This window comes from Neolewinella xylanilytica (assembly GCF_002934605.1).
Classification (GTDB): domain Bacteria; phylum Bacteroidota; class Bacteroidia; order Chitinophagales; family Saprospiraceae; genus Neolewinella; species Neolewinella xylanilytica.
Window position 1 is genome coordinate 2,364,528 of the sequence record NZ_PTJC01000005.1, and the last position, 53,656, is coordinate 2,418,183.

Genomic DNA, 53,656 nt, shown 5'->3' on the forward strand with positions numbered 1-53,656 from the left:
GGCTATCGGGGCCCCTTCGGTCAGGTGGGGGAGGATGGTTTGGTAGTGACCGAGGAAACGTTCGAGCATAAGATAGGGTAGGGGGGGTACGCTAACAACCAACCAGCGCCGCCGGGGTTTGGAATGCATCCCTCCGTCAATCTCCCCTGCATGAAGTTGCCATTGACTCTGCTGTTTTCCGTGTTGCTTTCCACCTGCGCTCCGGCGCAAACTCCCGTCAACGCCCCTACCCTCGACGAGCTGGAAACCGCCCGCCTGAACCACCAACGCCAAGCCATGCTCGTACTGGGCGGCTGGGCGGTAGGCAATATCGGGCTCGGGCTGGCGCTGCGGGAGCGTAGCTCGGGAAGCAGTCGTCGCTTCCACGAGATGAACGCCATTTGGAACGTGGTCAACCTGGGGATCGCCGGAATCGGCTACCTCACCCTTGGTGAGGCCGCCCCTACGGCACTGGCCGGCTGGCAGGAAAATCAGGGGTTCCAGAAGATTCTGCTCTTCAACGCGGGGCTTGACGTGGGCTACGTGCTCGGGGGGCTCTACCTGATGGAACGGTCCCGGCGCCCCGACGCGGACGGTGACCGGTTGCAGGGCTACGGTCGCAGTATTATCCTGCAGGGAGGTTTTTTGTTTCTGTTCGATCTGGTCAATTTCGCGATCGCGTCCGGTCGTGATGACGACTACGCAGCCATGTTCGGCCGGGTTAACGACGGGATTGGGTTACTCCTGACCTTTTGACGGATTAAGTTGTGCGGGGGCTGGGACAAGGCGGCGCGACCCGCTACCTTGTGGATAACTTGTGGAGCGGGTATATCGTTATGTTTTACAACCTAAACCTTTCTTCCTCCGTGAAGTCACTACTGCCGGTTTTGCTTTTGATTTGGGGCGCATGCCTCCCGGGGCAGGCTATGCGCATCGAATACTTTACGGTCACGGACGGGTTGTCGACCCGCGACATTAACGGCCTGCACATCGGCAAGGACGGTTACCTCTGGGTGGCTACCATGGACGGGCTGAATCGTTTCGACGGACATACGTTCGTGTCCTTCGGGCAGGGACTCAGTAAGGAGCCCAAGCTGAGCCGGGGATCGGTGGAATCCATTCGGGCGGGTAACGACGGGAAGCTAATCCTGACGTACAAGGAGTTTTACGGCGTATTTGACCGTTTCGATCCGCGGGATTTTTCGGTGGAGCGCGTTCCCCTTTCTCCCTCCGAAGTCATTGGCTTTCCCCGCACCATCGTGACCGACGACCTGGGCCGAACCTTCTTCGTAACCATCGGCGAGTACGGAACGGTGCTTTACGAATATACCCAAGAAGGCTTCCAGGTCATCTACCAGGACACGACCGACGAGTGGAATACGATCACGTCGCGGGTAGAACTTAAACCGTTGAGCAACGGCCAATTCATTATTTACGACGAGGATCACGGGTTCCGGCACCTGAGTGCCAACGGGGAGTTGTTGAATACGTTTTTCCCCCGGCTGTCCAGCCAGCGGAGATTCTACGTAATGGAAGAGGGGCCCGCCGGCTACGTCTACCTCAGTTTTCGCGACGGCATTCCCCTCTACCGCTATGACCCCGACCGCCGGGGTAGCGCCTCCCCCGTGGGCAACCTCGATTTGGGCCTGCGCTATCCTAAAGTATTCAAGGACGGTTTGGGCCAACTGCTGTTCGTTGGTACGGAAGACATCCTCGGTAAACAGTTTCCGGATGAATATTATCTGGTTGACACCTCGGGTACTTTCGCGCTCTTCGAACGGGACCTTCCCATCGACCGCTCGGTGACGAGTATCGCGGCAATCAATTTCAACGAAACGGTATACCTGGGGCTCCGGGAAGGACTAGGCGTTACGGAGCGCTACGTCAAGTCGATCCACAACTACCTGGAGGATACCGAAGGAGAACTTTACCGGAAGTCCGTGCGCGGCATCACCGAGGACGCCGACGGAACGGTTTACATCGCCCAGAGCGACGGCACCATCAATGCGATGGCCCGGGGTACCTACGAAATGAATCCCCTCAGGCTCGTCGACTCCTCGGGAACGGTCGTGCCCATGCGGGAAAACGGCCAACTCATTTTCGACCGGCCGCGGAACGCCGTATGGGGGGTGGCCCAGCCATCGGGCTACGCGAAGGGCGGTTTGTTGTTCCGGTACGACGTGGCTACCGGAGTCACTACCTCCTACGGTTCGGTCTATTCCCTGACCTGTCTGGCGGTAGCCCCCGACGGTAAGCTCTACGTTGGCGCTACCGATCCGCGCAAGGGGGGGCTGCTGTTGGAGTTCGATCCGACCACCGCCCGCTTTACCGAACGCGTGGATGCCGACCAGGAGGCGGCCCTCCTGGATGGGGTACGCATCAACTACTTGCTCTACTCCCGCAAGGGGGAGTTACTACTCGGTACCCGGCACGACGGTCTGATCGGTTACGATCCGGCCACTTCCCGCGCCCAGGTTTATCAGGTGGTCACCCGGACGGGGGAGTCGGCCGAGATCGATCTTAACGCGATCACCATTAATTGCATCTTCGAGGATACGGGGGGGCGGTGGTGGCTGGGCACGGACGCCGGGCTGCGGGTTTACAACACCATCGAAGGCAACGTGGAGCGGTACGAGCGGCAGGACGGCCTCAGCAACAATACGGTGGTGGGCCTGGTGCCCGACTCCACCGGCGGCTACTGGGTGTCGACCCGCAACGGTCTGGTACACCTGCCAAAAGACCTCGCTAACGGCACCTTTCGCCGCTATTACCAAGAAGACGGCCTAGCCAACGACGAGTTTAACCGGTACTGCTTCCACCGGGATAACAGCGGACGGTACTTTTTCGGTGGCGATAACGGGCTTTCCGTCTTCCGCGACGACGACCTGAGCGTGGAGAGTGCGGGGTCGGACGTCATGCTCACGGAAGTGGTGGTGTACGGTAGGGGAGAAACCCGCTCCATGACCCAGAACCTGGACGGGCTCAAGAACATCACCGTCAACGCCAGTGAGAAGAGCATCGCCGTATCGTTCGCGCTGCCGGTGGGGCAGCGGCCCAGCCTTACCCAATTCCGGGTTAAACTGGACGGCTTCAACGAGACCTGGCAGCGACTCCGGAACGAACGGACCGTCCGCTACAATAACCTACCCTCCGGGCAGTATACCCTGATGGTCCAGGGTGCGGGGGCAAATGGCAATTACGGCGAAAAGTACCTGAGCCTGAATATCCGCGTTCGCCAGTACCTGATCGAGAAAACCTGGTTCCAATTCCTGATCGCTACGGTGATTGTCGGGCTGTTCTTCTTCATCCTGCAGGCCAAACTGCGGGAACGGCTGCGGAACGAACAGTTGCGTACCCAGTTGAGTAGCGACATCCACGACGAAGTCAGCGGGCTGCTGGCGGGCATTACCCTACAGGCGGAATTGCTCCAGCACCGTACCGATGACGAAAAGCTACGAATACGGCTACAAACCGTCGGGGAAGCTGGCCGGAACGCCATGTCGAAAATGAGTGACGTGATTTGGAGCATCGACAGCCGGCGTGACAACGTTGGTAACCTCTTACAACGCATGCAGGAGCACGCCGACGAAGTGCTGCTTCCGCTGGATATACGCTATGATTTTCGGGCTAGCGGCTTCGTTATCGAGCAGGAATTACCCGGGAATGTGCGGCAGGATCTCTATTTCATTTATAAGGAGGCGGTGAATAATATCGCCCGCCACAGCGACGCCAATTACGTCGAGATCGAATTGGAACAGTATGCGCAGACCTTCGAGATGTTCATCCGGGACAATGGGTCCGGAAAGAAGAAGGACGCGAACCCCACTTACAGCAGCAGTCGGTTTACCCCCAAAACGGGGCAGGGCAAGGACAATATGCGAATGCGCGCCCAACGCCTACGCGCCGAACTGACCATCGATGACCGTGCCGGATATACCCTGACCTTGCGGATGCGTCGGCTCACGTAGCCGCTTCTAAAGCCCCGGAATCCAGGTAAGGCTAGTGGGGCTTTTCACCTTCCGCACCACCCGTTGCAGCTGCAAGGCACCGCCGGCTCCCACCCGAAACACGCCGATGGAGTGATCCTTCAGGTTGGCGGAAAGTAGCCATTTACCATCCGGACTGAGTGCGATATCCCGTGGTCGCGTTCCTCCGCTGGGGTACGTATCGCGGGTGAATAACCGGAGTGGCGCTTCCGTTTCCAGCCGCAGCGTACTCACCACGCTGTAATTGCGCTCGCTAATGTAGACGTTCCGCCCCCGCTGGTCGATGCGGATGGCCGCGCCGCTGGCACCCTCTACCGCACGCTCGGGCAGCGCCGGTACGTTGATCGCCATTTGGGGTGCTTCTCCGCGCAAATCTACTACCGCCACCCGTCCGCGAAACTCACAGTTCACAAGCAACAGATCGCCGTTGGGATGCAGGACGCAGTGCCGGGGCCCGGAGCCTTGCGGAAAGCGTACCGTTGCCGCGGGCCGAGCCGTCAGGGTACCGTCGGCAGACCGATCGAATACGGTAAGCTGGTCACCTCCGAGGTCGCAGACGTACACCCGCTTACGCTTCGCGTCATAGACGGCGCAGTGGGCGTGGGTGCGCTGGGTGTCGTGGTGCAGGGAAAGTCGCTGGCGGTGGGATGCCGGACGTCCGTCCGGGTGAAGCCCCACCACGTGTACCGAACCGCTGCTGTAACAACTGACGATGAGGGTATCCTCCACTTTGGTCACGTGACAGGGGTGGTCTCCCTGCAGTAAAACCTCCCCCAGGCGGTCAAAGACTACGGCATTGCGGGCGCCGCGGCGCAGGTGATAGGCAACTACGGCCGCCCCATCGCTCTGCGGGCATTCCCTGACCGCGTAGGCGACCGGATTAGCCGGGTCGATACACAGATAACTCGGGTTGACTTCTTCCACGTAGCCCCGGTAATCGAGCTGACCGAGTTTGGGAGAGAAATCGTAAGCGGTGACGCCCCGGGCAAGGCCCGGGACGTCCGCTTCCATATCGATGGTATAGGCGCCTACCAAAAGCAGCATAGTAATGAATTCGTACTACCTGAAGTCCAGGTCGTCGCTCCCAAACATATCGGCCAGAAGGTCGCGAAAGTTTAGGCTGTTGTTCAAAGCCTCCTTGTTGAGCACTTCCATTTCGGCGAGGCCCTGAAGTACGAGTTCCATGTAGAGGTAGGTCTCCTCTTCGTTCAGCGACTCCTCGACGTTGGAAGCAACGAATTTGCGCAAACCGGCAACGTTGTCCAGCGCCTTCCGGTATGCTTCGTTGCTACCGTCGTTGAGCAATTCGACGACGTTTCCTCCACTGAAGTAGGCGCGGATGATGCCGTAGGGGTCGCTATCGGTGCGCCCGTCGGCCACCACGTCGGAGGGGTCGGGAAAATGGGCGAGGAAACTGGTACGAATGGATTTACCGAGCAATTTCATGGCTACGCCGTAGGCGCCCTCCTGCTCCCCCTCGTACACCAGCTCTACTTTGCCGGTGATGGCGGGTACGACTCCCCAGAAGTCGGTGATTCGGGCAACGGTTTTTGAGTCGCCGTTGATCAGTGCTCTTCTTTCGGCGGTCGAAACCAGATTCTCCAGGGCCGTGATACTGAGGCGGGCCGACACACCGGACTTCTCGTCGATGTATTCGCTCTCCCGCGCGGCAAAGGACAGCTGCTCCAGCATCACCTTCAACAGCTCCGGAACCTGTACCAGCGCGGCCTGATCTTCGGTCAGCGTGGCTTCCTGGTCGGTGATGGCGCGGGCCACCTCCAGGGTTTTAGGATAGTGGGTCAGGATCTGACTTTCGATGCGGTCCTTTAGCGGCGTGATGATGCTTCCCCGGTTGGTGTAGTCTTCCGGGTTTGCCGTGAAAAGAAACTGGATGTCCAGCGGGAGCCGCAACTTGAAGCCGCGGATTTGAATATCGCCCTCCTGCAGTATGTTAAACAGCGAAACCTGGATCCGGGCCTGAAGGTCGGGAAGCTCGTTGATGACGAAAATTCCCCGGTGAGCGCGGGGCACTAACCCATAGTGAATCACCCGCTCGTCGGCGTAGGTCAGCTTCAGGGTGGCGGCCTTGATGGGGTCGACATCGCCGATCAGGTCGGCGACCGATACGTCGGGGGTAGCCAGTTTCTCGACGTACCGATCGTCGCGGTGCCACCATTCAATCGGAGTACTGTCACCCATTTCCTTGATGAGGTCGGCCGACGAACGGCTGATAGGCTCCAGCGGATCGTCGTTCAGTTCGCTGCCGGCGACGACCGGGACGTATTCGTCGAGCAAATTGACCAGTAACCGCGCGATGCGGGTTTTAGCCTGTCCGCGAAGGCCCAATAAGAGAATGCTGTGTCGGCTGAGGATAGCCCGTTGAATGTCGGGAAGCACCGTGTCATCAAAACCGATGATGCCGGGGAAAACTACCTCCTTGTTTTTTAGACGATTGATCAGGTTTTCGCGGAGCTCCTGCTTGACGGTGCGGGGCTTGTATCCGCTCGCTTTCAGCTCACCGAGAGTTTTGGCCTGGGCCATAGATAGCTTAGTTATAGTGGGGAAAGTTGTTAAACGGGTAGGGGGGGGATTGGTTGTAATCCGGGGGGAGGGGATCCTATAAAGCCGTACGGACATACGTTTCACCAGGCTGAGACGTTCACCATACATCCGTGCCCCATCGAAGCAAATGCTTCGGATGGGCCGGTTTTAGGTGGCGCCGGTCGGTTCTCCGCTTGCAGGCTTTTGCCGGTGCAGGCTTAACCGCTTCCACCCACCGGACACTGACAAACCAAATGCCATGCTCAAAAGTACCGCTCTGGGTCTGGGCGCATTCTTTTACATTTCGATTCTCGTAGCCCAGTCCGGTCCGGGAGGGGTCGGCAACGCATCCACCAATGGCCTGTGGTTACTCGCCGACGAGATTGTCCAGCCCAACGCATCGGCCGTCGTATCCTGGGAGGACCTTTCGGGAAATGCCAATCATGCCAGCCAGGTAACCGCGTCACAGCAACCGGTTTACTACTCTACTAGCGCACTGAACGGGATGCCCGTAGTCCGGCTTGACGGTTCCGACGATCGCCTAATCGTCGACGATGTTGACATACTGGACAATACCAGTAGTATCTCCTACTTTGCCGTGATCCGCCCCTACAACCTGAACGGGCAACCCAAGGGGATTCTGGGCAAGCGCATCACCTATACTACTGACATAGAATATGCCTACACCTGGTTTTTTTGGGATAACCGAAGATTGAACCTCGATGTCCATACCCAAAACGACCGCATGGCCTTCCCCGGACTGACCTTCAATAATTCGACGAATTACTTGTTGAGCTGGGATTTTGACGGCAGCCGTGCCCAGGCGGTACGGTCGACGATGTACGTGGACGACACCCATCGGTTCGCGTTCAGAGAAACCAGTACCCACCTCCCGAATAGCAACCAGGTACTCGCCATCGGCGGCCTCAACGACAACTACACCGGATATTTATCGGCGGATTATGCCGAGGTCATTCACTTTAACTACGCGCTCAACGATCTGGAACGCCTGCTGGTCAATAACTACCTGGCCGGTAAGTACGGCCTGCCCCTGACGACATCCGATGTGTACAAGCAGGACAACCCCGAAAACGGCAACTATGACTTCGACATCGCGGGTATCGGACGCATGAATGCCACTTCCGCCGTCACGGAAGCGCGGGGCTCCGGGGTCCTGACCATTCGAAATCCCGACGATTTGGATGCGAACGAGTATCTACTCTGGGGGCACGATGGTGGCGCGCTTACATTTAGCAGGACGAATGATTTGCCACCCCTTACGAATTCTCTACTGGCACGGACCTGGCGCATCAGCGAGACCGACCTCACGAACGTACCCGTATCGGTCGGGTCGGTGGACGTGGCAATAGAATTGCCGGGGTACGACGCGGCGGAGGCGGGCAGACTGGCGTTTATCGTGGATACCGACAACGATGGCAGCTTCTCCGATGAGGTGCCCAGCGGCGGAGTTACCCACCTTGGGGGAAACACGTTTCAACTCAACGGATTAGCTGGTCACCGGGACGGTAGTCGATTGACCCTCGGCTTGCTTTCATACGATGCCTCGATCGCCCTGCCCGTCGACCTGCTGACCTTCGAAACGGTTCGACAGGAGGAAGATGAGACCGTTGTGTTGGAGTGGGCGGTTGAGAACGAGCAGGACCTGGCCTACTACACCGTAGAGCGATCTCTCGACGGTAGCAACTGGATTCCCCTGGTTACCGTGCGTCCCCGGGCAGTCGGTTCTGCGCTGGCCACCTACCGGTATGCAGATACCTCTTCACCTGGGGGGGAGCTGTACTACCGTCTCCGTATGAATGACATCGATGGCCGTCATCACTATTCCGAGGTGCGTCGTCACTATTTAACACCAACCCGTACCGCCGTACTCTATCCGAATCCGGTCGTATCGGTGATGTGGCTAACCGGAAAGGGAATGAGCGAGGAGAAAATTCGGTGCTACGATGCAAGAGGTGGCGATGTGACTCACCGGTTGGAGATTAGGCAGCTCGGTGATAACAAGGTGGAAATCAGGGCCGAAGCGCTTCCCGGCGGCATGTATCTGCTGGTCCACGGAGCCGATAGGCGGTGGATGCAAAAGCAATGAGCCGAGAGTGTATCCAGCTGCACTAGGGGTGGCGCCAGCAGTATAAAACAGGGTGATACGTGTTCTTGTAAAAATTATTATGCGGATTGCGTAGAAATCCGTATATTAATAGTAATTTTACAATAGCACTTAAAGCAATACATATGGACTTCTTCGCTCTCGCACTGATCTGCATGCTGATCCTGGCAACACTTGCCCTGATCCTGTATACGATTTACCGGCTGATCGTCGGCATCGGTACCCCCGCCCACTAAATTTACCCGTATCGAAGCAACATTTACTTGACCAGAGCTCCACGAGCTCGAGGGAGGCTGATGGCTACATCGGCCTCCCTTTTTTTTACGGCTTATTCCGCCAACCACTTGATCTCCGCGATTCCGCCTAGCTTTCCCAGGTACCGGGCTAGCACGAAGAGGTAATCGCTCAACCGATTGACGTAAACTACGGCGGTGGTGTCCACTCCGTCAAGGACGACGATCCTGCGCTCCGCCCGCCGACAAACGGTCCGCGCCAAGTGGGCAAAACTTACCGCCTGAGATCCCCCCGGTAGGATAAAGTGCGTCATTTTTGGGAGACTACGGTCCATTTCATCCATGTATGCCTCGAGCGCGGTAGCGGCGTCGGCGGAGAGCCGGTAGCTTCCTTCCGGCCGGTCGTCCGCCAGCATGGCGCCGAGCGAGAATAACTCCCGTTGGAGTTCGAGGAGCTGTTCGCGAATGTGCATGTAGGTCGACTCGCCTTCCGGTACGTGATCCCGTAATACTCCCAGGCAGGCGTTTAGCTCGTCCACTGTTCCGTATGCTTCCACCCGTAGGTCGGCTTTACTGACGCGACGGCCGCTGAATAAGCCGGTTTCCCCGCCGTCGCCGGTCCGGGTATAGATCTTCATTTTTCGAGGATTTTTTCGAGTTGGGCCACTCGTTTGTAGAGTTCCGGCAAACGGGAAAACACGATCGAGCTTTTAATCCAGTCGCGGTAACCGAATGCCGGGGAGCCCGCCAGTGCCTGGCCGGGTTCCTTGATGTGGCGGGCGATACCGGACTGGGCCTGGATGTTGGTACCGTCCGCGATGGTCAAATGCCCGGCAAACCCAACTTGGCCACCGATGCGGCAGTTGGCACCGATCTTGGTTGAGCCGGCTACACCCGCCTGGGCGGCAATGACGGTATTGCGACCGATTTCTACGTTATGGCCGATCTGGATCAGGTTGTCGAGTTTAACGCCGCGGCGGATAACGGTGGAGCCCATCGTGGCCCGATCGACGGTGGTATTCGAGCCGATCTCCACCTCGTCTTCCAGTACCACGTTGCCTACCTGGGGTACTTTTTGGTTGTTCCCCTCTCCGTCCGGCAAGAAACCGAAGCCATCGGCACCGATCACGACGTTGGCGTGTAGGATGCAGTTGTTGCCTACCACGCAGTCGCGCAGAATTCGGGCACCGGGATATATGGTGCAGTTGTTCCCGATCCGCACGTTGGGCCCGATAAACACCTGGTCGAGCACAACGGTCCCGGCACCGATGAATGCTTTCTCGCTGACGACGGTGAATTTTCCGATCCGTACCCGCTCCCCCAGCCGTGCCGTAGCGTCCACCGCCGCGTGCTGGCTGACTTGCCGCACCGTCTGGGCGGCCTCATCCTGCTGGTACACCTGCAGGAGGCCGGAGACGGTTTCGTAGACGTTGTCCACCCGAAGCAGGGTAGGGGAGATCGGTTTTCGCGGCTGGAAGTCGCGACTTACGAGCACGGCGGTCGCTTTGGTTTCGTAGAGGTGGTGTTCGTAAGCGGGGTTGGCCAGAAAAGTGATCTGGCCGGAGCCGGCTTCTTCAATACGTGCCGGACCGGTGATGATCACCTCCGGGTCGCCATCGATGGTGGCGTCAATCATCCTGGCCAGGGCGGCGGCGGAAATTTGCATAATGAGCTTTAAGGTAATTAGATGATCTGGGGAAGATCCGTATTCGGATCCTCCGGTGGGGTGATCCGGTGAAGTACTTCGGTCTGGATGCGCTGCATCTCGGTGAATTGCCGCAGCACCGCCGAGCGAAAGTCCTCGTTCACGTACGCCCGCAGATGCCCCATATTCGACAATCGTTCCCCCTTTCGGAAGCGGTAGATCTGGGTGATGCCTCCGAGCTCGAACTGTACCGGATAGCGACCGTCGTTTTCGAAAACGGTGATTTGCATCCGGGGATCCGGCAACCGACCAATTATGCGCATGCAGCAATCATTTGCAGCAAAAGTAGGGAAAGGCGGGCCAATGCATGCAGTGGCGGTCCTGGCGCAATCTATTACCTTTGCGGCAATGAAAAGAGTAATGATCACGGGGGGCGGCGGACAGCTCGGTCAAAAACTGATCGGGGCCGCGAAGTTGGCTCCTCAGGACTGGCGGATCTTCGCCTACAATCGGTCTACCCTCGATATCACCAAAAGTGAGGATATCGAGGCGGCCCTGGCGGAGGCGCGGCCCGACGTCTGCTTCAATGCCGCGGCCTACACCGCCGTCGACCGTGCCGAATCGGATGCGGAGAAGGCAAGATCGGTCAACGTGGAAGGAACCCGCCGGCTCGCACTGGCCTGTTACGAAGCCGGCATCGACTTTGTCCATTTCAGCACCGATTACGTCTACGCCGACGGCTACAATCGTCCGCTCACCGAAGCGGATCGCACGGAAGGCACTAGCGTGTACGCCAAAACCAAACTGCAGGGCGAACAGGAAGTGCTCCGTTGTCACCCCAATGCGTACATCATCCGTACGAGTTGGGTCTACGCGGAGTACGGCGAAAATTTTGTCCGCACCATGGTGCGCCTCGGCCGGGAGCGCGAAGAGCTGAGCGTTGTCTGTGATCAGGTCGGCTCGCCGACGTACGCGGCCGACCTGGCCGCCGCGGCGATCAGCCTGGCTACCTCGGGCGCCGAACCGGGAGTGTACAACTACGGCAACAGCGGCGTGTGTTCCTGGTATGACTTCGCCAAGGCCATTCACGAGATGGCCGGTATAATGTGCCACGTCAAACCGATTCCCTCCAGTCAGTATCCCACCCCGGCCCGCCGGCCACACTACAGCGTGCTCGATACTCGGAAGATCGGTAACGTAGTCGGAACGCCGCGCCACTGGCGGGAGGCCCTCGCCGATTGCATGGCACGTTTAGAAAAGATCAGCGCCGCAGCGGCCCCGGTTTAGGAACTTTGGATGCGGGTTCCCCGCCCCGACCGCAGGGCCGCGATATTGCCGATCACCACGCTGTCGACACCCCCGTCGATCGCCCGGAAGGCGTTGTCGAGTTTGGGGATCATGCCGTCGCTGATGACGCCCGTCGCACGGTATTCCGCGTAGGTGTCCCGGTTTAGGTGGGGGATAACGGATTCGGGATCGTTGATGTCCTGAAGCACCCCCGGCAGTTCGAAGCAGTAATCCAACCGTACCCGGTGACCGGCACCCGCCAGGGCCTTGGCGGCTTCGTTGGCGATGGTATCCGCGTTCGTATTGAGCAGTTGACCGTGTCGGTCGTGGGTAATGGGGCAAAGTACCGGTCTTAGTCCCAACCGCAGCAGGGCGTCGAGCAGTGGCGCGTTTACGGCTACTACGTCGCCGGCATAGCCGTAATCGATGTCACCCGCCGGCCGTTTGGTTGCCAGCACCGCGTTGCCGTCCGCGCCACTCAGGCCGATGGCATTCGTGCCCCGCGACTGCAACTGGGCAACGATATCCTTATTGATGGTACCGGCGTAGACCATGGTGACTACCTCCAGGGAAGCTTGGTCGGTAATGCGCCGGCCATTCGTCATTTTGGGTGCCATCCCCATTGCGCGGAGCACTTCGTCAGCCCGCCGACCACCCCCGTGGACTAGCACGGCGGGCTCGACCAAACCGGAGAAGTAGTCCAGCGCTTCGTACAGGGTGGCAGGGTTGTTGAGGACGTTACCGCCAATTTTTACTACGACCATGGCGCAAAACTACTCATAAACCGGCTCCACGCTGTATCCCTCGGCCCGTAGTAAGGCGATAACGCCGTGCTCACCGCCGAGGTGGCCCGCACCCACCGCGTACATCGACGGTAGCGAAGCAAGCCGATCGATGATGTTGGGTACCCAACTTTCGTTGCGCCGGATCACTAGCATCTCCTCGAAATCCCCGAAGCCTTCGCTTTCACTGGTGATGAGGGCCGACATCTCGGCTACCGATTTCCTTTTGTACATATCCACCATCTGGTCGAACTGGCTGTCTCCTTCTTCCATCTGGGAGCCCATATCGTTTTCGATGGCCTGGAAGAGCATCTCCGCCTGAACGGTGTAGGGGATGCTGTCAAACAGCCCAAGCTGAAAATCTATGGTTTCCAGCCCGCTGATTTGCTTTTCGCCGGCTTCGGCAATCTTGGTCAGCTCCAGCTCGTAGCTCTTGGTGCCACCCTCCTCGGCGCCGCCACCGAAGGGGTTGCCCGCACCCATATCCTGGCCGACCATAGCGGAAAGGAACATCGGCTTCATGCGCTCGAAAAACATGAAGGGAAGCCCCATGTCGGTGAAGTACGTCTTCACGCTGTCGTACCGCGCCGCCGGGAGCAGGTCCCGCAGGGAGGTGTCGTTGCGCATGTTGATCTTATTCATCATGCCCATCATAGTGGCGGGGTTCGTCATTTCCCGGGGGTCGACCTCAAAGAGGACCTCGTCAACGTCGTTCATCGACTGTATGACGTGGCTTTGGAGGAAATAATCTTCGGCGGGGATGAGGTGGATCGTCCCGAACAGGTAGCTCGGATTCGATACGTTAGCGCCCGATATCCGCCAGAGCAGACTGGTATCCTCGGTAGTGGGAATTTGAAATACGGCCTCGCTCCGGTCTAGATCCGTCGGGGCGGTTCCCTGAGCGTCGACGGCGGTAGTAAACGTCAGACCGAATAGGGCCAGAAAGGCTTTAACGGGAATGGACATGCGCATTATCAAGAGCTTGAGCGGCTACCCGCCGCCGGTTGTAAAAAGGCGCCGGGCTTGGAAAAGTTGATCGAACAACTCTCGCTGCCGCGTCCCCGCCCTAATCGTACCTTTGCGCAAATGCAACACATCTTCGATCTTATCGGCCGGATTCTGCTTTCGTTCATCTTCTTTTTCGAGGCTTACGATTACTTTGCTTTCGAACAGCTGAACCGGCGGGCGATGACCATCTACGGGTTGACCTGGAACCAGGATTTTCTCCTGTACGGTGCCATTCTCCTCCTCTTCCTCGGGGGGCTGATGATACTGCTCGGCTACCGGATGCGATTCGGCGCCTTGCTGCTGCTGGTTTACTGGATTCCGCTAACCTTTATCGTGCACGATTTTTGGAATGAGGGGGAGGGAACGGAAGCATTTCGGCTCCAAAGCCTGTTCTTTATGAAGAACCTGGCCATCATGGGCGGCCTGCTCCTGGCGGCGACCCACGTTAGCGGTAAGTACCGCCTCCGGCGTCTCTTCGCTACGACAAACGTGCGTAGCTAAGGGCATTACCTGAGCTTACTCACGAACAGCTCCATCATGTGCTTGAAGACCGGATCGCTGAAATCTTCGGCGATGACGTCCACCATTTCCTCGATTTGGTAGTCCACCGACGCGAGTAAGCCCCGGCGCAAATATCGTTTGGTTCGTTTAAATACCGGCGGATGCACCCCCGCCAGCTTCCGACAGTACGCCGTAGCCCGCGGAAGCACCTCGTCGACCTCAAGGGTTTCGTGCACCAAACCGTGACGCACCGCGTCGTCGCCGGTGTACATCCGCGCGCCCTGGATGTCGGCCCACGCCCGGGCCTCACCGAGGTAATACGCGTAGATGTCCGCCATCATCCGCGGGATCTGCAGGCTCATGTTGAACTCGTTCATCCCGACCGTGTGTTTTTCCCCCCTGGCCATAATCCGGTAGTCGGCCGTCAGGGCGAGGATCGTTCCCCCCGCCGGGGCGTAGCCGGTGATAGCCGCAACCATTGGTTTGTTAAAGCGGACCATCGTTTGTAGGGCAGACAGGTAAGCAGAGAAAAATTCGGCGAGCTCTTCCTGGTTGCTGGTGGCCAGCAGCATTACGTCCAGGCCGGCGCAGAAGCAGTGGGGGCGCCCGGCGAGCACTACCCCGTCAACGGTGTCGTTCCCGTCCAGTTCTAAGAATACGGACCGGAGATCCTGTGCTAAAGCCGTGTTAATGGCATTGACCTTGCCGTTGGCGAGGGTCACGGTGGCCAATCGGTCGTCGATGGTTAGGTCAAGCGTAGAAAAATCAGGCATAGCGGTAAGTTAATGCGTTTTGGTAGCCAAGGCGATGTACCCACTAGTATACTTGTTGGACATTATAGCGGCTCCGCGTATTTCTCCATACATGGTAGCTAGGGAAGGGGGCCTTGCTATTTAGCCCGAGGGGTAAAAGCAGGTGAAACGGAAATGTCCGATGGGATGTCCCATTTATACACAATTCTGGGTCAAATAACGTTGTCCTAACAACAAAGTCACTGAATCATGCCAATTTACCACCATCTGGGTAAGCTGCCTCCCAAGCGGCATACGCAGTTTCGAAAAGACGACGGCAGCCTCTACTTCGAGCAGTTGTTCGGCACCGTCGGTTTCGATGGGATGTCTTCCCTGATGTACCACGTCGGTCGCCCTACCCAGGTACGAAAGATCAACGGAAAGACGGACCTGAGCCCCCGGATCGCCGAGGAGAAAACCATCACCGCCCGGAAGCTGATCGGTTTCGACGTCGCTCCCGCCGATGATTTTCTCGAAGCCCGAAAACCGCTACTCGTGAACGGAGACGTTCAGGTAGGCGTCGCCGCGCCCCGGCACAGCCTCCGCGCCTACTTTTATAAGAATGCGGATGCCGACGAACTGCTCTTTATCCACCGCGGTACCGGCACCCTCCGTACGTTTCTCGGTAACATCCCGTTCGAGTACGGCGATTACCTAATCATTCCGCGGGGAGTGATCTACCAAATTGATTTCGATACGGAGGAGAATCGGATCTTCTTCGCCGAATCCACCGACCCGATCTACACGCCTAAGCGATACCGTAATCACTTCGGCCAACTCCTTGAGCATTCGCCCTTTACGGAGCGTGACTACAAGTTACCCCGTGACCTGGAAACCCACGACGAAAAGGGTGAATTTATCATTAAGATTAAAAAGCAGGGTATGCTCCACGAGCTGGTTTACGCCAGCCATCCCTTCGACGTCGTGGGGTGGGACGGGTACAATTATCCCTATGGCTTTAGTATCCACAATTTCGAGCCCATCACCGGTCGCGTCCACCAGCCGCCCCCCGTCCACCAGACTTTCGAGACAAAATCCTTCGTAGTTTGCTCCTTCTGTCCGCGGATGTACGACTACCATCCGCAGGCGATTCCGGCGCCCTATAATCACAGCAACATCGACTCCGACGAGGTCCTTTACTACGTCGACGGCGACTTTATGAGCCGCACCGGTATCGGGCCGGGCTATCTCACGCTCCATCCCGGGGGAATACCGCACGGACCGCACCCGGGCACCTACGAGGGCAGCATCGGCAAGAAGTCTACCGAAGAACTGGCGGTCATGATCGACACCTTCCGTCCGCTGCAGGTGACCGAGGAAGCCGCTAAGATTGACGACGGGAAGTACTACCAATCCTGGTTGGCCCATGAATGAGGTACCGATTCCCCGGGGTTCCGATTTCACGCTCGCTAACCTGCCGTTCGGCATCTTTTCCACACCGGGTACTTGCCCGCGGGCGGGGATTCGCATTGGCGATCACGTGTTGGATCTGGCGGCCCTTGCTTCCAAGCGGGTTTTCGATTTCGACGCGGAAGTCTTCTCGCGGCCCGTGCTTAATGATTTCATCGCACTGGGCCGGGAGGTAACGGACGGCGCCAGAGCGCAGGTGCAAGGCTGGCTAAGCAGGCTTCGTGAAGGCCCCGTATCCATCGCCGAACTTCTACCGATCGGTGGCGTACACATGCACCTCCCGGTACGGGTCGGTGATTATACCGACTTCTATTCCAGCATCGAGCACGCCACCAACGTAGGCCGCATGTTCCGCGATCCGGAGCATGCGCTGTTACCGAATTGGCGGCATCTGCCGGTTGGGTATCACGGTCGCGCCTCCAGCGTGGTCGTCAGCAACACACCCATTCACCGCCCTTCCGGTCAAATTATAGCACAAGGATCGCGGTTGCCTGTGTTTCAGCCTTCCAGGCGGCTCGATTTCGAGCTGGAAATGGCTTTCGTTGTCGGCAAGGATTCTACTCTGGGGGAACCCATTGACATTTCCTCCACGGACGAATACATTTTCGGCATGCTACTCTTCAACGACTGGTCGGCCCGGGACATTCAGCACTGGGAGTACGTGCCGCTCGGACCCTTTTTGGGCAAGAGCTTCGCCTCGTCGGTTTCCCCCTGGATCGTACCGATGGCTGCCCTTGCACCCTTCCGCACCAGCGGCCCCCCGCAACAGCCGGCGCCCCTGCCGTACCTGCGGGCGGAAGGCAACAACAACTACGACATCCATCTGGAGGTCGCGGTAAACGAAACGATCGTATGCCGGTCCAACACCCGCTACCTTTACTGGAATATGCGCCAACAACTCGCTCACCACACCAGCAACGGCTGTAACGTCCGGATTGGCGATCTGATGGCCTCGGGTACTATTTCCGGCCCGGATGCGGGTAATTTCGGCTCCCTTCTGGAAATCACGGAGAACGGCACCAAAGGGAATTTTCTCCAGGACGGGGATACGGTAACGATGACCGCCCACGCCGGTGAGGGAGACCGACGGGTTGGTTTCGGCGCGGTGACGGGAACGATTTTGCCCGCCCGATCTGCATGAACCCTACTGACCTTCCATCGGATATATTTCTAGCGGACTTACCGCATCACGCTTAAATTATTTCCCGAAACCGATACCATGACTTTAGATCCCGCCGCCCTTCCCACCAAAGACCTGTACGGATTGCTATCCACTGCCGTCGCCCCCCGGCCGATTGCCTGTGCCGCTACCGTCGACGGTGCCGGCCGCGTCAACCTGAGTCCCTTTAGCTACTTCAACGTTTTCAGTACGGTACCGCCAATCCTGGTGTTTTCGCCGATTCGCCGGGGAAGGGACGGTAGCGCGAAGGATACGCTCGCGAATGTCCAGGAGGTAGCGGAGGTCACGATCAACGTTGTCAACTTCGACATGGTCGAGCAGATGTCGCTGGCAAGCACGGAATACGAAAAGGGCGTCAATGAGTTTGAGAAGGCCGGCTTCACGGCGGTGGCCAGCGAAATCGTCAGGCCGCCCCGGGTGGGGGAGTCGCCGGTAAGTTTTGAATGCACGGTAGATCAGGTAGTTCCCCTCGGTGAGGGTGGGGGAGCCGGCAACCTCGTAGTCGCGCGGGTAGTTCGCATTCACCTCGATGAGGCCATGCTCGACGAGGCCGGCGTATTGGATACCGTCAAGCTCGACCTGGTAGCCCGGATGGGCGCGAGCTACTACTGCCGGGCAACGCCGGCTAGCCTCTTCGAGATCCCTAAACCGTTGCGAAATATGGGGATGGGCGTCGACGGATTGCCCGAACACATCCGGTTCAGCGAGGTCCTCACCGGTAACAATCTCGGTCGGCTCGGAAACCTGGAACGGCTGCCGGAAGCGGAGCAGCTGCGGGCGGTTTCCTCCCTTTCGGAAGTTGTTGCCGCACGCGCGGGGGGGCGAAATGCCCTGCACCGCCTCGCCCAACAATATCTGGAGCGCGGTGAAACCGAGAAAGCGCTGGCCGTCCTGCTGCTGGAATTGGATGGGAGTTCCCCAACCGGGCAGTGATTTACGTTGCACCCGCGCCCCGGCGCCCTCCTTTCATGTTGGGAAGCAAACCGGATAACGAGGAAGCACCCGAACGACAGGATCCGGAGTAAGAGCCCGTACTATCTTGCGGACTATGAAAATTTCTACCGACGACTTTAGGGTACTCCACCGTTTTCCCGTGCACTGGGGGGATATGGATAGTGCGCAGCACGTCAATAACCTCGTCTACCTTCGGTGGGCCGAAACGGCGCGCGTACTTTACTTCCGGGACATTGGTATTAACATCGATTTTGGGCCGGGGGATACCGGGGCGATCCTGGCGTACCAGGATTGTAAGTATACTTTTCCCATGCGGTACCCCGATACCGCGCTGGTGGGTACCCGGACGATCTCCGTCGCCCCGGATCGCTTCACTATGCAGACGGCCATCTTTTCGGCGGAGCACCAGCGCCTGGCGGCACTGACGGAGCAGGTCATCGTCCCCTATGACTACGGTACTTTAGCGAAGGCGCCGTTGCCTTCCGCCTGGGTAGAGCGAATCGAGGCAATCGGATAAAAAAAAGCCGTCACCGGGTGGTAACAGCCTTTTCAAAGTCTTGGTAAGGGTGACTTATTTGCGGGCACGGCCCTCGATGGGGTACTCGTCGAAAATGTCGTCAACCAACTGCGCGATCTCCTCCGTGGTGGAACCGCTGTAAATGGCTTCGGAGGTCATGCCTTTCCAGACGGTGTTGCGGCTTTCGCGGTCGACCAGACTGATGATCAGCGTTCCTTCGGTGTAGTTGTAGGTATCGGTGTCGTAGCCCACTACCGACCCGTAATTGTAGAAGTCGTTGTAGTAATAGTTGTTATAGTAGGGGCTAACGGTGTTGACGCCGTAGGTTCCGTAGGGGTAGGTAGCGTACACGGGATCGGTTGTGGTTTCTACTTCCTGGTTTCTTTTGACGCTGATGAGCACCAACAGATCGGGGTTATCCCGGTCCATCTGGTAGCCTTCTTGTTGCATCTGGGTGTTGACCGTTTCAATAATGCGTTGGTTCACTTGCTCCTGATCGAGGTTGGAATCCTGCATTTCAATATCCGCATTTGGCAGGTAGGCGAATGTCCGGTACTTACTCAGATCGGCGTTCGTAGGTTGAGCGGTAGTAACCTGGGGTCCACAGCTGACAACGAAAAGGGCAAAAACGAATAAAGTGATGGTAGTTAAAATCTTCATAGTGTTATAGTTATAGGTTGCAAATCTTGCTTGTGATTGGAAAACACAGTGCAGGGGGTGATGTTCCCTTTAATACCTTAATCCGGTGTTAAAAGCCCTATTAACACAAATAAAAAGGGTCCGACCGAGCGGTCGAACCCTGGTTCATGGACAAAACATGGGGCAGTCTAGGCGACTTCGATTTGCCGTGCCGGCTTCTCCCGGGCGGTTTCCCGCTTGGGCAGTCGTAGTCGCAGAATGCCATCCTGATAGGAGGCCTCGATCTGCGCATCGTCAACGATCTGGTTGTCCAGGTTGAAACTGCGCTGGAAGGATTGATAGCTGAATTCGCGGCGGGAATAACGGCCGTTTTCGGTTTCGTCCTTTTCTTCGTGCCGTACCTCGCTGCTGATGGTCAGCCGGTTGTTGTGTAACTCAATGGTGAAGTCGTCCTTATTCATGCCGGGCGCCGCCATTTCGACGAGGTATTCGTCACCCGTTTCCTTGACGTTAACCGAAGGCAGGGTAGTGGTGGTGCTGGAGAAGTTACGATCTCGCCAGTTGAACAGTTGATTCCAGTCATCATCCAAAAATCTGGAGACGACGGGCAAAATGCTATTGCTACGCATGACTCATGGATTTAAATGAAAGAATGAAATGTCGATTTCCCAATTTGCAAATTTTATGCACATTTGGGCAAAACTGAATTTTTGTCAGCGGAACGCAAAGTTGGCCGGCCAAGGCCCTGTCAAAAGTTATCGCGTTTGTCATGCAGCTAGACACAACCTTGTACGCGTGCCAATCCTTTGGGGTTAAATGACGGACAAGCAAATAGCCGAGATTGCCCGACTGCGGGAGTTGATCGATCTGGAACGGAAGGAAGAGCGACGCCTGCATTTAGAAGTCATCCAGGCCATGCCATTGGTGCAGCGAGTGGAGAAGGGGTACAGCTGGTATCCCGTTCAGGTACTGGAATCGGACTACGGCATTGGCGAACGGCCCTACGTCATCCTGAGCCGGGAGGGAGAAGAAGCCCACCAGTTCCGGGCCGGTACCTCTGTCAATCTCTTTACGGTACAACCCGAAGCTGAATCGCCCCAGCGCAGCGGGGTAATCCAGTACGTCAAGAAGAACCGGATGAAGATCATCCTGGGCGGAGAAGAAGCGCCTTCCTGGCTGAACCGCGGCGGGGTGGGGGTGGACCTGATGTTCGATGAGCGCACCTACGTGGAAATGGACAAAGCCATGGAGCGTATCGCTTCGGCCCGCGGCGACCGGACCGCCGAGCTCCGGGACGTGATTATGGGCGAACGGCCCACTGAATATTTACCGGTCCCCCATTCCGCAGTGGCCGATCTGTACGAGCTCAACGACAGCCAGCGGGAGGCCGTTCGGGAAGTGCTGGCCGCCCGACATTTGAGCCTCATCCACGGACCGCCGGGCACGGGGAAGACCACCACCCTGGTGGCGGCGGTGAGCAAACTGGTGGAAACGGAATCTACCGTCCTGTTCTGTGCGCCGAGCAACAGCGCGGCCGATCTGGTCACCCTGCGGATGGCGGCCCGGGGTATCCGGGTAGTCCGAACGGGCAACATCAGCCGGGTAGAGGATGACGTCATGCAGCATACCCTGGAGGTGCAGTTAGCCGGTCATCCGGATACCAAGCAGATCAAGAAGTTGCGACAGGAGGCCGCCGAGCTGCGGCGCAAAGCGTCGCGCATGCGGGGCGGCCGCGACAAGGGGATGACCTTCGCCGAAGCCGGTCGGCTTAGTGGTTGGGCCCGCCAGCTCGAGGATCATGTACTCGACCACGTGCTGGATAGCGCCCAGGTGATCGTATGCACCCTGGTAGGCGCGGCCAGCTCGGTGCTCGGCGATCGCCAATTCAAGACCTGCATCATCGATGAGGCCGCCCAGGCCCTCGAGCCGGCTACCTGGATCCCCATTGCCAAATCGAACCGGGTCGTTCTGGCGGGGGATCCCTTTCAGCTCCCTCCGACGGTCAAGAGCAAGGATGCCGAGCGGGGCGGTTTCGGGGTGACGCTGCTGGAGAAGTGCCTCGCCGTTCACGGCCGGAATGCGCTGCTCAACGTCCAGTACCGGATGAACGAGCGCATCATGGGCTTCAGCAATGAATATTTCTACGCGGGTAAGCTGATGGCCGGACCCGGCATCGCGGAGCGTACGCTACCGGGGGTGAGCCTGCAGGAGAGCGTCGTCTTCATCGATACGGCGGGCACCGGCTTCGAGGAGAAGCTGCATCCCCAGTTCAAGAGCCGGTACAACGATGGGGAGATCGACCTGCTGATCGAGCATCTCATCCTCTTGCGCGGTAGTATCCCGCCCGAAGCACCGCTGCCCCGGGTGGCGGTGATCAGTCCGTACCGCGAGCAGGTAGTGCGCGCGGAGGAACGCATCGAGGCGGTGGCGACCCTGGACGAGCTCGACATTACGGTCAACACCGTGGACGGATTTCAGGGTCGCGAGCGGGCCGTCGTGTATCTCTCGCTGGTCCGCAGCAATACCCGGAGCGAGATCGGGTTTTTGTCCGATTACCGCCGCATGAACGTAGCCCTGACGCGGGCCAAACTCCAACTGGTAGTGATCGGCGACAGCGCCACCATCGGTAACGACCCCTTCTTTGGCGGTTTCCTGGAGTACGTCGAACGCAGCGGGACGTACCAGACGGCCTGGGAATATATGGCTAGCTAAATCGAATCAATTAGGTCGGAAGGCTTACGATTGCGGGGGATGGAAAAGTAGTAGCTTTGCCGCCCATTAAAACCCTATGGTATGTTTAACCTGCGTTTTCTACTGATTTTACCCGTCCTCGTGTTCGTGACCAGCTGTGGTAGCGACGATGACATCGAGCTGCCTCCCTGCGAAAGCGAAACGATTTCGATCGAAGCGTTTGCTGCCGCGGACACCATAATGTATTCGGAGCTTGACACTACCGGCTTGTTATATTTCATCGTCGATTCCGGCACGGTGGAGCGGCCTACCGAAACGAGCACCGTCGTGGCCAACTACCGCGGCATCTTTACCGATGGCCAGATTTTCGACCAGACCAACACTACCGCCGGACCGGCCACTTTCGCGTTGTCCAATGTGATTGAGGGTTGGCAATTGGGGGTACCACTCATCGGAGAAGGAGGAGAAATTCGCCTGTTGATTCCTTCGGAACTCGCTTACGGAAGCCAGCCGCGGTACGATCAATTTCAGCGCTGTGTTATTCCCGCGAATTCCGACCTGGTATTCGATATTCGGTTGGAGGAGATCCGCTAATTGGGCGCCGGAGCGCGGGTGGCTAGCCGACCTGACACATCGGATGTCTGACGTTTTGTCAGGGCCTGACACATCCGATGTCTAGCGGCTGGCCACCCCGATCCAGTCCAGCAAAACCACGAAGTCCTGCTCCTTCCCGTTGCCGATCATGAACTGCAGTTTGTGGACCGGCCCCCCGTCGAATTCCGGTACGTCGACCGGTTCGCCGTGGTGCTTGGCTTCCATTATCCCGAAGGGAATGGTCACCGTTTGCCACTCCCCGGAAGTCGGGAAGGTGGCCTCGTGCATGAATTCCTGGTCCCGCTTCGACTGTACGCGTAAGGTGTAGGATTTTCCGTCGCCCTTGAGCCGGACGGTAAAGGCTTTTTCCCCGCTCACGTCGGCGTCTCCTTCCAGGACACGCTCAATGGAGGAAAAGCCCCCGTCGTTCGCCAGGGAAACGTGACCGTAGAAGCGGCCGTGTCCGTCGTCGGTAACGGTGAAGTGGCCTTCGGATTGGCCTCCCATAACTACGTCGTCTTCTACCTCCCACTCATCGGTGGAGTCGGGAGTGAAGTCGTACAGGCGGTTAGAATTTTGCATAAGGAAGGAGCTAAGGAGGAGAAGCGGGAAGAGGAGATTCGGCATGGCGTGGATGACCGCAGAGGCGGCACGGCTGTTTTGGTAGAAGCCGGGCCGGGGGGCATTATGTTCGATATGGATAGCCGCCTACTTTTCCGTACCCCAGGCTTTGTTGGGTTCCGGGCCCACGGTCAATTCCAGAAGGCCACCTTCCCGGTAGCGGGCGAACGGTAGGGTGACCCGGCTCCAATCCTGGCCGTTGAGCCGGGCGGATTGCAGAAAAAGGTTCCGGCCAGGGTCACCGGCAGTGCGGATGGTGAAGGTGGCTCCCGGGTAGTAATCGGGGTTCAGCTGTATAGCCACCTCATCGAAAAGCGGGGTGGTGATCTCGTAACCGGGCTCGGTTGCCGCGGCCCCGTCGACGCTGAACAGCCCGATCGCCATCAGCACGCCCAGGGCTCCCATCTGTCCCTGGTCTTCGTCGCCGTGGTAGCCCCCGTAAGGGTCGGTATCCGCGTACCGCTCCTTCACGGCCCGTACCCACTTCTGGCTCAACCAGGGAGCGCCGGCCTTATTGAAGAGATGGGCCATGCCGGTACTGGGCTGATTGGCGTAGTCGACCCAGTTGACCGCATGGTTTTTGTCGTTCGCTCCCTGCCAGTTTGCCTGCTGCTTTTCGAAGCTGGCGTTCAGCCGGCTCACGTAGGCTTCCCGGCCGCCGAATAGCCTAATGAGCCCCTCGGTATCGTGGGGAACGTAGAAGGTGTAGATCGCCGAATTGGCCTCGCAGAACCCCCGGGCGCTGAACTGGTCCTGCTCCGCAACGGGAGCGAAGCCTTCCATCCAGCTGCCATCGAGTTCCCGGGGCCGCATCCAACCGGTGCGCTCGTCCCAGAGGTGGCGATAATTGGTCGACCGCTCCGTAAATAGGGCATCGTCTTCCTCCTTTCCCAGTTTGCGGGCGAGCTGCGCCAGACACCAATCCTGGTAGGCATATTCCAGCGTCATGGAGGCGCCGTCCTTGTGGTAACCGTTGCCGGGCAGGCCTTCGGGCACGTAGCCCCGGTTGACGTAGTAGTCCATGCCGCCGCCCAAGCGGGTATGGTGCTCGTAGCCGGCCTTATCTCGGATGCCGCCGGGGAAAGCGTTCTTGCGCAAGCCGGCGTATACCGTATCGACGTCGAATCCGCGGTGAATGCCGTGGTTGATCGCCGTAGCGAAGAACGACGCCGCCGGATCCCCGATCATCACGAAGGTGTAGTTACCGCCGGAAGGCCCCCGCGGGATCATGCCGCCATTCTGGTACATCGCCTGCATCGTGGCGCCGAAGCCGTCCATCCGCTCCGGGTAGGCCAGGGCCCAGAGGATGTTGAGCGACCAGTGGCTGCCCCACCAGGCGTCGAAGTTGTAGTGGGGAAAGCGGGGGCTACCGTCTTCGGCGAGGGGCATCGTCCGCACGATGGTTTGCTCCCCCGTATTATCGGCGTACTTGCCATCAAAATCACTGACGATCCGGCGACCCAGCAGGCTGTGCCACAGGTCGGTATAGAACTTTACCCGGTGTGCTTTGGAGCCGCCGGTGACCCGGATCTTTCCCAGTTCTTCGTTCCACTCCCGCCGGCTATCCTCCACCACTGCGTCGAAATCCCAGTGATCGAGCTCCCGGACCAGGTTCTGCCGCGCCCCGCCGACGGAGGTATAGGATAGGGCCACCTTCAATTGCAGGCGCTGCAGGGTATCCGCGAAGCTGAGGTAGGCCCCCGCGTCCTTTCCGCCCACGGAACTGATCCGGCCGGGAAGCGGCTGTCCGTTCACCCAGCCCCCGAAGGCCTTCATTGGCGTATCGGTGCGCGCGACGAAGTACACGGTGAAGGGCTTCGGCCGGCGGTTGGTCGGGCCCATCACCGCAAAGCCCTCGATCTCGGTGTCCGATACTAGGCGGACCTCGGAGTACAGGGTGGAGTCGTGCGCCAGAAAAGTCCCGGTGTCGAAGTAGAGGTACCGGTCTTTCCCGTCGTTCGAGAAGCCATAGCGATGCATCCCCACCCGCGTGGTACTGGTCAATTCCGCCGTGATGCCGTAGCGATCTAGGTAGAGCCGGTGGTAGCCGGGGCTAACCTCCTCGGTGTCGTGGCGGAAGGGCGACTGGTAATCGTCCGGTCCGTGATGGCCGCGCATCTCGCCCGTGGCGGGCATGACGGGTATGCCGGAGATCTGCCAACCATGGATGTGGCTGAAGCCCTTAACGGAAGTGCTGTCGTAGAGGTAGCCGCTTTCCCAGCTGCCGCGGAGCTGGGTGTCCGGACTAAGGTTGACCATTCCGAAGGGCCGGCTGGCGGAGCTGAAGTAGAACCAGCGCGACTTGTGGGTGTCGATCAGGGGATTCACCAAAGCGGCATAATCCGTGGTATCGGCGGGTTGGCTACGTACCGCGGGAAGGAGCAAAAAGTAGAATTGGAGTAGGATCAGGTACCGCATGTATCGACTTTGCCGAGAAGGTACTGCACCCGCGCTCCGGCGCAAAAAATATACCTCGGGTACCGGGCCACAAAAGGCCTTAATCGAGGTGAAAAACTTCGCGCAGGTCGTGGCTCACCGGGCTGCCGTCGGGATGGGTTTCCATCAGCGGTTCCATGTATTTCCACCATTTGCGGCAGGTATCGGTGGTCGCAATAGCCGCCCACTGGGCTTCCGACGCAACTTCCGCGTAACCGAAGAGGGCGTTGGTCTGGGGGTCGAGAAATATGGAATAGTTGCTTACCCCGTGTTGGTGCAGTACTTCGGCCAGCTCGGGCCAAATGGGGTTGTGCCGATCTTCGTACTCCTCGGTGCGATCGGGGTAAACGGTCATACGGAATGCCTTTCTTATCATATACCCAGTTAGTTGCGTTGGTGTACTTGTAACGTTACTTTAAGGGAAGACTCGCCGCTTTCCCCCAAGTGGGTCTCCATTTGTAGGCCACCGTAAGGTAGCCCCCCGCTGTTCGGAATAGCAAACGGGGGGGCATCGGGTACCGCAAAAAAAAAGCGCCACTCGCAGGGAGTGGCGCCGATAACCCCAAATGAAACGGTGATGAAGGAATACAACAGCTTAAGGCATGTCACACTAGTTTAGGTGTTTACGTCGGGGTGATGCGGGTGGATAGGCACTGGGCTTAGCGGCTGGCCGCCGTCAGGTTCCCCTCCTCGGTGATCATTACGGGCAGGTCGCCGTCGGAAACGATGATCTTGGCGTTGGGCGATTGGGCGAGCTGGAGGAAGGCTTCGATGGACTTGTAGCGGAGGACGGCCGGAGTCAATCCCTCGGCGATGATCAGCTGGGCGTCGCGGATGCCTTCCGCTTCGATCCGTCGCTGCTCGGCCTGCTGCCGGGCCTGGCTCAGAATGAATTCCATACGGAACGACTGCTGCTCCGCTTCGAGCTTTTCTTCAATGGCCCTGGCCAGGTTGTTGGGCAGCTGGATCGACTTCACCAGGACGGTTTCGATGGAGATACCCCGACCTTCCAGGTTGGTTTCCATCTGCTCCTTAATTGCCTCCTCGATGATGGCCCGTTGACCGGTATGCATATCCTTGGCGAAGTACCGGGCGGAAACGTCAGCTACGGCGGAACGGAAGACCGGAAGGATGACGGCGCGCTCGAAGTCCGGACCGATCCTCCGCAAGACATCCGGTGCGAGTTTGCCTTCCAGGTGGTAGAGAATGGATATCTCGGCGCGGATATTTAGTCCTTCCTTAGAGGGAAGATTAAGTTCTACCTCCATATTTTCGGTTTGGGTGCTGACCTTGACGACGGTGGAGGTCAGGGGGTTGAATACTTTCACCCCCTGGGTCAGTGGCGTATCGCGGTATTTTCCAAGCGTGCGCACCACGCCCACTTCGCCCTCCCGGACGACGGCACAGCTGGAGAGCAGTATGGAAATCGCAATAACACGGAGTAGGTTAAAGGATCGGTACATGGCTAACGGGTTTGTGGTTGATGAGAAAATATCAGTAGGTACAGAGACCGGTAAGCATTTCCAGGGCCGGCGGGTAACCCGCTTGCTGGCTGCTCTGCAGATCGGCGCAGCCGTTCGTTAGGTTGTTGAGCAGGATCTCCACCAGCCCCCGATTGTACCGTAACTCCGGCCAGTTGCCACCGCTCAGTTCGGCATCGTTGTAATACTGGAGCGCCTGATACAGATCCTGCCTGAGCAGGGCCAGGTTGCCCATCATCATGGCCCGCCACGGCTCGCTCTGATCGATAGCGAAGCCATGGGCGGACAACCGTAGCACCCCCTCATCGCCCGTAGCCTTCATCCGGAGAAAGGTTATAATGGGGTCGTGCGCATCAACGTCGAGATGGCGTACCCGCTCCGCGCGGTATTCCGTGGGCGAAGGAGTTTGTGCCGGGCGGGTGGAGGACTGTCCCGGATAGTACCGGCCGTCAAACCAATCCGCTGGGTAGAGCGCGATAAACGGGAGTAAGGAAAAATTTCGCTTCGCGCCGTAAAATCTTGCCGCTATGGGGTTCAGCTGCATCGCACGGTCCTGGTCGCGACGGGCCTCCGTTGCCCGACCCAGCCGGTGGAGCAAATTGGCCCTGGCGGTGAGGGCGGGAACCCAATCCGGCTGCTGTGCCAACATGGCATCGAACAGGGCCACGGCCTCATCCACCCGGCCGGCCCGGATCAGGAGTTCGGTCTCCGCCATTTGGCCCAATGGTAGTCCTGCAACGGTGGCATGGGTGCGTACCGGCATGACCGGTGCATCGGACTGACCGTCAATACCCGAGGAAAAGGATAGGATGAGGGTCGTGACCAAAAATACCAGGTGGCTTGCCATAGCTGATGATCTTTGGGAATAGAATACCTAGCAATATCAATAGTTTTACTATTGCCACCGCGCGCTTTAATATTACAATTCATTGACGAAACTATATTTCACCATTTAGCTTAAGGGGATACTATAAGGGGTTATTTCCCATTATTCAGAAATATATTGGGATAATCGCCTTGGACCGATTACTCGCTTTCTCAGTCACTAGGTGTTGGCGGCCTAAAAAGTTCCGTTTCCCGACCGCGATTGGTGAATGCGGTGGTCCTTAAAGTGATTCCCGTTCGATGTACCGGAAGGGGTTCTTTACCTTTTCCACCCGCCGGTCCAGCATCAGGTCGGCGGCGATGATTCCCATCGCATCGAAGTCGGTGGATACCACGGTAATACCCAGGAGGTCCTTCAACGGGGTTTCGTTGTAGGAGATGACCCCTACGTCTTTCCCAAGTTCGAATTCCTTGTCGCGGATCTGCTTCACCAGGTTGACCAGGTCGGATTCGACGATGACGATGAACAGGTCGCCACGGTGCAGAATGGTGTCGTCGTAGATTTCGTCGATGATTTCGAAGGTCAACTCGAATTCGACGCAGAACTTCCGGAAGCCGTGTAATATCCGTTTCGGGTAGGGATAGACCGATTGTTGGGGGTACACCATGATCAGCTTTTCATACCGCCGGATGTTTTCTAGCCCCTGTTTCAGCGCTTCGTAGATGTCCTCCTGAAAGTCCTGGTAGACCTCCGCGTAGTCTCCCTCCAACCGCAGGTGGTTGTTGTCCATCACGATCAGCTTGTTTTTCGGGATCTGGTTTACGGCTGCCAACACCTCCGGGGTATAACTCGCGTGGGCTAGTTCCGGAGTTTTAAAGTGGGGCATGATCACGAAGTAATCGTAGGCATTGAGGTTTCTCGACAGCAGGCTGAGAAAGATGGTTTCGTCGCAGTGGTACACGTGCAGATCGGTATGGGCTACCCCGGCCACCCGGCTTACGAAGCTGTTGTAGATCCGCATTTTGTATGAACTCAGCTTGTTGATCAGGAAAAGCACGTTAACCTTGGAGAGCAACTTGGTGCGGGTGATGTAGAAACCCTTGCCCTTGACGGAAGTAATGATGTTCCGCTCCTTGAGGATATTGTAGGCCTTTTCCACCGTATCCCGGGAGAGATCGAAGGTCTCGCTGAGCGCATTGATGGACGGGATCTTATCGTCGATCCGGAAGTTCCCGCCGGCAATGTTGTCGATAATGCCGTTGACGATCTGCTGGTACTTCGGAATGCGGGACTCCTCGCTGATTTGAAAGTGATCGGTTATTTGCATGCGGTGAACGGGGCTGCGGAGGGTGGGGGCGCCGGGGCGCGGGTGCCAAAGGTGTTATCGAAGGGCAAGGTAACCTGCTCAAGCAGCTATCACAAGCCCCGGATGCTTCGGTTGGGCCAGAACAATCCGTTCCGGAATACCGCCCCGACAGTACAGGATACGGTTAGCGCACCGCCCGACTATCTTAACGCACAAATCGTAACTAAAGCCAAGCATGAGTTCCACAACCACCCAATTCAAATACGTTGACTACCTCTGGGACGAGGAACAAGCCGCCAAGCTCGGTGACGACCAGGTAGCCCTCTTTTTGTACCGATCCAATATTCTCGGGTCCGATCTGCGCATCACGAACTACGGCGGTGGCAACACCAGTTGCAAAACCATCGAGAAGGACCCGCTAACCAACGAGGAAGTCGAGGTAATGTGGATCAAAGGCTCCGGCGGCGACATCGGTACCCTCAACCGGGCCGGGATCGCCGGCCTCTACACCGGACGGCTGCGCGACCTGAAGAAGGTATACGGCGGCCTGACCGACGAAGACCGCATGGTCGGCCTGTTCAATCACGCCATCTACGATCTTGACAGCCGGGCACCCTCCATCGATACCCCCCTGCACGGACTCCTTCCCTTCAAGCACATCGATCACCTGCACCCCGATGCCGTGATCGCCGTAGCCGCGGCCGAGAACAGCCAGCAGGTGACCCGCGACATCTGGGGCGACAGCATGGCCTGGGTACCCTGGCAACGGCCCGGCTTCGACCTCGGCCTGCAACTGGAAAAGGCACTGGCCGAGAACCCCGGTATCCGGGGCATCGTGCTGGGCAGCCACGGACTATTCACCTGGGGGGATACTTCCTACGAATGCTATATGAATAGCCTCGAGGTCATCGAAATGGCTTCGGAGTACATCGAGCGCAAGGTCAAGGAAAAGGGGAGTGTATTCGGTGGCGAAAAAGTCAGCCCGTTAAAGGCGGAGGAACGCAAAGCCAAGGCCGCCAAGCTCATGCCCTTGCTCCGGGGATTGGCTTCCTCGGATAGTCGCATGGTGGGCCACTTTACCGACAGCGACGCCGTTTTACAGTTTATCAACAGCTACGACCTACAGCGCCTCGCCCCGATGGGCACCAGCTGTCCGGACCACTTCCTCCGGACGAAAATCCAGCCCCTCGTGCTCGACCTGCAAACCCAGCAGGACGTCTCCGACCCAAAAGCCCTGCTAGCCAAACTCAAGCCCGCCTTCAACGGATACCGGGAGCAATACAGGCAGTACTACGAGACCCACAAACGGTCAAATAGTCCCGCGATGCGTGACCCCAACCCCGTAGTGATCATTTATCCCGGCGTTGGCATGTTTACCTTCGCTAAGAACAAGCAGACCGCCCGCGTTGCCAGTGAGTTCTACGTGAACGCCATCAATGTAATGCGAGGGGCGGAGGCCATAACCTCCTACACTTCGCTTCCGCGCCAGGAAGCCTTCGACATCGAATACTGGCTGCTCGAGGAAGCTAAGCTTCAGCGCCAGCCCAAGGAGCAGCCCCTGTCCCGGAAGATTGCGCTCGTCACCGGTGCCGGCGGGGGCATCGGCAAGGCCATCGCCGATAAGCTCGCCAGCGAGGGAGCCGTCGTGGTACTGACCGATATCGCCGAAGACCGGTTGCAGCAAGCCGTAACCACCTACGACAAGGATCAGGCAACCTACGCCGTGTGTGATGTCACCGATTCCGCTTCCATCGCGGGTGCCTTCGACAAGGCCTGCCTGGAATTCGGGGGCGTCGATATCGTGGTCCACAGCGCCGGCCTCGCCATCTCCAAACCCCTGCACGAAACCACCACCAAGGACTGGGACATTTTGCAGAACGTCCTCGTCAAAGGACAATTCGAGCTGGCCAAAGCCGGCGCCGATATCATGAAGAACCAGGGACTCGGCGGCGACATCATCCCCATCGCCAGTAAAAACGGTCTCGTTTCGGGACCGAATAACGTGGCGTACGGTACGGCAAAGGCGGCCCAGCAACACATGGCCCGGCTGCTCGCCGCGGAACTAGCGGCCTTCGACGTACGGGTAAATACCGTCAACCCCGACGGCGTCATCATCGGCAGTAAGATCTGGGAAGGCGAATGGGCCGAAGGGCGCGCCAAGGCCTACGGTATCACGGTAGACGAACTGCCCGCCCACTACGCCAAGCGCAACCTCCTCAACCGCATCATCCGTCCGGAAGACATTGCCGACGGCGTCTTTGCTTTCACCCTCCTCGACAAGTCCACCGGTAACATCCTGAACGTGGACGGTGGCATGGCGAACGCTTTCGTCCGCTAGATCTGATAAGGAGCTAGGGGGGCAAGAGGCTAGGGAAAGTGACTTCGGCCCATAACTCCTTAGCCCCTTACGCCCTTAGCCCCTAAAAGAAAAGACCATGCAACTAGAAAAAGACCAAATCCGCGCCCACGACCAGCGCCACCTGGATCGCCACAACGAAGATTTTCGCTTTCTGTCCGACCGGCTCGGCTCGAAGGGGATGGATGTCGATAGAGTAGTCGATGCCCTGGCCGACTTTCAGGTAGCCATACCGAGTTGGGCCCTCGGGGCCGGTGGGACCCGCTTCGGCCGTTTCTCCTTTCACGGGGAGCCGGGAAGCCTGGAGGACAAGATCGCCGACGTCGGTATCCTGCACGCCCTCACCCAAACCGCTGGCGCCATTTCCCTGCACATTCCCTGGGATACGCCAACGGATTACGCGGCCGTCCGGGAGCGCGCCGCTACCCTCGGGCTCCGATTCGATGCGATAAACTCCAATACTTTTCAGGATCAGCCCGGCGCGGAGCAGTCGTACAAGCATGGGTCCCTGAGCGCTACCGACGAGGCGGCACGCCGACAGGCCATCGAGCATAACCTGCGGGTCATCGAAATCGGGGAAAAACTGGGGTCCAAAAGCCTGACCGTGTGGCTGGCCGACGGTACCAACTTCCCCGGACAGCGCAATTTCCAGCGCGGACTGGTACAGACCGAAGACAGCCTGAAGCAGATCTACGCCGGCATGCCCAAGGACTGGAAGCTTTTCATCGAGTACAAGCCCTACGAGCCGAACTTCTACAGTACCGTTATCCAGGATTGGGGTACGAGCTTCATGCTGGCGAACGCCTGCGGTGACCGGGCCTATACGCTGGTCGATTTAGGTCATCACCTGCCCAACAGCAACATCGAGCAAATTGTCTCCACCCTGATGCTGAAGGGCAAATTGGGCGGATTCCACTTCAACGACAGCAAATACGGCGACGACGATCTGACGGTAGGGAGTATCAAGCCCTACGCGCTCTTCCTGATCTTCAACGAGCTGGTGTACGGGATGCGCAACAACCCGCAAAACCCGGATCTGGCCTGGATGATCGATGCCAGCCACAATGTGAAGGACCCGCTGGAAGACCTGATCCAGTCGCTGGAGGCCATCCAGGAAGCCTACGCCAAGGCGCTGCTGATCGACCACGACCAGCTGACCACGACGCAGCGGGAACACGACGTAGTCATGGCTCAGGAGATGCTGCAGGATGCCTTTCGTACCGATGTCCGGCCGCTAGTGCAGCGTGCCCGCCTCAGTCGGGGTGGTGCCCTGCATCCACTGCGGGCCTACCGCGACCTCGAGGTACGTCGGGAGCTCATCCAGGAACGCGGGAAGCACACCGTAGCTACCGGATTGTAAGATGCAGCAGCAACGCGTTACCGCCGTCTTCGATATCGGCCGCACGAACAAAAAGTTCTTTCTGTTCGACGAGGACTACCGGGAGGTACACCGGGAATACGTTTGCTTCCCCGAAACCGTCGATGAAGACGGGTACCCCACCGAGGATTTGCCCGCCATCCAATTGTGGCTGCGGGAGGTATTCGACCGCATCCTCGAGGCGAAGGTGTTCGACGTAACGGCCATCAACTTCTCCTCCTACGGTGCCAGTTTCGTCCATCTCGACGGCGATGGGGAAGTGGTTACCCCGCTCTACAACTATACCAAGCCGATGGACCAATCGGTCATCGACCAATTCTACGAACGCTACGGGCCGGAGGAAGCCTTTACCGCCCGTACCGGCTCCTCCAACGACGGCATGCTCAACAGCGGCATGCAACTCTACTGGCTGAAGCACCGCCGGCCGGAAGTCTTTTCCCGCATCAAGTACAGCCTGCATCTGCCGCAATTCCTGAGCTACGTCTTCACCGGGATACCAATCAGTGAATACACCAGTATCGGGTGTCACACGGCCCTGTGGGATTACGGTAAGCAGGATTACCACGACTGGGTATACGCCGAAAACCTGCACCGCGTGTTCCCCCCGATCGTTTCGACCGAAACGAGCATCAACATGAATTATAACGGTCGGCGGATGAAGATCGGGGTGGGGATCCACGATAGCTCCGCGGCCCTGTTGCCCTACATCCGCAGTGAGCGGAACCCTTTCGTACTCATTTCCACGGGGACGTGGAGCATCTCCCTCAATCCCTTCGCCGGTGGCTTACTGAGCGCAACGGACCTGCATCAGAACTGCATCAACTACATGCGCATCGACGGTAAGCCAGTGAAGGCCGCCCGGCTGTTCCTCGGGGAAGAGTACAAACGGCAAGTAACCCGGCTGGCGGAGTACTTCGGGGTCGACCCGGCCCGCCACCGTACCGTTCCCTTCGATTATGGGATGTACCAGGCCATTTCCCGGGATTTTACGCCCTGGTTTCACCTGGAAAAGATCGACTATCCCGATAACCCCCCGGTGACTACCATTCCGGCCGCTACCTACGCGTATGCCTACCACCACTTGGTCATGGAGCTGGTGGAGTTGCAGGCCCAAAGCGTCCGTACCGCGATGGGGCGCCACCCGGTGAAGACCTTATTCATCGACGGCGGCTTCAGCGACAACGAGGTTTTCATCCAACTGCTTTCCCACCGTTTCCGGGAGCTGGAATTGCACACCACCGATGCCAGCCTGGGATCCGCCCTCGGGGCGGCCATTTGTATCTCCGACCAGGATTTGAACTCCAAGTTCCTGAAGAAAAACTACGGGCTTAAGAAACACCAGCCCTTCATCATCAAACAGGCCGGCGCATAGGGCGCTACGGCCCAATATCGCTTACCTACTCCAACCAGTCGCTCATGCTACAGAATGAAACCCAGGAAGAGATCATCGAAGAGATTGCCGGTGGCGAGTACGAACGCGAGCCGGTACCCCGGTCAAAATGGAAAGGGTGGGGGAGCTTCCTCGGTATGTACGCCGGCGAACATGCCGCCGGTACCGAGTTCGTGATCGGCCCGCTCTTTCTTACCACCGGGGTGAGCGCCTTCGACCTGATCATTGGCTTGCTGGTCGGAAACTTTATGGCCGTACTAAGCTGGCGCTTCCTGACGGCCGAGATCGCTACCAAGTATCGCTTGACACTGTATTACCACCTGGAAAAGCTCTGCGGTCGCAAGTTGGTCAAGTTTTACAACGTGGCCAACGGGGTTCTTTTCTGTTTCCTGGCCGGTTCCATGATCACGGTATCGGCCACCGCGGTCGGGGTGCCGCTCGACATGGAAATGCCCCTGCTAACCGATACGATGCCGACCAGTTTCACCTACGTGGCGGTGGTGCTCGTCCTCGGTGCCATCATCACCCTGGTAGCCGCCCGGGGTTACGATACCGTAGCGAAGGCGGCTAATTATATGTCGCCGGTCATCGTCCTGGGCTTTCTCATCGCCGGCATCGTAGCCCTGTTTCAGCTCGGCATCGGAAGTTTTTCGGAATTCTGGAATATCTGGGGGGAGGGGTCCGATCCCATCGGTGGCAACATCAAGTATACCTTCTGGCACGTCGCCATCTGGTCGTGGTTCGCTAACGCTGCCATGCACATCGGGATGTCGGATCTTTCGGTCTTCCGCTTCGCCCGCAAACCCAGCGCTGGCTGGACCACGGCTGCCGGTATGTACGTAGGTCACTACATGGCCTGGATCGCCGCCGCACTACTGTATGCCGTGTACCTGCGCACGCCCGAGGCCCAGGCCGTACTTGCGAATGGCGATGCGCCTACCGTAGCGCCGGGCCCCTTAGCCTTCAATGCCATCGGCTGGTTCGGTATTCTCGCTGTTGTACTGGCCGGCTGGACCACCGCTAACCCCACCATCTACCGGGCCGGGCTCGCCTTTCAGACCGTTCTTCCCGGGCGAAAAGCGAGCGCCGCTACGGGCGTGGTCCTCGCAGGTGCCGTGGCAACCGTGGCCGGACTCTTTCCCGCCTTTGCCATGAAACTGCTCGACTTCGTCGCACTCTACGGCTTCATACTGGCACCGGTTGGCGCGGTTATTGTTTTCCAACATTTTTTTGGGCGCCGGAGCGCGGGAACCTTGCCGGACTACGAAACCCAAACCGGTCGCGGTTACAATCCGGCCGTCTTCTGGGCGTGGGCGATCAGCTTCGGGCTCTTCTACTTCATTTCCGTCCAGTTCGGCGTTTTTCTGTCGTTCGTAACCCTGCCGGCCTGGCTACTCTGCGGGGTGCTTTACCTGGTGTTTAGCCGGAAGCAGGGTCTCGTGGCTCCGGTCTGACTTCGCACCCGCGCCCCGGCGCCCGCCCCGTTACCTGAGATAAAGGATATAGGCCGCGGCGAAGGGGATGACGAAAATGAAGGCGTCGAAGCGATCGAGCAGCCCGCCGTGCCCGGGCAGCAGGTTACCGCTGTCCTTGACTCCGACGCTGCGTTTGAGCATGCTTTCCACCAGGTCGCCCAAGCCGCCGAATACGGCCACGATGATGGCGAGTACCAGCCACTGGATCAGGTTGATCTCGTCGAAGACCAAGTGCAGAAAATAGCCGAACAGCACGCAGGTAAGCGCGCCGCCGATGGTGCCTTCCCAGGTCTTATTCGGGGAAATACGGGGGAACAGCGGGGTGCGGCCGAATTTGCTGCCCGCTAAATAGGCTCCCGTGTCGTTGACCCAGGTGAGCAGCAGCAGGCCGAAGACGATCCGGTAGTAAAAGGTGCGCCCGTCGAAGGCGATGAAGTCAACGAGTGCGAAGGGGATGCCGATGTAGAACAGCCCGAGAATGATGTAGGCGATGTTGACGAAGGGCTCCTGGCTATTGCTGTAGAGCTCGTAAATGAACACCGTGAAGATGAAGGGAGCGAACAGGAGGCTGGACAACTGGATAAACGTTGCCGGGTCGCTGACGTAACCGAGGGATAGGGAGCTGACTAGGAAAAAGGGGAGTAGGCCAACGGCCACGCCAAAGGCTTTGCGCACGCGATCGCGGCGAGTGTGGCGGTCGAGGGTCATGCCGAAAAACTCATAGAGACAACCGCCGGCAATGACCAGAAAGAGGACATTGAACGTATAGGGACCGGTATACATGCCCGAAATCATGATCACGACGAATATGACCGCCGTAGTAAGTCTTCTCCAAAGTCCTTGCATCGTTTGGTGTAAATAAGTCCTAACGGCAACTGCCGGTAGGGGCGTAATATAGCTTACGCGGGGCGGCTGGACCCGATGCAGTGAAATTTGCTGACATGAAAGACAAACCGACGCGATGCGATGGTCACGTTAGCCGGTTCGTCAGCAACCAGAAGTTAAGCATATGCTCGATGGCGGTACGGTAATCGGAGAACACCACGGGTTTGGTCACGAAACCGGAAGCTCCCAGGACGTAAGCCCGGGTAATTTCATCCCTGTCTTCCGATGAGCTGAATATTACCACGGGAAAGCCCAAGGGGGAGGTCCGTACTCGGATGCTTTCCAGGAAATCCAGCCCCCCCATCCCGGGCATGTGCAGGTCCATGATTGCCAGGCGGATGTGCTCGTCCGGTTCGTTGGCAAGGTAGTCCGACAACGCCACGCCATTTTCGAGGTGAGTAACGAGTAATTCCGGGAGGAATTTTTTTAACGTCCGGATGGCTAGATCGGCCTCCATGGGATCGTCTTCAATCAGCAAAATATGGGGCGCTGACATATGTTAGGTAGGATAAACTCAAATACTGGGGAAAATACCGGTAGCTACCGGTAAGGTATAACAATATAGTTGCAAGCTCCAAAGGACGGGCACTTGATACCGCCTAACGCGATTCGGGACGAAATGCCCACGGGGTAACCGGCATCTTTACTTCTGGCAGACTCCCGCCGAGCGGAGAAGCGCTAACATTGCGCAAATTTCATCCCAGAGCTTATGGCATTTGAGCAGCGCATCCCCCGAGACACCTCCGCCAATTTATTCGCCGAGGCCCAGGAGTATTTTCCGGGCGGGGTCAATTCACCGGTGCGGGCATTCCGCAGCGTCAGTGGCCCGCCCCTCTTCATCCGGGAAGGTCACGGCAGCCACATGACCGATGAAGACGGAAATCGCTTCCTGGATTTTTGTTGCTCCTGGGGGCCGCTGATCCATGGCCACGATAACCCCCACATCCGGGAAAAGGTGATCGAGACGGTCGTGAAGGGTACGAGCTTTGGTACACCCAACCGGCTTGGCAATCAACTGGGGAAACTGATCCTCGACAACCACCGGTACGTGGAGCGCATTCGCTTCGTTAGCTCCGGAACGGAGGCCGTCATGTCCGCCCTGCGGCTGGCCCGCGGGGTAAAGGGCAGAAACAAGATCGTCAAGTTCGACGGTTGCTACCACGGCCACGTGGATAACCTGCTGGTGAAGGCGGGATCCGGGCTGGCCACCTTGGGTACGAGTTCCTCCGCCGGTGTGACGGAAAGCGTCGCGCGCGATACGCTGGTGCTGCCCCTCGGCGATCGCGACCTGCTGGAACGTACCCTCACCGAGCATGCCGGCGAGATCGCCTGCATCATCGTCGAGCCCATTCCGGCCAACAACGGCTTGCTGATCCAGGATAAATCCTGGCTGGAGTGCCTGCGAATCAAAGCCTGGAAACACGACGTACTGTTGATCTTCGACGAGGTGATCTCCGGATTCCGCGTCGGCTTCGAGGGCGCGGCCGGGCTGTACAACGTCCAGCCCGACATCATCACCTTCGGAAAGGTCATCGGAGGTGGATTCCCCGTTGGCGCCTACGCAGCCAGCAAGGAAATCATGGATTATATCGCGCCCGTAGGACCGGTTTACCAGGCCGGAACCCTGTCCGCCAACCCGGTAGCCATGGCGGCCGGTCTCGCCGCGCTGGAACTGTGTCTGGAGCCCGGTTTCTACGAAGGACTCGCCGAGCGGACGGCCGCGATGGCCGACCGGATAACAGGCTACGCCAAGGAAAAGGGGTATCCCCTTCACGTTCCCCACGTGGGTAGCATCTTCTGGTTGGCGTTTGGAAACGAGCGCATAGAGCGGGCCGATCAGATCGACCCTGCCAATATGACCTACTTCAAGACCATTCACCACGAGCTGCTCCAAACCGGAGTGTATTTAGGTCCCTCCGGCTACGAGGTGGGTTTCGTTAGCAGCGCCCACACCGACCTGGACATCCAGGAAGCCGTAGCCAAGATCTGCGCGGCCATGGACGTCGCTTTCTCCGAAGGATAGGGTGAATTTTCCCGCCGTCCGGTATCTTCATCGTAAAACCCTTCTGTATGCGTTCCTTTTCTCTCCTTTTACTCCTGGTAATGGTCGCTGCGTGTGCTACGCCCCGGACCGCTCCCGTCCCTGAAACTCCCGCCGCCCCGGCAACGGCTCAGGCCAGTTACGCCGGAGATTGGGATCTTACCGTCATGGACACTCCGGCCGGTACGGTAAAGGGGATCCTCACCCTCACGGAAACGGCGGATGACGCACTCGGGGGAACCATCAACGTCAACGGGAGCGACGTAAATCTACGGTCGGTGGAACGCACCGCCGACGGCTTGTTGATCACCTTCTATTCATCGGATTACCAGACCGATATCGATTTCCGACTAAAAGGCGAGCCTTCGGCGGATGAGCTTACCGGGACGGCTTTAAACACTTACATGACCGTAGCCACCCGTAAGAAGTAGTAATATTGCGGATGCAAGAAAAGCACCCCTCGACCCGCGCCATACGGCAACAAATGCCATCTACCGAGTACCGGGAGCACAGCACGCCCCTGTTCCTCACCAGCAGCTTTACGTTTCCGTCAGCTGAAGCCATGGCGGATACCTTTGCCGGCCGGGGTGAGGGGATCATTTACAGCCGGTACAATAATCCGAACGTAGACGAACTCATTGCCAAGGCCTGTAGCCTCGAAGGTACGGAAGCCGGCTTCGCTACGGCTTCCGGTATGTCCGCGGTATTCGCCAGCCTCGCTGCCCTGGTGGAGCAGGGCGATCACATCGTGGCTACGCGGGCGGTCTTCGGAAGCACCCACCAGATATTATCCCAGATACTGCCGAAATGGGGCGTTACCTATACGTACGTAGAACCCGATCAGCCGGAAACGTGGGCGGATGCCGTGACCGATCGTACCAGGGTGTTCGTTACCGAGACCCCATCCAACCCGGGACTACAGCTAGTTGACCTCGAGCAGGCGGGAACGTTTTGCCGGAAGCATGGGATCACCTTCATTGTAGATAACTGTTTCGCTACCCCCTATCTGCAGCGCCCGGCTGACTATGGCGCGGATCTGATCACCCATTCCGCTACGAAGTGGATGGACGGACAGGGTAGGGTGCTCGGCGGTCTGCTTCTGGGCCGGGCCGAAATCATGGAAAAAGTCATCTTCTTTTGCCGGCACACCGGTCCGGCCATGTCGCCCTTCAATGCCTGGGTCATCTCTAAAAGCCTGGAAACGCTGGCGATACGTATGGACGCCCACTGCCGGTCGGCCATGACGATGGCGGAGTGGCTGGTGGACCAACCGGGAGTTGAAAGCGTTCATTATCCTTTCCTGGCTAGTCACCCACAGCACGACCTCGCCCGTAAGCAGATGCGCGCCGGTGGCGGTATCGTCACCTTCGAGCTCAAAGGTGGGGCCGCGGCGGCGAGTCGCTTGTTGAACCAGGCCCAGCTCTGTACCCGTAGCAGTAACCTCGGCGACACGCGGACCATTCTTACCCATCCGGCCACCACCACTCACAGTAAGCTTAGCCCGGAAGAACGGGCTGCGGTTGGAATAACCGATGGCTTAGTCCGGATGAGTGTAGGACTGGAAGCGGTTGCCGACATTCAGGCGGACCTACAAGACGGGCTGCAATAAGCTGATTACCGGCGGTGAATTTTGACGGTTGCGGCGGTGTTCGATCCAGCAATGCGGTAGTAATAGATTCCGGCTGGCTGGGCCACCAGGTTCACCGGAATGGAATGCGGCCCGGCAACCAGGAAGTTGGTCGCGGAGGTGAGCAGGCGTCCGTCGGCACTTACGAGGTCAAAGCGGTATGCCCCGCTTCGCTCGACGGCGAACGATACGCGGGATTGATCGAAAGTGGGATTGGGAGAAACGGAAGTAGTCAGGCGATCGGGCGCGGTGGGAAAAAGCCCGGTTGACGTATCCTCGGAGAGGGTGATCAGCAACGGCTCCCGGGAACCATTGTCTCCCAGCTGCCCGTCGGCGCGATTCACCGTATTACCGGCCAGATAGAAAGACACGGGACCGGTTCCGGCCTCCGGAGCGGTCCAGTGGAAGGTGAATAAGCTATCCGGATTGATTCCTTTGTGCTCGGCGTAGGTGCGTCCTGAACTGGTGGTGGCAATTTGGGTTACGTCATCGGGATCGGACAGGGTACCGGCCGGCATACGGATGGGATCGTTTTGATCCAGAAACTGAGCCTGAAAGCCGTAGCCCGAAGGGGTACCCATTTCGGCCTGCACGGAAACCGTGACGGTGTAGGTTTGTCCGGGGCGGTAGGCATTACCGGGCATGTCTGCGAAAGTGGCCTGGAGGCGGGGCGAGCCGAAATCGCCCGAGAAATGACAGTTGGCGCAAATGCCCTCGGTTCCCCCTCCCGCGCTGGGCGCGCCCGTAAAGCCGGCTCCTTCCGAGCTAGCGGGACCGGAAGAGTAGCCGGCTAGGAGAATGCTAGCGGCGACGAGAAAAAAGGGGAGACCCGTGGTGAAGCGTGGCATAGGCGTTGGGAAGTAATAGGCGGATACAATACGATTCCCTAAGAACGGGAAAATAAATTTTACTTGTATGCACAACCCTTTGGTAGTTTCAATAGTTAGTCGAGCATTATCAATAGTAATACTATTCAGTTGAAAAATCTTGCCGGTAAAATCAGCATTGCCGTTTCGGACAAGCTCTACTTAAAGGATCCGGAAACCAGCGATCTGGGCAGACGGATCGTATCGGGAAGCATCGATCTGTTGGTCGAGCTTGGCCTGGAGAATTTTACCTTCCGCAAGTTGAGCCAGCGGGTGGGCACCACCGAAGCATCGGTATACCGCTATTTCGAGAACAAGCATAAACTCCTGGTCTATCTGGTCATGTGGTACTGGGGATGGATGGAGTACCGCATGGCCTTTGCGCTGGCCAACATTGACAGTGCCGAGGACCGTCTCCGGCGGGCGATCAAGTTGCTCACGGAGGAAATTGCCGAGGACAGCAATTTCAGCCACATCAACGAGATTAAGCTCAACCGCATCGTAGTTGCCGAAAGTCTGAAAGTGTATTTGACCCGGCACGTGGATGATGAGAACGAGGTTGGGGCGTTTAGCTATTACAAACAGTTGATCCAGCGGGTCAGCGGAATTATTTTAGAACTCAATCCGGAATTCCCCTATCCCCACATGCTGGTGAGTACCATTATCGAGGGAGCTCACCTGCAGCGCTTTTTCGCCGAACATTTGCCGTTGATCACCGATAATCATCAGGGAGAAGATTCCGTGGTCTGCTTTTTCACCCAAATGGCCTTTCGCGCCATTCGCTAAGTATCACTTACCATGACGGGATCCGAAAATCAACTTTCGCCGTTGCAACGCTTCTGGCGGTTACTGCGGCCAGATCGGGACGAGGTTAAGAATGTCTGGATCTATGCCTTCTTCGCGGGTATAGTCAATCTGTCGTTGCCACTGGGTATTCAAGCCATCATCAACCTCATCATGGGGGGGCGGGTGAGCACGGCCTGGATGGTGCTCGTCGGTTTGGTGGTGTTCGGGATTGCCATCGTAGGGGTGCTGCAAATTCAGCAGCTTCGCGTGGTAGAAAATCTCCAGCAGAAGATCTTTAGTCGGGCGGCCTTCGAATTTGCCTATCGTATTCCGAAGATCCGAACGGAGGTGCTCTACAATCACTACGGGCCGGAACTGATGAACCGCTTTTTTGACGTCCTGACCGTGCAGAAAGGGCTGTCAAAAATTCTGATCGATTTTTCGGTTGCTAGCTTGCAGGTGGTGCTCGGACTGATGCTGTTATCCGTTTACCATCCGTTTTTCATCCTCTTCGGGGTGATTCTGGTGATACTGGTGGTACTCATCTTTGTTTTTACCGCCAAGAGCGGTCTGGAAACCAGCCTGAAAGAATCCAAGCATAAATACGCCGCCGTCCACTGGTTGGAAGAACTAGCGCGAACTTCGAGCACCTTTAAGCTAGCCGGCAAATCGGACATGGCGCTCCAACGCATGAACCGGCACGTGGACAGCTACCTGGGGGCCCGGGAAAGCCACTTCACGATTCTGCTCCGGCAGTATTCGCTGATGGTGGTCTTCAAAGTCATCGTAGCCCTCGGCTTACTCGCGATCGGCGGTTTACTCGTCATGCAACAGCGAATGAACATCGGCCAATTCGTAGCGGCCGAGATCATCATTCTGTTCGTCATGGCTTCGGTGGAGAAATTGATCCTGAGTCTGGAAACGATCTACGACGTGCTCACCGGCCTCGAAAAGATCGGTCAGGTCACGGATCTGGAGCTGGATCAGATACAGGAGGATACAAACGCCGAGCTGACCGCAGGAACGGAAGGACTTTCCGTCCAGCTGACGGGGGTATCCTTCACGTATCCGAATAAGACACGCTCCGTTCTTCGGGATTTAACGCTGGAAGTTCCCGCGGGTGAACGGGTACTGGTTACCGGACCGAACGGATCGGGAAAGAGTACGCTTCTATACGTTATTGCCGGGCTGTACGATGCACAACGGGGTTCCGTCGCTTACGATCACCTGCCCAAGGGAAACCTGAGTCTCGAGGCGCTGCATTCGGTCATTGGTGCCTGCTTCATGAACGGGGAGCTGTTCGAAGGCTCCGTCCTGGAAAATATTGCCATGGGGCGGGAAGCGGCCACCTTCGAAAACGTAAAGTGGGCCGTCAAAAACCTGGGGCTTACCGAAGCGATCCAGAGCATGCCGAAGGGGTACGAAACCAAGCTTGATCCTACCGGTGATAAACTGCCGCGCAGTATCGTCCAACGGTTGCTTTTAGCCCGCGCGATTGCCGACAAACCCCGCTTATTACTGCTGGAGAACGTGTTCGACCCGATCGACGCCCAAATCCGCCAGCAAATTATCGACTTCCTGATCGATCCCGTTCATCCCTGGACGATGATCGCCGTGAGCAGCACCGATTATCTCGGAAATTGCTGCCACCGCTTGTTACATATGGAGGATGGAACCATAACCCAGTCTACCCTGGAAACCCAAGCTTAGTATGCTAAACATTTCGCTTAACTCCGTAACCCGCCACGTGGACCGTAGCCGACTCTCCTCGTTGCAGTTTGTAGAGAACCGCCACGCCGGCCGGGTGCTGCTCAGGCTACTGACTATATTTTCAATCCTGTTCGTCATTGCCATGTTTCTCCCCTGGACCCAGAACGTTCGCTCCACGGGGCAGGTCACCACGCTGCAACCCAACCAGCGTCCGCAGGGTATCCAGACGGTGATCGGCGGACAAATCCGGCAGTGGTACGTCCGGGAAGGAGACTACGTCGAAGCGGGCGATACCCTTCTGTGGTTGTCGGAAACGAAGGATGCCTACTTTGATACCAGCCTCCTCGACCGGACGCAGTCACAAATCCGTGCCCGGGAAATGTCGTTACAGTCTTACGAATCGAAGATCGATGCCCTCGCCAACCAGATGCAGGCCATGAGGGAGTCGGGCCGCCTGCGTACCGAGCAGTCGGTGAATAACCTGCAACGGGCACGACTGACGGTAGCCAGCGACAGCATGGATCTCATTGCCGCTCGACTGAATGCGGAAGTGGCCGAAGAACAGTTCGAACGGTTCCAGGAACTCTACGATCAGGGGTTAAAATCCCTTACCGAACTGGAGAACCGCAGGGTGACGTACCAGCGTGCCCAGGCCCAGTTAAACAGCGCCGAGAATAAGCTATTAGCCTCCCGCAACGAGGTAATCAATGCCCGCGTTGAGTTGAATGCCATCCAGGCCAAACTACAGGATGACTTGGCCAAAGCGAGTTCCGAACGCTTTACTGCCATGTCCGGACAATTCGATGCGGAGGCAGGGCTAACCTCCCTGCAGAGTCAGTACAGCAATTACGAGCGGCGTACCGACCTGTATTACGTTCGGGCCCCGCAGGCGGGATACGTTACGCAGATTATGTCGGCCGGTATTGGGGAGACGCTTTCCACGGGAGAAGAAATTCTAACGATCGTGCCCGCCGATTACCAGCTGGCCGTGGAACTGTACGTCGAACCCCTCGATCTGCCGCTCATGAATATCGGGCAAGAGGTGAATATCCAGTTCGACGGATGGCCCGCCATCGTTTTCTCCGGCTGGCCGAATACGAGCTACGGTACCTACCGGGGAGAAATTGTGGCCATCGACCGGGCGAGTACCACCACCGGAATGTACCGGCTGATGATCGCCCCCGATCCCGATGAGCGGGATTGGCCCGAGGCCCTGCGGGTCGGGTCGGGTGCGAGCGCCCTGATCCTGCTCAAAAACGTCCCGATCTGGTACGAGATATGGCGGCAGATCAACGGGTTCCCGCCTGACCTCTACGCCCCTCCCGGCGCAACTCCGCCCGCTCCCCCCAAAATCAAGGTGCCGAAATGATAGCTCTGCGATTAGTTGTTTTTCTGAGTTTGTTCCTGGCCGGTAGCGTTGGACGATCGCAAGACCTGCCGGTGGTACTAACGGAAGATGCCTTTCTGTTGCTGGTGGCCGAACACCATCCCCTAGCCGTCCGGGCCGATCTACAGCGGGCGCGAGCGGAAGCAGTTATGCGGACCGCCCGCGGCAACTTCGACCCTAAGCTTTACGGTGACCTCAGCCAGAAGTATTTTCAGGGCACCCAATATTACAGCGTTATAGAGGGTGGCGTCAAGGTGCCCACCTGGTTTGGTATCGAACTCAACGCCGCCTACGAACGCAACGACGGCTACTACCTTAATCCGGAACACAACGTTCCCTCATCCGGGCTGTACGCCGCGGGGTTGACGGCCTCGCTCGGGCAGGGGCTGTTGTTTGACGAACGCCGAGCTGAACTGCAACGAGCCAGGGTGTACCAACAAGCTACGGTAGCCGAACGGCAAATCCTGTTAAACGACCTTATTTACTCGGCCGGTACCGTCTACTGGAACTGGGCAGGGGCCCTGGCCGCCCTGGAAGTATACACCGATGCCCTGGATGTAGCCAGACAGCGCTACGAAGCGGTAGCTGCGGAAGCACGTACCGGCAACCGTCCGGCCATCGACACGCTGGAGGCCCGCATCCTGGTGCAAAACCGTCAGTTGGGCCGGGAGACCGCGTTGCTCGACCTAGCCAACGCCCGCGCCCGCATCAACGCTTACCTCTGGATCGATGGGGTAGTGCCGGTGGAGCTGGAAGCGGATACCCGGGCCCTGCCACCCGATGAAGTGATCGTTGCACCGATTTTCGCCGCAGACCTTAACGGTGAAAACCCCCTGCTCGCCAGGACGCGGTTGAAAATTTCCGACCTGGAAATTGACGAACGGTTGCAACGCGAGTACCTCAAGCCCCGGGTAGACGTAAAGTACAATGCCCTCCTGGCCGGTGGAGCCAACGACCCCCTCGAGGAAATTACCAACAACAACTATAAATGGGGGGTCACCTTCAGTCAGCCTCTACTCCTCCGCAAGGAAAGGGGTAAACTGGCCCTGACCCGTGTCAAGCTTAGTGAGACCCAACTCGAGCTAAGCGATAAGATTGCCGATATCGATGCCAAAATAGCGGCGGCTACCAACGAAGTCATCGCTACGGCCGAACAGTACGATTTGGCGGTGCGCAATGCCGAAGACTACGGGGTGTTACTCGCCGGAGAACGTACGCTGTTTCGGGGCGGGGAAAGCTCGCTCTTCCTGGTCAATACCCGGGAAGTCAGCTACATCGACGCCCAGCTTAAGCGGGTGGAGCTGATGGTGAAACACCGTAAGGCAAGGCTGGCCCGGAGCTACGCTGCCGGTCAGATGCCCGCTGCCCTAGATGCTGTCGTACCCAGTGAGTAAGGTCGAGGTAAAGCAACGCCTTATGCTCGAATGGGTCGTTGCTAGCCACCACGCGTAAATCCCGGTCGAGGGCTTCGAAAATGGGGGGGTGTTCGGCCGTTACGCTCTTGATCAATTTCCGTAGGGCGGAAGCGCAGAGATGATGGATCGCTGCGGTTTCCGCACTGCGCCGCATCTGCCGTTTGAAGTTGGTGAGGTGGTAATCTACCAGGGCCCGGTTCCCCAGTTCGTAGTGGCAAAGTAGGTGCAGCAGTCGGGTATTCAGGAGGAGGTCCTCCCGAAGTATACCCGTTTTCATGTTGATGATCTCGTTGAGGTAATCCAGCGCTTCCGCGTACTGTTTGCGGATGAAAGCCGTAGCGGCAAATTTATAGAGAAACTGCCCCCACCGGTGGTCAGTCGGGACGAATTCCCGGTTAGCGTACCGGGCACGGAGATCGTCGCAGTAGGTCTTTGCCGCTTCCCATTTCCCCGTTGCGAATAATGTATTAAGCTGCATCAAGCCCACGTATACCTGACCGATCAACTGACTGTTTTCGTTTAGTTGGATTTGCTCGTCTGCCAAAAAGCGTTGGGTCACGGAGAGGTACCGCTGCATCCGCTTCTCATCCCCACAGAGATAGGCGAAAACCGAAACGTAGTACAGACAGCGCAGATAAAGGTCCGGATCCTTCACCGTCATATGGGTACTGAGGTGAAAAAGCATCAGGGCGTTCATGGCCGATTCCAGTGCATCCTCGAAATTCAGCTGGATGTAGTGGTACCACATGGACGCCTGAAAGCGATTGATCTTCTGGTGGAAGGTGCTGCCGACGGTCTCCCGATCGAAGCGGTGGGTCTGTATACTGTCCCAAAATTCCTTGTTTTCCAGCCGGTCCTTTTCCGACCGACTGTGCCCGGTTTCGATGTAGCGGCCGTGAATCTGGATGTTGAGATTGAACAGCTCGCTGGTATTCAACACGCTATAGCTCCGCTCCGCCGATTCATTCAGCAGCAGGTCCATCTTATTGTCTACCTGCCGGGAGAGCGTAATATGGCGCGACTCGATCAGTTTTTGGAACTCCAGAATCTCCAGGTGGAGGACGTCCCGGTTATGCTCCACGGCCCGGCTCTTGGCCCTTTCCAGCGAACGCAACGCATCCAGGTACAAGCCCTTACCGTAGAGGATGTGGCTGAAATCAATCTGCTCTCGTAGCTCGATGTCGATCTCTTTGTTGATGTAAATGAGCCGCAAACTGGTCAGCACTTGCTGGTACAAATGGCGCTTCAGGTTGGAATACTGCCCGGGAGACAGCCGCAGGCGGGTGGTGACAACGTTGTCATCGGGTCCCTCCAGGCGGTCGAGTACATCGAAAAGTTGGATGAATTTGTTGTCTGTGGTAGCCCCGGCCCGGGTGGCGTATAACTTGAAATTACGTTTTTCGGCCTTATTCAGCGACTTTATGAGTCGCCAGAGCTGGTCTTTTACGGCCGTTGCCATAGGTAAGCGAGGTGAGTTAAATTATTGTAAATCAGCTACTAACGATTTGTGTGCCCATTTTAGGCGTCACAAAAGAGAATATTAGTTCGCTGCGCGGGCTGGTGGGCAGAACGTCATCTTTGTTTCAACGAAGCAAGGAGACGTTCGAACTTCGTAAGAGCCCTTTAACCAGATAGACTTCTCAGTTCACCTCTTTTCGGGGGCCTCCAGCTAACCACGGAGCATCCCAAAGATAATTACTTCTATGAAGAAGATTGAAGCTATCATCCGCCTTTCCCGCTTTGAAAGCATTCGTGATGCCCTAGCGGCCATCGACGTTAATTTTTTTACACTTACTGAAGTTAAGGGTTTTGGCTTGCAGCGGGGCGAGCAGCTCACTTACCGGGGCAGCGTTTATGACGCCGATTACATCGCCCGCCTCCAGCTCGATATTATCGCGCCCATCACGAAAGTAGACGCCATCGTCGAAGCCATCGTATCCGCTGGTCGTACCAGCAAGGTAGGTGACGGTAAGATCATCGTTTACGATTTGGATCGCATCGTCCGTATTCGCACCGGCGAAGAGAACGAAAGCGCCATCTAAGCAGCCGCACCGGGCCGATTTAACCATTCGCGCCACTGCTATTCCATTCCGTTTTGCCCCCGCTACCTCGGCTTTACCCAGGTAAGACCCCACCCCTCATCTTTCAACTAAAGAATCTCACTGCTATGGAAGCAATGTTTACCGTAAACAACCTTTGGATCCTGGTGGCGACCTGTTTGGTCTTCATTATGCACCTAGGTTTCGCCAGCCTCGAAGCCGGCTTCGTTCAGCGCAAGAACGTCGTGAATATCCTCTTTAAGAACTCGATGATTATCAGCATCGGGTTATTGACCTACTTTTTCATCGGCTACAACCTCATGTATCCCGGTGACGATTACGCCGGCGGCTTCATCGGCGCCTTCGGCGTCATGGACTGGGCCGCGGGGGCCATCCCCGAAGTGGACGGTGTCGTTCAGTACGCCGCCGCCGCCGAAGGTGGGGCCACCTACACCGGCTACGCTGACTTCATTTTTCAGGCCATGTTTGCCGCTACTTGTGCGACCATCGTTTCCGGTGCCGTCGCCGAACGCGTCAAGCTGGTTCCCTTCCTGATCTTCGCTACGCTGTTCGTCGCCATCAGCTACCCCATCACGGGCATGTGGCACTGGGGCGGTGGCTGGCTCTCCGAAATGGGCTTTTATGACTTCGCCGGCTCTACCCTCGTACACGCCGCCGGTGGTTTTGCCGCCCTGGCCGCGGTGATTCTCCTCGGAGCCCGTCGGGGTAAGTACCGCGCCGACGGAACCGTTACCGCGATCCCCGGTCACAGCATGCCCCTAGCCGCCATCGGCGTATTTCTCCTCTGGTTCGGCTGGTACGGCTTTAACGGCGGATCGGTGCTGAGTGCCGACGCCAACGGGGTCAGCCTCGTATTCGTCACCACTTCGCTGGCCGCCGCCGCGGGTGGGGTAGCCGCCTTCTTCATGGGCTACATCCTCTTTAAGTCCTACGATCTTTCGATGGTACTCAACGGTATTCTCGGAGGCCTGGTCGGCATCACCGCCGGCGCTGACCTCATGAGCGGTGGAGAAGCCATCCTGATCGGTATGATTGCTGGTATCATCATTCCCCTGAGTATTGTCTTCTTCGATAAGACCCTTCGCCTGGACGACCCCGTCGGCGCCACTTCCGTACACGGTGTCTGCGGCATCTGGGGTACCCTCGCCGTCGGCATCTTCGGTGCCAGCGCCGGTATGGGCCAGCTCGTCACCCAGCTGATCGGTACGCTCAGCGTCGGTCTTTTCTCCTTTGCTACGAGCTTCGCCCTCTTCAGCATCCTGAAGGCCACCATGGGTATCCGGGTAGACGAAGAGGAAGAGATTCGCGGTCTCGACCTCGGCGAGCACGACATGCACGCCTACAGCCTCACCAAGGAGGATGGCGTCTTCCAGCTCACGGACTCCGGTAGCACGGTCGTACGGTAAGTAGTACGGTAGTCGCTTCAGCTACGCCTTAGCTGTGTAGTACGGTAGTCTCCAGGCCCTGTCGCCGGAAGACCACCGTACTACCAGCCCGAGGCAAGCCGACTAAAAGACTAAAAGACTACCCAACTAAAAGACTACCCGACTAAAAGACTAAACACTAAAAGACTACCCGACTAAAGTACTCCCGTACTCCCCCCTCTCACTTTCCCCAACAACTAGGTATATGAAAACTTATCAACTTTCCCTTTTTGCTTTGCTCCTTTTCTTCGGTCCCCAACTGATCGCTCAGGACGTTGATGTCCTGATCATTGAGGAAGAAGAAGAGGAGGAGGAAGCCAGCTTCCAGCTCAGCGGCTATGTGGATGCCTACTTCCAGAATGTATTTACGGACAACACGGATGACGAGCCCGGAAGCGATCTTGGCTTTCCTACGAGCTTCACGCCCGAAACCAACGGATTCAGCGTCGGTAACGTGAATCTGCTGGCCGAAAAGTCCTTAGGTAAAGTCGGATTCGTAGGACAAATTGGATTTGGCCCGCGAGCTAACGATGCTAACTTAGGCGGCGACCAAGATCGTGCCGGTTACTACATCCCCAACCTTCAACAGCTATTCGTTACCTACTCACCAAGCGATGCATTGACCTTCACCTTCGGTCAATTCGGAACTTTCGTAGGTTATGAGGTCATCGATGCCCCGGCCAACATGAATTACAGCACCAGCTACATGTTCAGCTACGGCCCCTTCTTTCACACCGGACTGAAAGCGGACTTTGCCATCACCGAAGGTTTCGGTGCGATGCTGGGTGTTTTCAATAATACCGACAGCCGGTTCAACGACCCGGGCTACTACTACGGCGCCCAGCTGAGCGCCGAGGCGGGTGGATTGGCCGCCTATTTGAACTTCCTTTACGGAACGGACGAAAAGGACATCATCAACGACGAAGACGCGACCACCTTCCAGATCGACCTGACGGCCACCTTCGAGGCCAGCGAGAGCCTGATGTTCGGGATCAACGCCACGAATAAGAGCACTCAGAACTTCGTCAACGAGGGAACCGTAGGTGATTCCGACGGCTTTACCGGTGTAGCCTTATATTCCACCATCGGCATCACCGACGGATTTGATCTTTCCCTGCGTGGTGAATACTTCCAGGAAGCAGTACCGGAAAGCATCAGCCTGGACGGACGCAGCGTAACCGCGCTTACCGCTACTGGTAACATCACGGTAGGTGACCTCCGCATCATACCCGAATTCCGCCTGGACTCGGGCAGCGATTTCGCCACTACTTACAGTGGTGGCATCATCGACTTCGGAGGCACCGATGAAGATGACAGCGTGGCTTCTTTCATCCTGGCCGCGATATACTCCTTCTAATCCCAAAAACATGCGGCCGGGTGACGCGTTGCACGGCTTTCCGGTAAGGCTGGTCACCTGCGCCCCGCCGCAAAAGAACTTCATTTCTTAACCTTCTGATTTAACCCAACATAATCTATGGCTACTAAACACAAGCTACAGTACGTATGGCTCGACGGTAACGAGCCCATGCAGACGCTGCGCTGCAAAACCCGCATCGAGTCCGACTTCAGCGGCAAGCTGGAGGACTGCCCGATGTGGTCCTTCGACGGATCGAGCACCCAGCAGGCCGAAGGCGGCAGCTCCGACTGTCTTCTCAAGCCAGTCATGATCGTGACCGACCCTGTTCGCAAAAACGGCTTCATCGTTCTCAACGAAGTCCTCAACCCCGACGGCACCCCGCACCCCACCAACGCACGCGCCACGATCGACGACGAAGACCAGGATTTCTGGTTCGGCTTCGAGCAGGAATACTTCCTCATGGACGTGGAGACGGATAAGCCCCTCGGCTTCCCCGCCGACGGTAGCAACCCGCCCCCCCAGGGCCAGTACTACTGCTCGGTGGGTGCCCGCAACGCCTTCGGCCGGGAGATCATTGAGGAGCACCTCGATGCCTGCCTCGATGCCGGACTGACGGTAGAAGGCATCAACGCTGAAGTCGCTCCCGGGCAGTGGGAATTCCAAACCTTCGCCAAGGGTGCCAAAGAGGCCGGCGACCAGATCTGGATGGCCCGCTTCCTCCTGGAGCGTACGGCCGAAGCCTACGGTGTATACGTCGAGTACCACTGCAAACCGCTGAAGGGCGACTGGAACGGCTCGGGTATGCACGCAAACTTCTCCAACTCCTTCCTGCGCGACAGCGGTAACCGGGCGGACTACGAGAAAGTATGCGAGGCCTTCCGTCCGTACACCAAGGAGCACATCGCCGTTTACGGTCACGACAACCACCTCCGCCTCACCGGTAAGCACGAGACCCAGAGCATCCATGAGTTCAGCTTCGGTATCTCCGATCGCGGCGCCTCCATCCGGATCCCCATTGCTACGGTAGAGCGCGGCTGGAAAGGCTGGCTGGAAGACCGTCGGCCGAACAGCGCCGCCGATCCGTATAAGGTCGCGGCCCGTATCGTGAAAACGGTGAAGCCCGTCTCCAACTAGACGACACGATCTGACCTTCTTTTCCCTTTCCAAAGACCTACAAGAAGGTTAAATCAGCTCAGGTTCCCTTTGGAACCCACCTTTTCGCCCGGCTCCTCACACTGAGGGGCCGGGCTTTTTTACGTCCTTATATATAGGTTACTGTTTTCGGCTTTACGGGCAGGGTAGGGGAGCCGCTCTATTGCGCCGGGGCGCAGGAGGAGTATGTTCCGGAATAATCCGGGTACGCTACCGCCAGGCGACACTCCAGGGTGCTAGGTTCCGTACCGCACCCTCGCAGGACGCCCGCTCTATGCTCGACGACACGCCGAGGTGCTAGATCATCGTGCCCGGGGAAAGCACGAGACTTTGGAATGTCCATAGGACCTGCAAGTGTCTGGACGAGCACCCACAAAGGTCCGGCCAGGCAGCTGCAGCCATCAATCGAATAATCGATAAAAGTCTGGACAAAAAAGTAACCATCCGCTTGCAGGAGTTCCTCGGGGCGCCTTATCTTTGCCATCCCGCATATGAAAAGTGCGCGATCAACACCGATTCTTGTAAAGGCGTCGGTATTTCTTCCGGACTACGGATTCCCCCGAATTGTCGAAGGCAACGGCCCCGGCAGGAGAGGATCACCGGAAGCAACGTTCCTCCGAAACGATTTCGAAAATATCTTTTGAAACAGTTGCAGGAGTGGAGTTGATGATCGTACCTTTGCGGCCCCCGCGAACGAGCGGCGGATGATTTTAGCTTGGGCGGATGTTTTCGAAAAGAAATTTTCCCAAACAGTTGCACGGTTAAAAAACTTGCTGTACTTTTGCAGCCGCTTTGGAAGCAAGGCGAACAAAAG

At 57.6% G+C, this 53,656-nt stretch carries 48 protein-coding genes (1 of these 48 running past the window's edge); 26 read left to right on the forward strand and 22 right to left on the reverse strand.

Going from position 1 to position 53,656, the window contains the following annotated elements; all coding sequences use genetic code 11:
* Positions 1-69: the 5' portion of a YheT family hydrolase gene (locus CLV84_RS09185; protein ID WP_104419417.1), read on the reverse strand. 864 nt of this gene lie to the left of the window's left edge; the window shows 69 of its 933 coding nt (coding positions 1-69); it begins with the start codon at positions 67-69; its stop codon lies off the left edge, out of view.
* Between the two features lie 81 nt (positions 70-150).
* Between CLV84_RS09185 and CLV84_RS09190 the strand changes: the two genes are divergently transcribed.
* Both CLV84_RS09190 and CLV84_RS09195 read left to right on the forward strand, forming a co-directional pair.
* Positions 151-735, forward strand: coding sequence for a DUF6992 family protein (locus tag CLV84_RS09190; protein WP_146088763.1), 585 nt, complete (start codon positions 151-153; stop codon positions 733-735).
* Between the two features lie 110 nt (positions 736-845).
* The gene (locus CLV84_RS09195; RefSeq protein ID WP_170067635.1) at positions 846-3,947 is read left to right on the forward strand and encodes a ligand-binding sensor domain-containing protein; all 3,102 of its coding nucleotides are present in this window, start codon (positions 846-848) and stop codon (positions 3,945-3,947) included.
* A 6-nt stretch (positions 3,948-3,953) separates the two neighbouring features.
* Here the strand turns inward: CLV84_RS09195 and CLV84_RS09200 are convergent, their stop codons facing one another.
* Positions 3,954-5,009: a lactonase family protein gene (locus CLV84_RS09200; protein WP_104419420.1), complete on the reverse strand. Its 1,056-nt coding sequence runs from the start codon at positions 5,007-5,009 to the stop codon at positions 3,954-3,956.
* Between the two features lie 15 nt (positions 5,010-5,024).
* Positions 5,025-6,506 (reverse strand): sigma 54-interacting transcriptional regulator, encoded by a 1,482-nt coding sequence (locus tag CLV84_RS09205; protein ID WP_104419421.1) that lies wholly within the window; start codon positions 6,504-6,506, stop codon positions 5,025-5,027.
* 259 nt (positions 6,507-6,765) lie between these two features.
* Here CLV84_RS09205 and CLV84_RS09210 point away from each other — a divergent pair, with 259 nt between their 5' ends.
* Positions 6,766-8,613, forward strand: coding sequence for a hypothetical protein (locus tag CLV84_RS09210; protein WP_104419422.1), 1,848 nt, complete (start codon positions 6,766-6,768; stop codon positions 8,611-8,613).
* Positions 8,614-8,959: 346 nt separating this feature from the next.
* Here the strand turns inward: CLV84_RS09210 and CLV84_RS09215 are convergent, their stop codons facing one another.
* From CLV84_RS09215 to CLV84_RS09225, 3 genes are read right to left on the reverse strand one after another with little or no spacing between them, the layout of a single operon-like run.
* On the reverse strand, positions 8,960-9,502 hold the full coding sequence (locus CLV84_RS09215; protein WP_104419423.1) for a cob(I)yrinic acid a,c-diamide adenosyltransferase: 543 nt from the start codon (positions 9,500-9,502) through the stop codon (positions 8,960-8,962).
* Positions 9,499-10,530: a UDP-3-O-(3-hydroxymyristoyl)glucosamine N-acyltransferase gene (lpxD, locus tag CLV84_RS09220; protein WP_104419424.1), complete on the reverse strand. Its 1,032-nt coding sequence runs from the start codon at positions 10,528-10,530 to the stop codon at positions 9,499-9,501. The genes CLV84_RS09215 and lpxD overlap by 4 nt, the downstream gene beginning before the upstream one ends.
* Before the next feature lie 17 nt (positions 10,531-10,547).
* Positions 10,548-10,832 (reverse strand): hypothetical protein, encoded by a 285-nt coding sequence (locus CLV84_RS09225; RefSeq protein ID WP_104419425.1) that lies wholly within the window; start codon positions 10,830-10,832, stop codon positions 10,548-10,550.
* A gap of 85 nt (positions 10,833-10,917) precedes the next feature.
* On the opposite strand from CLV84_RS09225, the gene rfbD reads away from it, so the two are divergent.
* Complete coding sequence (gene rfbD, locus CLV84_RS09230; RefSeq protein ID WP_104419426.1) at positions 10,918-11,796, forward strand: dTDP-4-dehydrorhamnose reductase; 879 nt, start codon at positions 10,918-10,920, stop codon at positions 11,794-11,796.
* Here the strand turns inward: rfbD and argB are convergent.
* A complete protein-coding gene (argB, locus tag CLV84_RS09235; RefSeq protein ID WP_104419427.1) occupies positions 11,793-12,560 on the reverse strand; it encodes an acetylglutamate kinase in 768 nt (255 codons plus the stop codon). The genes rfbD and argB overlap by 4 nt on opposite strands.
* 9 nt (positions 12,561-12,569) lie before the next feature.
* Positions 12,570-13,544: a TraB/GumN family protein gene (locus CLV84_RS09240; protein ID WP_170067636.1), complete on the reverse strand. Its 975-nt coding sequence runs from the start codon at positions 13,542-13,544 to the stop codon at positions 12,570-12,572.
* Positions 13,545-13,664: 120 nt separating this feature from the next.
* Between CLV84_RS09240 and CLV84_RS09245 the strand changes: the two genes are divergently transcribed.
* Positions 13,665-14,087, forward strand: coding sequence for a DoxX family protein (locus tag CLV84_RS09245; protein ID WP_104419429.1), 423 nt, complete (start codon positions 13,665-13,667; stop codon positions 14,085-14,087).
* Positions 14,088-14,092: 5 nt separating this feature from the next.
* Here the strand turns inward: CLV84_RS09245 and CLV84_RS09250 are convergent, their stop codons facing one another.
* The gene (locus CLV84_RS09250; protein WP_104419430.1) at positions 14,093-14,860 is read right to left on the reverse strand and encodes an enoyl-CoA hydratase/isomerase family protein; all 768 of its coding nucleotides are present in this window, start codon (positions 14,858-14,860) and stop codon (positions 14,093-14,095) included.
* Positions 14,861-15,088: 228 nt separating this feature from the next.
* Between CLV84_RS09250 and CLV84_RS09255 the strand changes: the two genes are divergently transcribed.
* The 4 genes from CLV84_RS09255 to CLV84_RS09270 all read left to right on the forward strand — a co-directional run bounded on the left by CLV84_RS09255 (position 15,089) and on the right by CLV84_RS09270 (position 18,939).
* Positions 15,089-16,252 carry a homogentisate 1,2-dioxygenase gene (locus CLV84_RS09255; protein ID WP_104419431.1) on the forward strand — a complete coding sequence of 388 codons (1,164 nt, stop codon included), beginning with the start codon at positions 15,089-15,091 and terminating at the stop codon, positions 16,250-16,252.
* A complete protein-coding gene (fahA, locus tag CLV84_RS09260; RefSeq protein WP_104419432.1) occupies positions 16,245-17,429 on the forward strand; it encodes a fumarylacetoacetase in 1,185 nt (394 codons plus the stop codon). The genes CLV84_RS09255 and fahA overlap by 8 nt, the downstream gene beginning before the upstream one ends.
* Positions 17,430-17,507: 78 nt before the next feature.
* The gene (locus CLV84_RS09265) at positions 17,508-18,401 is read left to right on the forward strand and encodes a flavin reductase family protein (protein WP_104419433.1); all 894 of its coding nucleotides are present in this window, start codon (positions 17,508-17,510) and stop codon (positions 18,399-18,401) included.
* Positions 18,402-18,516: 115 nt separating this feature from the next.
* A complete protein-coding gene (locus CLV84_RS09270; protein ID WP_104419434.1) occupies positions 18,517-18,939 on the forward strand; it encodes an acyl-CoA thioesterase in 423 nt (140 codons plus the stop codon).
* Positions 18,940-18,993: 54 nt separating this feature from the next.
* Here CLV84_RS09270 and CLV84_RS09275 read toward each other — a convergent pair whose 3' ends face one another.
* Together CLV84_RS09275 and CLV84_RS09280 are read right to left on the reverse strand one after the other, a co-directional pair.
* Positions 18,994-19,599 carry a DUF4136 domain-containing protein gene (locus tag CLV84_RS09275; RefSeq protein ID WP_104419435.1) on the reverse strand — a complete coding sequence of 202 codons (606 nt, stop codon included), beginning with the start codon at positions 19,597-19,599 and terminating at the stop codon, positions 18,994-18,996.
* A gap of 167 nt (positions 19,600-19,766) precedes the next feature.
* Positions 19,767-20,207, reverse strand: a complete 441-nt coding sequence (locus tag CLV84_RS09280) for an Hsp20/alpha crystallin family protein (RefSeq protein ID WP_104419436.1) — start codon at positions 20,205-20,207, stop codon at positions 19,767-19,769.
* A gap of 187 nt (positions 20,208-20,394) precedes the next feature.
* Between CLV84_RS09280 and CLV84_RS09285 the strand changes: the two genes are divergently transcribed.
* Complete coding sequence (locus tag CLV84_RS09285; RefSeq protein ID WP_104419437.1) at positions 20,395-22,290, forward strand: AAA domain-containing protein; 1,896 nt, start codon at positions 20,395-20,397, stop codon at positions 22,288-22,290.
* 81 nt (positions 22,291-22,371) lie between these two features.
* Entirely contained in the window at positions 22,372-22,863 is a 492-nt protein-coding gene (locus CLV84_RS09290) for an FKBP-type peptidyl-prolyl cis-trans isomerase (RefSeq protein WP_104419438.1), read from the forward strand.
* Between the two features lie 81 nt (positions 22,864-22,944).
* Here CLV84_RS09290 and CLV84_RS09295 read toward each other — a convergent pair whose 3' ends face one another.
* From CLV84_RS09295 to CLV84_RS09320, 6 genes are all read right to left on the reverse strand, one after another.
* Positions 22,945-23,445: a CIA30 family protein gene (locus CLV84_RS09295; RefSeq protein WP_170067637.1), complete on the reverse strand. Its 501-nt coding sequence runs from the start codon at positions 23,443-23,445 to the stop codon at positions 22,945-22,947.
* Positions 23,446-23,571: 126 nt separating this feature from the next.
* Complete coding sequence (locus tag CLV84_RS09300) at positions 23,572-25,902, reverse strand: GH92 family glycosyl hydrolase (protein ID WP_104419440.1); 2,331 nt, start codon at positions 25,900-25,902, stop codon at positions 23,572-23,574.
* Between the two features lie 79 nt (positions 25,903-25,981).
* Entirely contained in the window at positions 25,982-26,296 is a 315-nt protein-coding gene (gene rhaM / locus CLV84_RS09305) for an L-rhamnose mutarotase (RefSeq protein WP_104419441.1), read from the reverse strand.
* A 283-nt stretch (positions 26,297-26,579) separates the two neighbouring features.
* Complete coding sequence (locus tag CLV84_RS09310; protein ID WP_104419442.1) at positions 26,580-27,383, reverse strand: prohibitin family protein; 804 nt, start codon at positions 27,381-27,383, stop codon at positions 26,580-26,582.
* Positions 27,384-27,414: 31 nt separating this feature from the next.
* Positions 27,415-28,248: a tetratricopeptide repeat protein gene (locus tag CLV84_RS09315; protein ID WP_104419443.1), complete on the reverse strand. Its 834-nt coding sequence runs from the start codon at positions 28,246-28,248 to the stop codon at positions 27,415-27,417.
* A 259-nt stretch (positions 28,249-28,507) separates the two neighbouring features.
* Positions 28,508-29,554, reverse strand: coding sequence for a GntR family transcriptional regulator (locus CLV84_RS09320; protein WP_104419444.1), 1,047 nt, complete (start codon positions 29,552-29,554; stop codon positions 28,508-28,510).
* A gap of 214 nt (positions 29,555-29,768) precedes the next feature.
* On the opposite strand from CLV84_RS09320, the gene CLV84_RS09325 reads away from it, so the two are divergent.
* From CLV84_RS09325 to CLV84_RS09340, 4 genes are all read left to right on the forward strand, one after another.
* Positions 29,769-31,871 carry a bifunctional aldolase/short-chain dehydrogenase gene (locus tag CLV84_RS09325; protein ID WP_104419445.1) on the forward strand — a complete coding sequence of 701 codons (2,103 nt, stop codon included), beginning with the start codon at positions 29,769-29,771 and terminating at the stop codon, positions 31,869-31,871.
* 97 nt (positions 31,872-31,968) lie between these two features.
* Positions 31,969-33,249, forward strand: coding sequence for a TIM barrel protein (locus CLV84_RS09330; protein ID WP_104419446.1), 1,281 nt, complete (start codon positions 31,969-31,971; stop codon positions 33,247-33,249).
* Position 33,250: 1 nt separating this feature from the next.
* Positions 33,251-34,639 carry an FGGY-family carbohydrate kinase gene (locus tag CLV84_RS09335; RefSeq protein WP_104419447.1) on the forward strand — a complete coding sequence of 463 codons (1,389 nt, stop codon included), beginning with the start codon at positions 33,251-33,253 and terminating at the stop codon, positions 34,637-34,639.
* Between the two features lie 44 nt (positions 34,640-34,683).
* On the forward strand, positions 34,684-36,111 hold the full coding sequence (locus tag CLV84_RS09340; protein WP_104419448.1) for a purine-cytosine permease family protein: 1,428 nt from the start codon (positions 34,684-34,686) through the stop codon (positions 36,109-36,111).
* Between the two features lie 30 nt (positions 36,112-36,141).
* Here the strand turns inward: CLV84_RS09340 and CLV84_RS09345 are convergent, their stop codons facing one another.
* A complete protein-coding gene (locus tag CLV84_RS09345) occupies positions 36,142-36,978 on the reverse strand; it encodes a phosphatidate cytidylyltransferase (protein WP_104419449.1) in 837 nt (278 codons plus the stop codon).
* Between the two features lie 124 nt (positions 36,979-37,102).
* Complete coding sequence (locus CLV84_RS09350; RefSeq protein WP_104419450.1) at positions 37,103-37,513, reverse strand: response regulator; 411 nt, start codon at positions 37,511-37,513, stop codon at positions 37,103-37,105.
* A 213-nt stretch (positions 37,514-37,726) separates the two neighbouring features.
* Between CLV84_RS09350 and hemL the strand changes: the two genes are divergently transcribed.
* The 3 genes from hemL to CLV84_RS09365 are packed head-to-tail and all read left to right on the forward strand — an operon-like array spanning position 37,727 to position 40,667.
* Positions 37,727-39,040: a glutamate-1-semialdehyde 2,1-aminomutase gene (gene hemL, locus CLV84_RS09355; RefSeq protein ID WP_104419451.1), complete on the forward strand. Its 1,314-nt coding sequence runs from the start codon at positions 37,727-37,729 to the stop codon at positions 39,038-39,040.
* 47 nt (positions 39,041-39,087) lie between these two features.
* The gene (locus CLV84_RS09360; protein ID WP_146088764.1) at positions 39,088-39,489 is read left to right on the forward strand and encodes a hypothetical protein; all 402 of its coding nucleotides are present in this window, start codon (positions 39,088-39,090) and stop codon (positions 39,487-39,489) included.
* An 11-nt stretch (positions 39,490-39,500) separates the two neighbouring features.
* The gene (locus CLV84_RS09365) at positions 39,501-40,667 is read left to right on the forward strand and encodes a trans-sulfuration enzyme family protein (protein ID WP_104419453.1); all 1,167 of its coding nucleotides are present in this window, start codon (positions 39,501-39,503) and stop codon (positions 40,665-40,667) included.
* Between the two features lie 5 nt (positions 40,668-40,672).
* Here the strand turns inward: CLV84_RS09365 and CLV84_RS09370 are convergent, their stop codons facing one another.
* Entirely contained in the window at positions 40,673-41,533 is an 861-nt protein-coding gene (locus CLV84_RS09370) for a choice-of-anchor V domain-containing protein (protein WP_104419454.1), read from the reverse strand.
* 129 nt (positions 41,534-41,662) lie between these two features.
* On the opposite strand from CLV84_RS09370, the gene CLV84_RS09375 reads away from it, so the two are divergent.
* Genes CLV84_RS09375 through CLV84_RS09390 form a run of 4 tightly spaced genes read left to right on the forward strand, consistent with a single transcriptional unit; the run spans position 41,663 to position 46,828 of the window.
* On the forward strand, positions 41,663-42,337 hold the full coding sequence (locus CLV84_RS09375) for a TetR/AcrR family transcriptional regulator (RefSeq protein WP_104419455.1): 675 nt from the start codon (positions 41,663-41,665) through the stop codon (positions 42,335-42,337).
* A 12-nt stretch (positions 42,338-42,349) separates the two neighbouring features.
* Positions 42,350-44,047 (forward strand): peptidase domain-containing ABC transporter, encoded by a 1,698-nt coding sequence (locus CLV84_RS09380; RefSeq protein WP_104419456.1) that lies wholly within the window; start codon positions 42,350-42,352, stop codon positions 44,045-44,047.
* A gap of 1 nt (position 44,048) precedes the next feature.
* Positions 44,049-45,416 carry an HlyD family secretion protein gene (locus CLV84_RS09385; RefSeq protein ID WP_104419457.1) on the forward strand — a complete coding sequence of 456 codons (1,368 nt, stop codon included), beginning with the start codon at positions 44,049-44,051 and terminating at the stop codon, positions 45,414-45,416.
* The gene (locus tag CLV84_RS09390; RefSeq protein WP_104419458.1) at positions 45,413-46,828 is read left to right on the forward strand and encodes a TolC family protein; all 1,416 of its coding nucleotides are present in this window, start codon (positions 45,413-45,415) and stop codon (positions 46,826-46,828) included. Before CLV84_RS09385 ends, CLV84_RS09390 begins: the two co-directional genes overlap by 4 nt.
* Here the strand turns inward: CLV84_RS09390 and CLV84_RS09395 are convergent.
* A complete protein-coding gene (locus CLV84_RS09395; RefSeq protein ID WP_104419459.1) occupies positions 46,722-48,308 on the reverse strand; it encodes a hypothetical protein in 1,587 nt (528 codons plus the stop codon). The genes CLV84_RS09390 and CLV84_RS09395 overlap by 107 nt on opposite strands.
* 244 nt (positions 48,309-48,552) lie before the next feature.
* Between CLV84_RS09395 and CLV84_RS09400 the strand changes: the two genes are divergently transcribed.
* The 4 genes from CLV84_RS09400 to CLV84_RS09415 all read left to right on the forward strand — a co-directional run bounded on the left by CLV84_RS09400 (position 48,553) and on the right by CLV84_RS09415 (position 52,824).
* Complete coding sequence (locus CLV84_RS09400) at positions 48,553-48,891, forward strand: P-II family nitrogen regulator (RefSeq protein ID WP_104419460.1); 339 nt, start codon at positions 48,553-48,555, stop codon at positions 48,889-48,891.
* A 125-nt stretch (positions 48,892-49,016) separates the two neighbouring features.
* Positions 49,017-50,315, forward strand: a complete 1,299-nt coding sequence (locus tag CLV84_RS09405) for an ammonium transporter (RefSeq protein ID WP_104419461.1) — start codon at positions 49,017-49,019, stop codon at positions 50,313-50,315.
* 223 nt (positions 50,316-50,538) lie between these two features.
* A complete protein-coding gene (locus tag CLV84_RS09410; RefSeq protein WP_104419462.1) occupies positions 50,539-51,690 on the forward strand; it encodes a porin in 1,152 nt (383 codons plus the stop codon).
* Positions 51,691-51,807: 117 nt separating this feature from the next.
* Complete coding sequence (locus CLV84_RS09415) at positions 51,808-52,824, forward strand: glutamine synthetase beta-grasp domain-containing protein (RefSeq protein ID WP_104419463.1); 1,017 nt, start codon at positions 51,808-51,810, stop codon at positions 52,822-52,824.
* Between the two features lie 565 nt (positions 52,825-53,389).
* On the opposite strand, the gene CLV84_RS21980 is transcribed toward CLV84_RS09415, so the two are convergent.
* Positions 53,390-53,656: hypothetical protein (locus tag CLV84_RS21980; protein WP_211295207.1), on the reverse strand; the 267-nt coding region annotated here is incomplete at its 5' end.

Bases quoted from the DNA above. Each gene is read 5' to 3' on its own strand.
- CLV84_RS09405 (WP_104419461.1), top strand. From the start codon at position 49,017: ATGGAAGCAATGTTTACCGTAAACAACCTTTGGATCCTGGTGGCGACC.
- CLV84_RS09215 (WP_104419423.1), bottom strand. From the start codon at position 9,502: ATGAAGATCTATACCCGGACCGGCGACGGCGGGGAAACCGGCTTATTC.
- CLV84_RS09285 (WP_104419437.1), top strand. From the start codon at position 20,395: ATGACGGACAAGCAAATAGCCGAGATTGCCCGACTGCGGGAGTTGATC.
- CLV84_RS09400 (WP_104419460.1), top strand. From the start codon at position 48,553: ATGAAGAAGATTGAAGCTATCATCCGCCTTTCCCGCTTTGAAAGCATT.
- lpxD (WP_104419424.1), bottom strand. From the start codon at position 10,530: ATGCAAATTTCCGCCGCCGCCCTGGCCAGGATGATTGACGCCACCATC.
- CLV84_RS09370 (WP_104419454.1), bottom strand. From the start codon at position 41,533: ATGCCACGCTTCACCACGGGTCTCCCCTTTTTTCTCGTCGCCGCTAGC.
- CLV84_RS09270 (WP_104419434.1), top strand. From the start codon at position 18,517: ATGAAAATTTCTACCGACGACTTTAGGGTACTCCACCGTTTTCCCGTG.
- CLV84_RS09245 (WP_104419429.1), top strand. From the start codon at position 13,665: ATGCAACACATCTTCGATCTTATCGGCCGGATTCTGCTTTCGTTCATC.
- CLV84_RS09395 (WP_104419459.1), bottom strand. From the start codon at position 48,308: ATGGCAACGGCCGTAAAAGACCAGCTCTGGCGACTCATAAAGTCGCTG.
- CLV84_RS09200 (WP_104419420.1), bottom strand. From the start codon at position 5,009: ATGCTGCTTTTGGTAGGCGCCTATACCATCGATATGGAAGCGGACGTC.
- rhaM (WP_104419441.1), bottom strand. From the start codon at position 26,296: ATGATAAGAAAGGCATTCCGTATGACCGTTTACCCCGATCGCACCGAG.
- CLV84_RS09255 (WP_104419431.1), top strand. From the start codon at position 15,089: ATGCCAATTTACCACCATCTGGGTAAGCTGCCTCCCAAGCGGCATACG.
- CLV84_RS09415 (WP_104419463.1), top strand. From the start codon at position 51,808: ATGGCTACTAAACACAAGCTACAGTACGTATGGCTCGACGGTAACGAG.
- CLV84_RS09250 (WP_104419430.1), bottom strand. From the start codon at position 14,860: ATGCCTGATTTTTCTACGCTTGACCTAACCATCGACGACCGATTGGCC.
- rfbD (WP_104419426.1), top strand. From the start codon at position 10,918: ATGAAAAGAGTAATGATCACGGGGGGCGGCGGACAGCTCGGTCAAAAA.
- CLV84_RS09345 (WP_104419449.1), bottom strand. From the start codon at position 36,978: ATGCAAGGACTTTGGAGAAGACTTACTACGGCGGTCATATTCGTCGTG.
- CLV84_RS09335 (WP_104419447.1), top strand. From the start codon at position 33,251: ATGCAGCAGCAACGCGTTACCGCCGTCTTCGATATCGGCCGCACGAAC.
- CLV84_RS09300 (WP_104419440.1), bottom strand. From the start codon at position 25,902: ATGCGGTACCTGATCCTACTCCAATTCTACTTTTTGCTCCTTCCCGCG.
- hemL (WP_104419451.1), top strand. From the start codon at position 37,727: ATGGCATTTGAGCAGCGCATCCCCCGAGACACCTCCGCCAATTTATTC.
- CLV84_RS09225 (WP_104419425.1), bottom strand. From the start codon at position 10,832: ATGCGCATAATTGGTCGGTTGCCGGATCCCCGGATGCAAATCACCGTT.
- CLV84_RS09315 (WP_104419443.1), bottom strand. From the start codon at position 28,248: ATGGCAAGCCACCTGGTATTTTTGGTCACGACCCTCATCCTATCCTTT.
- CLV84_RS09320 (WP_104419444.1), bottom strand. From the start codon at position 29,554: ATGCAAATAACCGATCACTTTCAAATCAGCGAGGAGTCCCGCATTCCG.
- CLV84_RS09295 (WP_170067637.1), bottom strand. From the start codon at position 23,445: ATGCAAAATTCTAACCGCCTGTACGACTTCACTCCCGACTCCACCGAT.
- CLV84_RS09205 (WP_104419421.1), bottom strand. From the start codon at position 6,506: ATGGCCCAGGCCAAAACTCTCGGTGAGCTGAAAGCGAGCGGATACAAG.
- CLV84_RS09340 (WP_104419448.1), top strand. From the start codon at position 34,684: ATGCTACAGAATGAAACCCAGGAAGAGATCATCGAAGAGATTGCCGGT.
- CLV84_RS09410 (WP_104419462.1), top strand. From the start codon at position 50,539: ATGAAAACTTATCAACTTTCCCTTTTTGCTTTGCTCCTTTTCTTCGGT.
- CLV84_RS09365 (WP_104419453.1), top strand. From the start codon at position 39,501: ATGCAAGAAAAGCACCCCTCGACCCGCGCCATACGGCAACAAATGCCA.
- CLV84_RS09240 (WP_170067636.1), bottom strand. From the start codon at position 13,544: ATGTCCATTCCCGTTAAAGCCTTTCTGGCCCTATTCGGTCTGACGTTT.
- CLV84_RS09290 (WP_104419438.1), top strand. From the start codon at position 22,372: ATGTTTAACCTGCGTTTTCTACTGATTTTACCCGTCCTCGTGTTCGTG.
- CLV84_RS09380 (WP_104419456.1), top strand. From the start codon at position 42,350: ATGACGGGATCCGAAAATCAACTTTCGCCGTTGCAACGCTTCTGGCGG.
- CLV84_RS09275 (WP_104419435.1), bottom strand. From the start codon at position 19,599: ATGAAGATTTTAACTACCATCACTTTATTCGTTTTTGCCCTTTTCGTT.
- CLV84_RS09390 (WP_104419458.1), top strand. From the start codon at position 45,413: ATGATAGCTCTGCGATTAGTTGTTTTTCTGAGTTTGTTCCTGGCCGGT.
- CLV84_RS09325 (WP_104419445.1), top strand. From the start codon at position 29,769: ATGAGTTCCACAACCACCCAATTCAAATACGTTGACTACCTCTGGGAC.
- argB (WP_104419427.1), bottom strand. From the start codon at position 12,560: ATGGTCGTAGTAAAAATTGGCGGTAACGTCCTCAACAACCCTGCCACC.
- CLV84_RS09385 (WP_104419457.1), top strand. From the start codon at position 44,049: ATGCTAAACATTTCGCTTAACTCCGTAACCCGCCACGTGGACCGTAGC.
- CLV84_RS09190 (WP_146088763.1), top strand. From the start codon at position 151: ATGAAGTTGCCATTGACTCTGCTGTTTTCCGTGTTGCTTTCCACCTGC.
- CLV84_RS09265 (WP_104419433.1), top strand. From the start codon at position 17,508: ATGACTTTAGATCCCGCCGCCCTTCCCACCAAAGACCTGTACGGATTG.
- CLV84_RS09210 (WP_104419422.1), top strand. From the start codon at position 6,766: ATGCTCAAAAGTACCGCTCTGGGTCTGGGCGCATTCTTTTACATTTCG.
- CLV84_RS09360 (WP_146088764.1), top strand. From the start codon at position 39,088: ATGCGTTCCTTTTCTCTCCTTTTACTCCTGGTAATGGTCGCTGCGTGT.
- fahA (WP_104419432.1), top strand. From the start codon at position 16,245: ATGAATGAGGTACCGATTCCCCGGGGTTCCGATTTCACGCTCGCTAAC.
- CLV84_RS09310 (WP_104419442.1), bottom strand. From the start codon at position 27,383: ATGTACCGATCCTTTAACCTACTCCGTGTTATTGCGATTTCCATACTG.
- CLV84_RS09350 (WP_104419450.1), bottom strand. From the start codon at position 37,513: ATGTCAGCGCCCCATATTTTGCTGATTGAAGACGATCCCATGGAGGCC.
- CLV84_RS09330 (WP_104419446.1), top strand. From the start codon at position 31,969: ATGCAACTAGAAAAAGACCAAATCCGCGCCCACGACCAGCGCCACCTG.
- CLV84_RS09280 (WP_104419436.1), bottom strand. From the start codon at position 20,207: ATGCGTAGCAATAGCATTTTGCCCGTCGTCTCCAGATTTTTGGATGAT.